The following is a 57,388-nucleotide window of genomic DNA, read 5'->3' as shown; positions in this document are numbered from 1 at the left end:
CCAGGGCCAGCAGCGTGGCCGGGTCCGCTGTCCGCAGGTCCAGGCCGCCGAGCCGGGCGCGCACCCCGTGGACGTTCTCGACGGCCTCGGCCGCGACCCCGCCGAGGAGCGCGCCGGGCGGGAGGAGACGCAGCAGGGCTCCGTCGTCACCCCCGGTGCCGTCCGGCGGGGCGACCGGGACCAGGGTGACCTGGCCGACCCAGCCGCGCGGGGTGGTCTTCGCCGCGGCCCGCCCGAGCGCCCGCCACACGTACGCCGCCCGCTTGCGCAGCCGTTTCCCGCCCCAGGACTCGCCCGCGGCCAGGCGTCCGTGGACGTCGTCGGCGGCGCCGGGCTCCGTGCCGTCCAGGAAGTCCCGCATGACCGGGGACGCGCGGACCAGGGACCAGCCCAGCGCATCGACGCGCTCGCGCTCGTCCGCCACCGCGTCCGTCAGCCGCCGCAGGACGGCGGGGACCGACGCGGCCTCCTCGCCCAGCCGTACGGCGTCCGCGACGAGGTCGCGGGCGGCGGGCAGCCGCCCGAGCAGTCCGCAGTCGGCCGGGCCCGGTGCGGCGCCGGAGTGCAGCCGGCGGCGCAGGGCCAGTACGGCGCGGCGGTCGGCGGGGGTGAGGTCGGGGTGCGGCACCACCGCGGTGCCCAACTGCTCGGCCAGCGCCCGGGATCGCCCGGCCCGCCGGTCGTCCTGCCGGGTGAGGTCGGCGAGGCGGGCGAACAGCTCCGGGTTGCCCGCCGCCGCCCACGCCTCCAGCGGGAGGCCGGCCACCCGGAGCAGCGCCGTGCCGGCCGGCCCGGGGGCCTCGCCCACGTCCACGTCCATGTCCACGTCCACGTCCACGTCAGAACCCCCCTTCGTCGGCGAGCGCGTGGGTCAGCAGGCTCTGCCGGGCCAGTGAGAGCCGCCCGCGGTTCCAGTGGAAGACGACGTAGTGGGCGGCGGCCCGGCGCGGGCCGATCACCGCCTCACCGGAGTCGAAGTAGCCGGTGCGCCAGGCCTCGGCGGCCCGGCGCACGGCGCTGCCGTCCGCCTCGACCGCCGCCCGCCGCAGCGGCGGGAGCGACGCGAGCAGGTCGGCGCGGCCGGTCCGCCAGACCGCGCGGATGCCCGCGGCGGCCCGCCGGGTGTCGTCGTCCGGCTCGGCGCCCAGCCGGCGCCCGATGTCGTCCCGCAGCACCTGCCAGACCCCGCGGTGCTCCCAGCCGACGATGCCGAGGCCGTCGAGGAGTTCACCGAGGAGGTACAGGGAGAACCGCCAGTCCGCGAGCGCCTCCGGCCGGCCCGGTGCGGCGGCGGCGTCGTGGTGGTCGAGCCAGGCCAGGGAATCCACCGTGAACAGGTCGTGGACGTACCGCATCGACCGCGGGCCGCCGAAGAGATAGGTCTCCGGCTCGTAATTCCCGCACCGCGGCGGAGCCGACCAGCCGTCCACCGCACGGAAGCGGCGGATGAGTTCCGCACGCAGTTCCGTCCGCAGTTCCTCGCCCCGGTCCCCGTGCAGTTCCCCGGTCGGGTCCCCGGAATCCGGGTGGCCCACCTCGAACCGGACCCGCAGTCCCGGTGGTTTGTGCATGAAGAAGAAGGAGCGGGCCGCGCCGGCGGCGATCAACTCGCGGGCCGTGTCCGCGACGGCGCGGTACGTCCGGTGCGGCGCGGTCGGGCCGGGAGCGAGGTTGAGCTGGACCCAGCCGTCCTCCGGCCGGTCGCCGCGCAGCGCGGCGAGTCCGGCGGCCAGGAAGGTGCGACGCGCGGCTTCGTACCCGGGGTCCGCGGAACCGACCGGTACTGTTTCCCGCGGAACGCCGCGAACGTCCTGGAGGCAGTCGGCCAGCAATCGTTCGACGTCCACCATCGCGCCCCACCTCCTCGTGATGTCTGCTGCTCCTCCTGGTTTTCCGCGATTCGGCCGGATCGAAAAATGGAAGACAAATACTCATATGATCAAAAAGATTGCGCCCCGTGCGCGCATGCGGGATCGTGCGCCGGAGAAACATCGAGGAGCGCATTCGAGGAGCGCCGGCCGTCCTCAGGAGGTCCGTTGAACATCCCCGGTCCCGAGCCCCGTCCGGACGGCGGGGTGGGCGCCATCGCGCGGGCGGGCGGACTGCACACCTACCAGCTGTGGCTGCACGCCGAGTACGGTCCGGTGGCGCGCTTCCAACTGCCCGGCGCCGACACCGCCGTGTCGATCGCCGACCCGGTGCTGCTGGAGGCCGCCGTCGGTCTCGACGAGCGGCCGGAGCGGCTGTTCTCCTTCCTGGACCCGCTGTTCGAGGCGGGCAACCTCCAGGTCCTCCCGGCCGACGAGCACGAGCCGTGGCGCCGGCTGCTGCTCGGCGTGCTGGCCGGACGGCCCGCGCACGAACGGCACTTCGCCCGCTTCACGGCCCTGGCGACCGAACTCGCCGACCGCTGGGCCGCGTTGCCCGCAGGGCGGCCGGTGGAACTCCAGCGGGAGCTCACCGCGCTCTCGCTGCGGATGATCTGCGCCTTCGCGCTGGGCGGCGAGGTCGAGGACCCGGACGGCGTGGTCGAGGCCTTCGAGACGGTGCTCGCCGAGCAGTTGGAGCGGCTGTACCGGCCGCCGGGTGCGGCGGCCCCGGCAGAGGACGGGGAACGGACCGGCCGGGCACTCGCCGTCCTGCGGCGGACCGTCGACCGGGCGGTCGCGGCCCACCGAGGGGGCGGTCCCGGCGGCGATCGCAGCGATCTGATCGGCGCCCTGGTCGAGGCCGGTGAGCACCCGGCGCGGATCCGGGACACCGTCCTCACCGTCCTGCTGGCCGCCCACCACACCACGGGCGTGGCCGTCTCCTGGACCCTGCACCTGCTCGCCGGGCACCCCGGCGCGGCCGGGCGGGTCACCGCCGAACTCGACCGCGTCCTCGGTGACCGCGCCGCGCCGGACCACGCCGACCTGCACCGGCTGCCGTACCTGGAGACGGTGCTCAAGGAGTCGCTGCGCCGTTGTCCGCCCGGCCCCTACGGTGCCCGGCGGACGGCTGAGCCGCTGACCGTCGGCCCGTACCGGCTGCCGGCCGGGGCGGTGGTCTTCCTCCCGATCTGGGCCGTCCACCTGAACCCCGCGTACTGGCCGGAGCCGGAGCGCTTCCGGCCCGAGCGGTTCGGCCCGGAGGAGTCGGCCGGGCGGCACCGGCTGGCCTGGATCCCCTTCGGGATGGGTCCGCGCGCCTGCGAGGGGGCCCGACTGGCCACCCTGGAGGCCCTGTTGCTGCTGGCGGTGCTGCTCAAGCGCCTCCGCTTCCGGCCCGTGCCGGGGCACCCGGTGGTGCCGGTCGAGCGGTTCGTCCTCTGGGCGGCCGAGGACATCCGGATGCTGGTGAGCCCACGGACGGAGCGCGGCCCGGACCGGAGCTGAACTGCACGGGAATCGCACGTGGTTGGGCGACCGGCGCGGGTACCGGCCCGCAGGAGTCGCGCCGGTTGCTGCTCGCCCGGGTGCCCGGGCCGCCGACCGGAGCCGTCACCCGCCCTGCCGCCGCCCTGCGCGCGGTGGCCCTCGCGGACGGCGGCGCCCCGGAGGCCGGACGGGGTGGCGGACCGACGCGGCGGTGGCCTCAGCCCTGGGTGGTCGATGCCCGGGGTCGAGCCCGGCTCCACCCTTCGCCAAGTTTTGGCAATGATTTCCATCTCCGCCTTGATCGCCCTGGTTGTGAAAATCGTTTCCACCTAGGGTGGGCGGTGTCCACCGACGCCGGACCCCGCCCGCAGGGCCGGGCCGGCAGGCCCGCGAGGAGTAGCCCGCCCATGCGCACCGCCCAGTCCCGCCGCACGCCCCGCAGGGTCGTCCTCGGCGTCGCCGCCGTCGCCACGCTCGCGACGGCCACCGCCTGCTCGACCTCCTCCCCGGCGAAGACCGCGGCCACCGGTTCGAGCGCCTCCGGCGGCAGCTCGAAGGTCATCCAGGTCACCGCCGCGGAGAACTTCTGGGGCTCGATAGCCGGCCAGCTCGGCGGCGACCACGTGAAGGTGACCAGCATCATCACCAACCCGGACACCGACCCGCACTCCTACGAGCCGACCGCCGCCGACGGCCGCACCGTCGCGGGCGCGGACTACGTGATCAGCAACGGGATCGGCTACGACGCCTGGACGGACAAGCTGCTCGCCGCCAACCCGGCCTCCGCCCGCACCGCGCTCAAGGTCGGCGACCTGCTGGGCAAGAAGGAGGGCGACAACCCGCACCAGTGGTACTCGGCGGAGAGCGTCGCCCGGGTGATCGACCGGATCACCGCCGACTACAAGAAGATCGACCCGGCCGACGCGGCCTACTTCGACACCCAGCAGAAGACCTTCACCACCCAGACCCTGGCCAAGTACCACCAGCTCGAGGCCGGCATCAAGGCCACGTACGCGGGCACCCCGATCGGCGCCTCGGAGTCGATCGTCACCCCGCTCGCGGAGAGCGTGGGCCTGAAGATGCTCACCCCCGAGACCTTCCTGGACGCGGAGAGCGAGGGCACCGACCCGACCGCCGCCGACAAGGCCGCCATCGACCAGCAGATCGCCGGCAAGCAGATCAAGATCTACGTCTACAACACCCAGAACTCCAACCCGGACGTGGTCGCCCAGGTCGACGCCGCCAAGGCGCAGGGCATCCCGGTCGCCCAGGTCACCGAGACCCTCGCCCCGGCGAACGCCACCTTCCAGGACTGGCAGACCCAGGAGCTCCAGGGCATCGCCGACGCGCTGAAGCAGGCGACGGGCAAGTGAGTATCCACCCGACCGAGAAGGTCCGTACGACAAGGGAGCGCACCGAGCCCGGCGCGGAGCCGGTGCTGTCGCTCCGCGGGGCGGCCGTGCGGGTGGGCGGGCGGACCCTCTGGTCGGGTGTCGATCTGACCGTGGGGGCCGGGGAGTTCACCGCCGTGCTCGGCCCCAACGGGGTGGGGAAGTCGACCCTGGTCAAGGTGGTGCTGGGACTGCTGCCGCCGGCCGCCGGCGAGGTCCGGGTGCTCGGCGCGGCCCCGGGCGAACGCAACGCCGCGGTGGGCTACCTCCCGCAGCGCCGCACCTTCGACCCGAGCGTCCGCGTCCGCGGGACGGACGTGGTGCGGCTGGGACTGGACGGGGATCTGTGGGGGATCCCCGTCCCGTTCCTGAACCGCGCGAAGCACCGGGCCGCGCGCCGGCGGGTCGAGGAGGTGGTCGAGCTGGTCGGCGCCACGGCCTACGCCGACCGGCCGATCGGCCAGTGCTCGGGCGGCGAGCAGCAGCGGCTGCTGATCGCCCAGGCGTTGATACGGCGCCCCCGGGTGCTGCTGCTGGACGAGCCGCTGGACAGCCTGGACCTGCCCAACCAGGCGGCGATCGCCGCCCTGTTGGGCCGGATCTGCCACCAGGAGGGGGTGTCCGTGGTGATGGTCGCGCACGACGTGAACCCGATCCTGCACCAGCTGGACCGGGTGGTGTACATCGCCGAGGGCGGCGCCCTCTCCGGCACCCCGGCCGAGGTGATCACCACCGGGACGCTGACCAGGCTCTACCGCACGCCGGTCGAGGTGCTGCGCACCAGCGACGGCCGGCTGGTCGTCGTCGGCCAGCCGGAGGCCCCGGCCGTGCACACCGACCGGCACGCCGACCACGCCCGTCGAAGCGGGAGCGGGACCGGGAACGGAGGCGGCCGTGCTGCTGGCGTCTGACGCGACCGCCCCGGTCCTCGGTTGGAACCTGGTCGCCGACTTCCGGGACATGTGGTCCTACGACTTCATGGTCAACGCCTTCCGGGCCGGCCTGGTGGTCGCCGTGGTCTGCGCCGTCGTCGGCTGGTTCATGGTGCTGCGCCGGCAGACCTTCGCCGGGCACACGCTGTCCGTGGCGGCCTTCCCCGGCGCCTCGCTGGCGGTGCTGGCCGGGTTCTCCACCACGCTGGGCTACTTCGGCTTCTGCGTCGCCGCCGCGCTGGCGATAGCGGCGCTGCGGCGCGGCGGCTCGGAGGAGTCCGCCGTCACCGGCACCGTGCAGGCCTTCGCGCTGGCCTGCGGCTACCTGTTCATCAGCCTGTACAAGGGCCTGCTGGAGGGGCCGACGGCGCTGCTGTTCGGCAGTTTCCTGGGCATCACCACCGGCCAGGTGGTGGTCCTCGCCGTGGTCGGCGCCCTGGTGCTGGCCGTGCTGGCGGTGATCGGACGGCCGCTGCTGTTCGCCTCGGTCGACCCGCAGGTGGCGGCCGGACGCGGCGTGCCGGTACGGCTGTTGGGCACGCTGTTCCTGGTGCTGCTCGGCGCCGCCACCGCCGAGGCGAGCCAGATCACCGGCACCCTGCTGGTCTTCGCCCTGATGGTGATCCCGGCCGCCACCGCCCAACAGCTCACCGCCAGGCCCGGGTTGAGCGTCGCGCTGGCCGTCCTGCTGGCCCTGGCGGCCTGCTGGGCGGGGCTGGTCGCCGCCTACTACCACCCGTACCCGCTGGGCTTCTTCGTGACCGGCTTCGCGTTCACCGGGTACCTGCTGGCGCACCTGGTGCGGTTCGCCCGGGAGGCCGTGGGCCGCCGGGCGCGGCCGGGCGCCCTGATCGGAGGCGCGGCATGAGCGCGGTCATCACCCAGCCGTTCTTCCAACACGCCCTGCTCGCCGGGACGTTCATCGCGCTGGCCTGCGGCCTGGTGGGGTACTTCCTGGTCCTGCGGGCGCAGATCTTCACCGGCGACGCGCTCAGCCACGTCGCGTTCACCGGCGCGATGGCCGCCCTGGCCGGGGGCTACGACCTGCGGCTCGGGCTGTTCGCCGGGACGATCGGGGTCGGCCTGCTGATCGGCGGGCTCGGCCGCCGGGGCCGGGCGGACGACGTGGTCATCGGCAGCGTGTTCGCCTGGATCCTCGGCCTGGGCGCCTTCTTCCTGACCGTCTACACCACCTCCCGCAGCGCCGCGCAGGGCGGCGCCGGGACGAGCGTGCTGTTCGGTTCGATCTTCGGGCTGCACGGCGGTCAGACCACCGTCGCCGTCGCCGTCGCGGGCGCGACCGGCATCGTCCTGCTGCTGATCGCCCGGCCGCTGCTGTTCGCCACCCTGGACGAGGCAGTGGCCGCCGCCCGCGGTGTGCCGGTGCGGCTGCTCGGCTTCGCCTTCCTCGCCCTGGTCGGCGCGACGGCCGGCGAGGCCACCCAGGCGGTCGGCTCGCTGCTGCTGCTCGGCCTGCTGGCCGCCCCGGCCGGTGCGGCGATCCGGCTCACCGACCGGCCGTACCGGGGGCTCGCACTGTCGGCCGGGCTCGCGGTCGCGGAGATGTGGGGCGGACTGCTGCTCAGCGCGGCCGCGCCGAAGCTGCCGCCGAGCTTCGCCATCATGGCGACCGCCGCTGCCGTCTACGCCGCCACCTTCCTGATCCGCCCGGCCCGCGCCGCCCGCCCGGTGCCGGCCTGAACCGGGGGTGGACCGTGACCGAAGCGCCCACCAGCGCGCTGACCGAGGCCTTCCGCCGCGCGTCCGAGCGCCGGCCGGCCCCGGGCCCGGGCGAGCGGCCCGGGAGCGCACCGAACGACGGACTCGGCCGGCTGACCCCGCAGCGCGCTCAGGTGCTCCGGGCCCTGGCGGCCTGCGAGGACTTCGTCAGCGCCCAGCTCCTGCACGCGGGCCTGCTCACCGCCGGCTCCCGGGTCGGCCTGAGCACCGTCTACCGCACGCTGACCGCGCTCGCCGCCGTCGGCCGGGCCGACGTGGTCCGCGACACCAACGGCGAGAAGCTGTTCCGGCACCGGCCGGGCGCCGACCACCGGCACTACCTGATCTGCCGCCGGTGCGGGCTCAGCCGACCGGTCGACGCCGCCCCGGTGGAGGCCTGGGCCGACCACGTCGCCGCGACCTCGGGCTTCGCGGACGTCCAGCACACCGTCGAGCTGGCGGGGATCTGCGCCGACTGCCGGACGCGCGACTGACCGCCGCCCGGGCCGACCGCGCGCCCCGGGACACCGCCGTCCGCAGGATCCGCAGATTCGCAGACCGATCGGGTACGGATTCCACACCTTGGCATGCTGGTTCACCGGCCGTCCGGCGGGCAGGCTCGTTCACGTAACCCCTGAGTCGCACGCTCATGAGGAGTCCCGTGATCGAGCACCACGTCCGTGTCCACCCCAGCGCCGACCGGCTGCCCCGCGAGGAGCAGCTCGCCTGGAAGCTCGCCGCCGTCGCCACCGCGACCGAGGAGCTCGACCCCGGGAGCGCGGCGATGGCCGTCAACCGGGTCATCGACAACGCCTCCGTCGCGGTCGCCTCGCTGCTGCGGCGCCCGGTCGCGGTCGCCCGGGCCCAGGCCACCGCCCACCGGGCCACCGCCCCCGGCGCGACCGTGTTCGGCACCGGGCACCGGGTCCCGCCCGAGTGGGCGGCCTGGGCCAACGGAACGGCCGTGCGCGAGCTGGACTTCCACGACACCTACCTGGCCGCCGACTACTCCCACCCCGGCGACAACATCCCGCCGCTGCTGGCCGTCGCCCAGCACACCGGCCGCACCGGCGCGGACCTGCTGCGCGGCATCGTCGCGGCGTACGAGGTGCACGTGGCGCTGGTGCGCGGCATCTGCCTGCACGCGCACCGGATCGACCACGTCGCCCACCTGAGCGCGGCCACCGCCTGCGGCATCGGCACCCTGCTGCGGCTGCCGACGGAGACCGTGTACCAGGCCGTTCAGCAGGCCGTGCACACCACGACCGCCACCCGGCAGTCCCGCAAGGGCGAGATCTCCAGCTGGAAGGCCTACGCGCCCGCCTTCGCCGGCAAGGCCGCCATCGAGGCGGTGGACCGGGCGATGCGCGGCGAGACCTCGCCGTCCCCGGTCTACGAGGGCGAGGACGGCTTCCTCGCCTGGATGCTGGACGGCCCGCAGTCCGACTACACCGTGCTGCTGCCCGGGGCCGACGAGCCGCGCCGGGCGATCCTGGACACCTACACCAAGGAGCACTCCGCCGAGTACCAGGCCCAGGCGATCATCGACCTGGCCCGGCGGCTGCGCGAGAAGACGGGCCCGCTGGAGCGGGTGCGCTCGGTGGTCCTGCACACCAGCCACCACACCCACAACGTCATCGGCTCCGGCGCGGGCGACCCGCAGAAGTTCGACCCGACGGCCAGCCGCGAGACCCTCGACCACTCGATCCCGTACATCCTCGCCGTCGCCCTGGAGGACGGCGTCTGGCACCACGAGCGCTCCTACGCCCCCGAGCGCGCCCGCCGCCCGGAGACCGTCGAACTCTGGCAGCGGATCAGCACGGTGGAGGACCCGGAGTGGACCCGCCGGTACCACGACCCGGACCCGGAGCGCCGGGCCTTCGGCGGCCGGGTGGTGATCACCCTGGACGACGGGTCGGTGATCGAGGACGAGCTGGCCGTCGCGGACGCCCACCCGGCCGGCGCCCGGCCCTTCGACCGGCCCGCCTACCAGCGCAAGTTCCGCACGCTCAGCGAGGGCATCGTGGCCCCCGCCCAGCAGGACCGCTTCCTGACCGCCGCTGCCGGCCTCGCCGAACTGCACGCGGCCGACCTCGACGAGCTGTTCCCGGCCGTCGACACCGAGGCCGTCCGCACGTACGACGCGACCCTCCCGAAGGGCCTGTTCTGATGCCCGACACCCCTGCGCCCGACACCCCCGCGACCGACAGCCCGGCGCCCACCCGCCTGCTGCAGACCCGCACCACCCCCGCCCAGCGCCGCCGCACCTTCCGCGAACAGCTCGCCTCCGGACGGCTGCTGCGCATCCCCGGCGCGATCAACCCGCTCTCCGCCCGCCTCGTCCAGGACACCGGCTTCGACGCGGTCTACCTCTCCGGCGCCGTCCTCGCCGCCGACCTCGGCCTGCCCGACATCGGCCTCACCACCGTCACCGAGATCGCCGCCCGGGCCCAGCAGACCACCCGGGTCACCGACCTGCCCGTCCTGATCGACGCCGACACCGGCTTCGGCGAGCCGATGAACGCGGCCCGCACCGTCCAGCTCCTGGAGGACGCCGGGCTGGCCGGCCTGCACCTGGAGGACCAGGTCAACCCCAAGCGCTGCGGCCACCTCGACGGCAAGACCATCACCTCCCGGGAGGAGATGGTCCGACGGATCAGGGCCGCCGTGGACGCCCGGCGCGACCCGGACTTCCTGCTGATGGCCCGCACCGACGCCCGCTCGGTCGAGGGACTCGACGCGGCGATCGACCGGGCCAGGGCCTACGTCGACGCCGGCGCCGACGCGATCTTCCCCGAGGCGCTCGCCGACCTCTCGGAGTACGAGGCCTTCCGCAAGGCGGTCGACGTGCCGCTGCTCGCCAACCTCACCGAGTTCGGCAAGACCCCGCTGCTGGACACCCGCACCCTGGAGGAGCTGGGCTACAACATCGCCCTCTACCCGGTCACCCTGCTGCGCCTGGCCATGGGCGCGGTCGAGGACGGGCTGCGCACCATCGCCGCCGAGGGCACCCAGGCCTCCCTGCTCCCGCGCATGCAGCCCCGCTCCCGGCTCTACGAACTCCTCGGCTACCAGGAGTACGCGGCCTTCGACTCGGCCGTCTTCGACTTCACCCTTCCGCCCGGCACCTGACGCACCGGAGGCACCAGCACCATGTCCGAGATCCATCGCGGCCTCGCCGGTGTCGTCGTCGACACCACCGAGATCTCCACCGTCATCCCGGAGACCAACTCCCTGACCTACCGCGGCTACCCGGTCCAGGACCTCGCCGCCCACCGCTCCTTCGAGGAGACCGCCTACCTGCTGTGGTACGGCGACCTGCCGGACGAGGCCCGGCTGCGCGAGTTCCGGGCCCGGGAGCGCGCCCTGCGGCCGCTCGACCGGACCACCGCCGAAGTCCTGGCCAAGCTGCCCGAGACCTGCCACCCGATGGACGTGCTGCGCACCGCCGTCAGCTTCTTCGGTGCCGAGGACCCGACCGAGGACGACGGCCGCCCGGCCCCCCACCTCGCCAAGTCCCTGACCCTGCTGGCGAAACTGCCCACCGTGGTGGCCGCCGACCAGCGCCGCCGCCGCGGCCTGGCCCCGATCGCGCCCGACCCGGAGCTCGGCTACGCCGAGAACTTCTTCCACATGTGCTTCGGCACCGTGCCCGCCCCCGAGGTGGTCCGCTGCTTCGAGATCTCCCTGGTGCTGTACGCCGAACACAGCTTCAACGCCTCGACGTTCACCGCCCGGGTGGTCACCTCCACCCTCTCCGACCTCTACAGCGCCGTCACCGCCGCGATCGGCGCGCTCAAGGGCCCGCTGCACGGCGGCGCCAACGAGGCCGTGATGCACATGCTGGACGAGATCGGCGATCCGGCCCGGGCCGCCGACTGGCTGGACGAGGCGCTGGCCGCCAAGCGCAAGATCATGGGGTTCGGCCACCGCGTCTACAAGCACGGGGACTCCCGGGTCCCGATCATGCAGGCCGCCCTGGACCGCCTGGTGGCGGGCTCGGCCGACCCCGAGGCCGCCCGGCTGGCCGCCCTGCACGCCGCCCTGCGCCGGGCGATGCTGGAGCGCAAGGGCATCCACCCCAACCTCGACTACCCGGCCGGGCTGGCCTACCACCTGATGGGCTTCGACACCCCGGTGTTCACCCCGATCTTCGTGATGAGCCGGATCACCGGGTGGACCGCCCACATCACCGAACAGCTCGCCCACAACGCCCTGATCCGCCCGCTGGCCCAGTACGACGGGCCGGGCCAGCGGCCGGTCCCGGCCAGCGTGTAGCGGGCCGGCACCGGGGTCGGGGTCGGGCTCAGGAGGGCACGGAACAGCCGGCGTCGGCGACCGGCGCGGGCTCGTCCTCCTGGCCGGGCCGCATCACCTGCACGTTCGCGAGCAGCGCCTCGACCACCTCGTCCAGGTCGAGGCGCTTCTCCACGGCCCGCAGCTGGCCCAGCCGCGCCCCGGTGCTCACCTGGGGCGGGGCGAGCAGGCTGCAGCAGTCCTCGTCCGGCAGGACGGATATCTCCGCCGTGCCGAGCGCCCGGGCCTGGTCGATGATCTCCTGCTTCTCCCAGCCGATCAGCGGGCGCAGCACCGGCAGCGTCGCGGCCTGGTCCACGGCGGCCAGGTTGGCGAGGGTCTGGCTGGCGACCTGGCCGAGGCTGTCGCCGGTGACCAGGGCCTGGGCCCCGGTGGCGCCGGCCAGGGCACAGGCGGTGCGCACCATCAGCCGGCGCTGGGCGACCACCTGGAGGCGCCCGGCGCCCGCGACGGCCAGCTGCTTCTGGGCCTTGCCGAGGGAGACGACGTGCAGCTCGCCCGGCGGCTGGTAGCGGTTGAGCTCGCGGGCCAGGGCGTACGCCTTGTACACCGAGGAGGGGTTGGTGTACGGCGCACCGCTGAAGTGCACGAAGTCGCAGGCCAGTCCGCGCCGCATGGCCCGGTGCGCGGCCACCGGGGAGTCGTAGCCGCCGGACAGCAGCACCAGCGCCCGCCCGCTGGACCCGACCGGCAGCCCGGTCAGCCCGGGGTGGCGCTCGGCCGACACGTAGGTCTCTCGGTGCTCGATCTCCACGGTCAGGGTGACGTCGGGCGCGGTGAGGTCGACCCGCAGGCCGTCGATCCGCGGCTGGAGGAACGCGCCGAGGTGCCGCTCCAGTTGGGTGGAGGTGAGGGCGAAGCCCTTGTCCCGGCGCCGGACCCGGACGGCGAAGCCGGTGCCGGTGCGCCCGGCGCAGGCCTCGCGCAGCACCGCCAGGGCGTTGGCCTCGACGGACTCCAGCGTGCTGGGCACCCGCAGCGCCGGCTCGACGGAGCTGAACCCGACCACCGTGCGGGCCCGGGCGACCAGGTCCGCGACGGGCACCTGCCCGCCGAGCACGGTGATGGTATGCGGGGTCCTGATCCAGGTCGAGCCGCCTATCCCGCGCAGCGCGACGCGCAGGTTGTCCTCCAGGCGCTGGACGAACCGCTGGCGGTTGCGGCCCTTGAGGACCACCTCGCCGTGTTTGAGCAGCACGCAGGGCCCGTAGGGCTCGGTGGCGCCGCGGGGCGAGGGCAGCCGTGCGCCGTCGGTCAGGTGGTCCATGCAGAAGTCCCAGTCGTCCCAGTGGTCCCGGTCGGGTGCCGAGCGGGGAGGACGGCGGCGCGCGCAGCGGTGTCCGGGGCGGCGTGCCGGCTGACGGTCACGCCGGACCGGGGTCCGTACGAGGGCCACGCGGCCCTCCCGCGGGGCCCCGGAGCGCGCACGCCGCCGTTCGGCGTGCGCACCGGTGGCAGGTCTTCGGACTCGCGGGCCCGTCCGGCCGCCGTCGACGTCGACGGGGCGGACACCTACTGGCCGTCGCTTCCCGGGCCCGTCTCCCGGGCCCAGTGCGGATGACGGCGGTCGTTCCCGCTCACCGCTGCGGGGCAGTCCCGGACTGGCCGTGTGAACGGCGTCACCGGGTTCCCTCTTGCCTCCCCGGGAGCGCGGGGCGCCCGGTGAACCACCAGCACGGCAACCCTACAGGCGGGCCCGGCCCCGGTCGGGCCGTGGTCAGGCCCCGGGCCCTTCGGCCAGCACGGGGTACGGCACCCGGCCGCGCCGGTCGGGGTCGACCAGCAGCCGCCCGCCCGCCGGCGGCCGGGCCCGCTGGGCGCAGTCGCGGCGTTCGCAGATCCGGCAGCCGAGGCCGATCGGGGTGGCCGCGCCGGGGGCGTTCGGGGCGATGCCCTCGGCGTAGACCAGGCGGTGGGCGTGGCGCAGTTCACAGCCGAGCGCGACGGCGAACTCGCTGCGCGGTGCGCGGTGTCCGTGGCCGCCGTGCGAGACGGTCCGGGCGATCCAGAAGTAGCGCTTGCCGTCGGGCATCTCGGCGACCTGGGTGAGGACCCGGCCGGGGGCGGAGAAGGCCTCGTAGACCGTCCACAGCGGGCAGGTGCCGCCCAGGCGGGAGAAGTGGAAGTCGGTGGCGGACTGGCGCTTGGAGATGTTCCCGGCCCGGTCGGCGCGCAGGAAGGAGAACGGCACCCCGCGCCGGCCGGGGCGTTGGAGGGTGCTCAGCCGGTGGCAGACCGTCTCGAAGCCGACGCCGAAGCGGGCCTGGAGCAGCTCGATGTCGTAGCGCAGGTCCTCGGCGGCGGCGTGGAAGGCGGTGTACGGCATCAGCAGGGCGCCGGCGAAGTAGTTGGCCAGGCCGATCCGGGCGAGGTCGACGGCCTGCGGCGAGGTGAGGTCGGGCTCGGCCGCCGCCAGCAGCGTGTCCAGCAGCGGGCGGTGTTCCAACAGGGCGAGCTGGGTGGCGAGTTGGAAGGCGCGTCGACCGTCGGTGAGCCAGGGGGAGAGGTGCAGGGCGCCGGTGGCCGGGTCGTAGCGGCGCAGGTCGGCGGCGCGCTGGTGGTCGGCCGGCTGCCGGTCCGCCTCGACCACCCGGACGCCGTGCCGCTCGGCGAGCCGGGCGGCCAGCGCGGCGGCGGTGCGGCCCGCGGTCGTGGTCGCCAGCTGCTCGGCGGTGCGCTCCGCCGCCTCGTCCAGGGCGGCTATGTGGTTGTGGTGGGCGTAGAAGAAGTCCCGGACCTCGTCGTGGGGTTCGGCCGGGCGGATGGCCCCGCCGACGGTCCCGCCGCCGGGTTCGCCCAGGTCGGCGACGCGGGCGAGGGCCGCGCGGTAGCTGCGGTGCAGGGCGACCAGCGCCCGGGCCAGCTCGGGGTGGTCCCGGCTGACTTCGGCGATCTCCTCCGCGGGGACCGCGCCGCCGCAGGCCTCGTCGGCGAGCGCGGTGCGCAGGTCGGTGCCGAGGCGCTCCTCCTCGGCCTCGGAGAAGAACTCCGGGTCGACCCCGAACACCTCGGAGATCCGCAGCAGCACGGCGGCGGTCAGCGGGCGCTGGCTGTGCTCGATCTGGTTGAGGTAGCTGGTCGAGATCCCGAGCTCGCGGGCCAGCTCGACCTGGTTCATGCCGTGCTCGCGGCGCAGCCGGCGGAGCTTGGCGTGGGCGTAGACCTTCCGCCCGGTGGGACGTGCCATGGCCGTACCGTTCCCTTCCTGCCCGTTCCTGCGAACGTACCACCGACCGCGGTTCGCAGTATTCGCAGGAACTGTCCCGCCCCTGTCGGGAATTCGCAGCCGGGACCGCTCGGGACCACCCGGTGGCGGACTCGGTCGACTCGGCCGGAACGCCGGACCGCCCGGCGGCGACTCGGCTGAGTCGGCCACCGGGCGGTCCGGGGGTGTCGGTGCGTGCGGTCAGGCGGTGACCTTCTCGCCCTGCTCCGCCGGGGCCTCGGCGGGCTGCCCGGCACCGGCCGGGACGTTCTCCCGCGGGGTGGGGAGCACGGCCATGATCGCGGCCGAGATCACGATGGTCGCCGCCCAGGCGAGCCCGTAGCGGCCGATCGGGGTGTCGGAGAGCGGGCCCGCGAACCAGTCGCACTTGGTGAAGGCGAGCCCGGCCAGCAGCGCGAGCACCCAGGCCACCATCGCCTGCCAGCAGAAACCGCCGGTGTACCAGTAGCGGCTGGTCCGGGTGGTGTCCATCAGCGCCTCGGCGTCGTAGCGCACGGCCCGCGTCCGGCGGCGGTACATGTCCACCGCGTAGACGCCGATCCAGGCCGAGAAGGAGACGGCGAGGAGGATCAGGAAGGTGATGAAGGAGCCCAGGAAGCTCTTCGCGACCAGCATCAGCAGCAGGCCGCCGACCAGCGAGATCACGGCGTTGATGCTGACGGCCATGGCGCGCGGCAGCTTCACGCCCATGGTCTGCGCGGTGAAGCCGGCCGAGTACATGGAGAGGCTGTTGATCAGCAGCATGCCGACGATCGCGGTCAGCAGGTAGGGCACGGCCAGCCAGGTCGGCAGGAGGTCGCCCAGGAAGGAGACCGGGTCCGCGGCGTCGGCCAGGCCGGGGGAGGCGACCGCCATGACGGCGCCCATCAGCACCATCGGCACCACGACCATGGCGGCGCCGGAGACGGTCACCCCGACGATCTTCTTGCCGGAGGCCCGGTGGGGCAGGTAGCGGGCGAAGTCCGGGCCGGTGGGGACCCAGCTGATGCCGCCGGCGGCGATGGTCCCGATGCCGGCGATCATCATCGCGGTGGTGCCGGCGGGCTTGGCGAAGACCTCGTTCCAGTGGATGGTCGCGACCAGGTAGCCCAGGACCAGCACGCTGAAGATGCCGAACAGGTAGGTCGACCAGGTGTTGCAGACGTTCAGCGCCTTCCGGCCCATCCCGGAGACCAGGAAGGTGCAGGCGACGAAGGCGAAGAGGGTGACCACGATCAGCGCGGTGTTGCTCTTGACGCCGAACAGCAGGTCGAGGACGGTCAGCACGGCGTAGGCGCCGGTGACCGCGTTGATCGTCTCCCAGCCGAACCGGGCGATCCAGAGGATCGCGCCCGGGAACAGGTTCCCGCGCACCCCGAAGGTGGCCCGGGAGAGGGTCGCGCCCGGCGCCCCGCCCCACTTCCCGGAGACTGACAGCACGCCGACCATCCCGAAGGAGACCAGGGCGGCGCACGCGGCGACGATCAGGACCTGCCAGAAGTTCAGCCGGTTGAACACGACCAGGGCCGCACCCATGGTGAGCAGCAGCACGCTGATGTTGGCCGCGACCCAGGTCGGGAAGAGCTCGCGGACTCTGCCCCGGCGCTCGTGCTCGGGGACGGGTTCAATACCGCGGGTCTCTATCGCGCCGTCGGCGTTGTCGGCGGTGGACAGATCGTCCATGAGGGTGGCTCCGTGCGTGTGAAGCGGGAGATGAATCGGACAAAGTAGAACAATTATGGAACTCTTCGCGCGTAGCGCGGGAGTTCAGCCATCCTACTTTGTCCGACTTGCGTTCAGGATCGGTCCGCCGCCGGGCGGCCGGTGGGATGCGGGGCGGTGACCCCCGGAGGCGCCCGACGGGCCCGGGGGCGGGCCGATCGGGCCAGGTCGGTGTGATTCCCGTCACCCCATCCTGCAATATGCTTATTAAATTACTTCTTTTGCGAAAAACTTTGCCCCGGCATTCCCCATCCGTCACTTCGTGCTCAATCATCACGCATTCCCGGGGAATTCTCGGGAAGTCTCGACAGTGTTCCCGTGGTATGGGATAGTCGCCTGGAATCGCCTGGTATTGAGGAGCGCAAGGTGCCCGTTTCCAGGAGTCTGGTCTCGCCCGAGGGGTGCAACTGGGAGGCCGGAGAAATCACGGCCCGGGTATTCGACACCGCCGAAATCCTCGCCCGCCGCGGCATCGGACCGGGCGCGCGCGTGATGATGAGCGGGGCGAATTCGCCGGAATGGGTCGTCGCGCTGCTCGCGCTCGTCCACCTCGACGCCTCGGTGGTGCTGGCCGACCACCGGGCCACCCCGGCGCAGCGGGCGCAGATCGCCGCCCGGGCCCGGGTGGTGCTGGACATCGGCCCCGGCACCGTGACCGGACCGGCCGCCGCCCCGGCGCCGCGCCCCGCCCCGCCCGCCGCGGCCGGGCCGGACCCGACCGCCTGGGCCCGGCGCCCGGACGCGGTGATCTCCTGGTCCTCGGGCACCACGGGCGCCCCCAAGGGCATCGTCCGCTCCGGCCGCTCCCTCCTGGACAACCTCGCCCTCAGCGCGGACCGCATGGGCTACCGGCCCGACGACGTCTTCCTGCCGGTCCTGCCGTACTCCCACCAGTACGGCCTGTCGCTGGTCCTCTGCTGGTGGCTGGGCGGCGGAACGCTCGTCGTCTACGGCCCGACCACGCGGCTGGACCACGCGCTCGCCGTCGGCGTCGACCACGGCCTCACCGTCGTCGACGGCGCCCCGTCGACCTACTACAGCCTGCTCAACCTGCTCGACCGCCGCCCCGCCCTCGTCCGGGCGCTGAAGCCGGTCCGGGCCTGGTGCGTGGGCGGCGCGCCGCTCGGCCGCGACCTGGCGGCCAGGTTCCACGCCCGGACGGGCCGGCACCTGCTGGACGGCTACGGGGCGACCGAGGTCGGGAACATCGCGCTGGCGCCCCCCGGCGACCCGGTCGGCTGCGGCACCCCGCTGCCCGGCGTGGTCGTCGAGGTCCACGACGACCACGGCAGGCCGCTGCCCGCCGGGCGGCTCGGTGAGCTGGTCGTCCGCAGCGACGGCCTGATGACCGGCCGGCTCGGCGAGGACGGCGGGATCGTCCCGGTCCCCGGCCCGGTGCACCGCACCGGCGACATCGGCCGCCTCGACGAGGCCGGCCGGGTGTTCCCGATCGGCCGCAAGCACGCCGTGCACCGCGACGGCCACACGCTCTACCCCGACCACCTCGCCGAACGCGCCGGGTCGGCCGGGGCCCGGGCCGAGGTCGTCGCCGTCCCCGACGCCCGGCTGGGCTGTCGGCTGGTGTTCGTGATCGCGGACCCGGACGGTCACGAACCCGCGCACTGGAAGCGGCTGCTGCGCCCCGTGCTGGCCCGCTACGAGCAGCCCGACCACCTCGTGGTGCTCCCCGCCCTGCCCCTCACCACCACGGGGAAGCCCGACCGGGCCGCCCTGGAGAAGATCGCCATGACCTCGCTCCCCGCCCCGCACCGGACGACCGTCGAGGTGCCCGCCCCCGGCGCGCCCGTCGACCCGACCGACTACCGCATCCCGTACGCCGACCGTGTCGACGCGCTGCGCGCGGTGCGCCGGTACGTGGCCGAGCACGAGGACGCGGTGCTGCGGATCCTCACCGAGACCTCGCCCCACCACACCGCCGCCGAGGAGATCCGCTCGTTCCTCGCCACCCTCGACGGCGCGGAGGAGGAGATCCGCCGGGTCCGGCCCGGCCCGGTGCCCCGGGCCGCGGTCTTCATGCCGTCGAACATCCCGCTGTACTCCTACGCGCTGTACATGCTCGTCGCCGCCCTCTACTGCGAGCGGATCACCTTCCGGCCGTCCTCCGAGACCAAGGGCCAACTGCGGAGCCTGCACGACCTCCTGGCGCCGGTGCACGGACTGCCGATCGAGCTCTCCGAGCTCAGCCAGCGCAAGTTCGTGACGGGACCGGTCCGCGAGGCGGACCTCGTGGTCTTCACCGGGAATTACGCGAATGCCGAAACCGTCCGCGAAGGGCTGGCGGAGGACCAGCTCTTCCTGTTCTTCGGCCACGGCATCAACCCGTTCGTGATCGCACCCGACGCCGATTTCACCCGCGCCGTGCGCGACCTCACCAGGATCCGGCTGCACAACTCCGGCCAGGACTGCTTCGGCCCCGACGTGGTGTTCACCCCGAAGGGCCGCACCGAGGAATTCGTCGACCTGCTGTCCGCCGGGCTGAGCGCGCTGCGGTTCGGCGGCAACGGGGACCCGGCGGCCGACTACGGGCCCATCTTCTACGACTCGGCGCTGGTGAACTGCGCGGACTACCTGGTGCGTCACGTGCGTCACATCCGGCACGGCGGGCGGATCGACCTGCCGGCCCGCCGGATCGAGCCGACCGTGCTGCTCTGGGGCTTCGACGACAAGATCCCGCTCGACGAGATGTTCGCCCCGGTGTTCAACGTCGTGGCCTACCCCACCGCGAAGCTGCTGCGCGAACGGCTCTCCAGCCCCTACTTCAACGAGCGCGCGCTGGGCGCGATGGTCTACGGGACCGACCCGGAGACGGTGGACGTGCTGGCCCGGCGCCACCGGACCTGCGTCAACCACACGCTGCTCGACGCCGAGGACGGCAACCGCCCCTTCGGCGGGTTCGGGCTGCGGGCGAACTACCGCTGCTACGGCGGCGAGCGGCACGCCGAGCCGCTGCTGGTCTCCCAGGCCGTGGCGCAGAGCCTGCCGACGGCCGGCCCCGTCACGGCCGGCGGGGAGTGAGCGGGATGGGCGCACGGTACACCGACGCGTGGTCCGCGGTCGTCGACCTGCTGGCGGCGCACGGGGTGGACACCTGCTTCGGACTGCCCGGCGACGACCTGGAACTGCTGCGCGCCCTCGACGCCGCCGGCCTGGACCACGTGCCCTGCCGCGACCAGCGCAACGCGATGTACATGGCGACCGGCTACGCGCTGCAGTCGGGCCGGCTCGCCGTCTGCGCCCTGGGCAAGGGCCCGGCCGTCACCCACGCGGCCACCGGCCTGCTGGAGGCGCGGGAGTCCGGGGCGCCCGTCCTGGTGCTCGCGGCCGGCGCGTCCGAACACCGCCGGGGCAGCGGCGGCTTCCAGGAACTCGACCAGGTCGCCGTGACGGCACCGCTGGTGCGGTGGGCGCACCGGGTCGGGCACCCGGCCCGGGTCGTCGCCGCGACGGTGACGGCGCTGACCCGGGCCGTCGGGCCGCCCGCCGGCCCGGTCTACCTGGAGATCCCCGACGACGTCCGCACGGCCGAGGTGCCGGTCACCGGACCGTGGCCGACGCCGCCCGAACCGCTGCTCCCCGAACCGCTGTTCCCCGGTGCCGTCCCGGTGACGCCGGGACCGGCGCTGGCGGCGCTGCGGGCCGCCCGGCGACCGGTGGTGCTGGTGGGCGGCGGCATGCGGCACCGCAACGCCGGGGGCGCGGTCGAGCGCTTCGCCGACCGCCTCGGCGCGGCGCTGTTCACCACCGCCTCCGGCCGCGGCGCCGTCGACGAGCACCACCCGCGGTTCTGCGGCCTGGCGGGGCTCTACGCGGCGGCCCCGGCCCGCGCGCTGTGGGCCTCCTGCGACCTGGTGGTCTCGCTCGCCGGGCGGCTGGAGGAGACCGTCACCGAGGGCGGCACCCCGTGGCCGTCCGTCCCGGTGGTACAGGTCAACCTCGACCCGGCCGGGCTGTCGGCCGAGTTCCCGGGCCCGCGGGTGCTCGGCGACGCCCGGCACGCCGCGCTCGGCTGGTCACGGGCGCTGGAGGAGGACGACGGCGACGGACCCGGCCGCGCGGCCGCCACCGGGCCGTGGGCGGACCGGATCGCCGCCGCCCGCACGGCGATGGCCGTCGAGGTGGCGGCCGAACTGGCCCGCGCCGCGGCGCTGCCGGGGATCCGCATCGCCGAACTGCTGGCCGCGCTCGACGCCACCGCGGGCCCGCGCCACGTCCTGGTCCAGGAGAACGGGCTGCAGGACATGTGGTCCTACGGCTTCCCGTACCACGTCGGCGGCGGCTCCGTGGTGCCGTCCGAACAGACCCCGCTCGGCTTCGGCGCGGCCGCGGCCATCGGCGTCAAACGGGCCGCCCCGGACCACGAGGTCACCGCCTTCATCGGGGACGGCGCCTTCCTCGCGGCCCGCGCGGACATCGCCGCCACCGCCCCGGCCCACGGCGGCGTGCTCTACGTGGTGCTGTGCAACGGCGGCTACGGCTGGCTGGACGCCCGCCGTGCCCGCCTCGGCCTGGACGGCCGGCGCCACCCCTTCGTCCGCCCGGGCGCGCCGCCGCCCGCGCTGGACGGACCGGACCTGCACGGCCGGGTGCTGCGCGACAAGTCCGCCCTGACCGAGGAGATCCGGGCCGCCCGGGCGGTCTGCGCCCGGGGCGGCACCGCCGTGCTCCTGGTGCCGGTCGCCCCCGACGACGTCCTTCCGGCCGTCCGCGACGCCGAGGTGGTCCCGCAATGACCGGCCGCACCGGACCGGGCGCCCCCGGGCCCGGCCGGCGCCGGGTGGTGGTCACCGGCTACGGCGCGGTGACGCCGCTGGGCCACAGCGTCGAGGAGACCTGGACGGCGCTGCTCGCCGGGCGCAGCGGCATCGCCCGGGTGGAGGCGATCGACGTGACCGGCCTGGGCGTGCGGATCGGCGGCCAGGTGCGCGGCTTCACCCCCGGCCGCTACATGCCGCCGGCGGTCAGCCGCCGCGCCGACCCGTACGCCCAGTACGCCCTGGCCGCCGCCCTGGAGGCCTGCGCGCAGGCCGGGCTCGTCGTCGACGAGCGGCTGGCGCCGCGGGTCGCCGTGGTCATCGGCAGCGGCTACGGCCCGGTCGGGTCGATCTACCGCGCCGCGAACCTGCTGCGCGACCGCGGCCCGCGGGCGATCAGCCCGTTCACCCAGGTCACCACGGCGATGGACAGCGCCGCCTGCGAGATCGCCATGCGGCTCGGCGCCCAGGGGCCCAGCCGGGCCCAGAGCACGGCCTGCGCCAGCGGCGCGGACGCGCTGGGCGCGGCGATGCGGATGATCGGCGCCGGTGAGGCCGACGTCGTCCTGGCCGGCGGCGCCGACGCCTGCGTGACGGCCGTCGACCTCGCGGGCAGCGGCAACGCCCGTGCGCTGTCCGCCCGCAACGACGACCCGACCGGGGCCTGCCGACCCTTCGACGCGCACCGCGACGGGTTCGTGATGAGCGAGGGCGCCGCCGTCCTGGTGCTGGAGGCTGCCGAGGCCGCCGAGCGCCGGGGGGCCACGGCACTGGCCGAACTCGCGGGCTACGGGGCGAGTTCCGACGCCCACCACTGGACCGCCCCGCACCCGGAGGGGCGGGGCGCCCGCCTCGCCGTGGAGGCGGCGCTGCGCGACGCCGGGATCACCGGCGCGGACGTGGACTACGTCAACGCGCACGGCACCGGAACCCTGCTGAACGACGCCACCGAGGCCGCCGTGCTGCGCCGGGTGCTGGGCGACCGGGCCACCCGGATCCCGGTCAGCTCCACCAAGTCGATGACCGGGCACATGATCGGTGCCGCCGGCGCGGTCGAACTCGTGGTGTCGATCCAGGCCCTGCGCACCGGGGACGTCCCGCCGACCCTCAACTGCGACCAGCCGATCGACCCCGACATCAACTTCGTGCCGCACCGGGCCCAGCACCACGCGGGGCTGCGGACCGCGCTCAGCAACTCCTTCGGGTTCGGCGGCCACAACGCCGCGCTCGTGGTCCGAGCGGTCTGAGGGCCCGGCCGTGCACCCCCGCCCGGAACCGCCCCGCCAGGAACCGCCCCGCCCGGAACCACTCCGCCAGGAACCGCCGTTGAGCCCCGCCACCACCACCCGCATCGGGCCGCTGACCTGGGTCCAGCAATGGCACTGGTACGAACGCACCGTCCCCCCGGCCCGCCGGGTGAACCCGACACCGCTCGCCGACCACTGCCACGTCCCGCCCCCGGCGACCGTCGCCGACGTCCACGCGGCCCTCGCCGCGCTCACCGCCCGGCACGAGGCGCTGCGCACCACCGTCGACCCGCTGCTGCCGGTCCAGCACGTCCACCGGCCGGACTGGGCCCCGCTGCCGGTCGACCTGCTCGACCTCCCCGTGGTCGACGCCGCCGCCCTGGAGGCCGCCACCGAGGAACTGGCCGCCCGCCCGATCGACCCCGAGCGGAACCCGCCCTGGTACGCCCGGGTGCTGCTGGAGGCAGGGAGGCCGCGCGCCGTCCTGCTGGCCGCCCACCACGTGCTGGTCGACGGCTGGGGGCTGGCCGTCCTGCTCGACCGGCTGCACGCCGAACTGCGCGGTGCGGCACGGGAGGAGGCGGTCGTGCACCCGCTCGACACGCTCGCCGCGCAGTCCCCGGACCGCGCCCGTGCCGCCGAGCGCGAGTGGCTGCGGCGGCTCGCGGGCAACCCGACGGGGGTGCTGGCGCCGTTCGGCGGGACCGCCGACGGCGCCGGGCGCCACCGGCTCCAGTACCGCTCGGCGCAGGCGTACCGGGACCTCGACCGGGTGGCGCGGCGTCACCGGGCCAGCCCGGAGACCGTCGTGCTCGCGGCGCTGGCCCACGAGGTCGCCGCCCGCACCGGCGAACTCCGCTTCCTGGCCTCGGTGGTGGTCTCCAACCGGGCCCGGGTCGCGCTGCGCGGCAGCATCGGCGTCCGGGCCCTGACCGTCCCGGTCCAGATCGACCTCCGCCCGGGCGCGGCGTTCGGCGAGGTGGTCGCCTCGGTCGCCGCGGCCTCCGCCGCCGCCTACCGGCACGGCCAGTGGCGGCCGGCCGAACTGGTCGCCGCCCAGGCGCGGTCCGACCGCCGGCGCGGCATCGTGACCGTGCCCACCATCGAGTACAACTGCTACTCCTGGCCGCGCGACTACCTCGTCCCCGGACACCTCACCGCGCCGGGCCCAGCCGCCGGCTGGATCCGCAGCGCGCCCGACGAGCCCTGCGACACGCTCTACGTCGACCTCGCCCTCGACGCCGGGATCCTCGCCCTCGACGTCACCGTCGGGGACCACCTGCTCGACGCCGGGCAGGCCGCGGCGCTGCCGCCGCGGCTGTGCGGCCTGCTGCGCGCCCTGGCCGGCGGCGCCGCCTGCCCCGTCCCGGACCGACCCCGTACACCGCCCGCCGCCGGCTGGTGGCGTTCCCCGCAGGGCTGGGTGCGCCCGGCCGCGGTCGAGGAGGTGCTGCGCGGCCACCCCGGGGTGCTGGACGTGACGGTGACGCCCGGTGCGGAGGGGGACGCCGGGGGCGCGGACCGGGAACCGCACCTGGTCGCCCGGGCCCGCACCGCCCGCGGGATCACCGCCGACGACCTGCACCGGCACGTCCTGGACCGGCTCGGGGACCTCCCCGGCGTCGCGGCCCCGGGCCGCTACCTGCTCATCCCGCACACCCCGCGCCGCCCGCCCGCCCTGCCCCGCCCGCAGCCCCTGCCCCGCCCGGCCGGACCGGGCACCGGCACCGGAACGCCATGGGCCCCGCCCCGCCCGCCCGCGACCGACGCCGAACGGGCGCTCGCCGCCGCCGTGGGCGCGGTCACCCCCGGCACCGTCGACCTGAACCGCTGCCTCGCCGACCACCGGGTCACCCTGGTCGCCGTCCCCCGGCTGCTCGCGCTGCTCGACCGGGCCGGCTTCACCGGGATCGGAGCGGACGAACTGACCGGAACCGCCTCGCTCGGCCGGCTCGCCGCGGCCCTGGAACCCTTGCCGTCCCGTGCCCCCCGTGGAGGAGAGACCCCGCCATGACCGCCTCCCGCAGCGCCGCGCCGTCGGTGGACCGACTGGCCCCGTGGGCCTTCGCCGCCTTCGTCGAGGCCAACACCCACGACACGGCGTACCGCCCGCCGGTGGTGGACGGCCCGGTCGGGCCGACCATCGTCCGCAACGGCCGTGAGCTGGTGAACTTCGCCAGCATCAGCTTCCTCGACCTGGAACGCCACCTCCCGGTCCGCCGCCACTTCGCCGAGGGCGCGCGCACCCACGGCCTGAGCACCAGCGGATCCCGGATGACCCAGGGCATCTGCCGCCCGCACCGGGTGCTGGAGGAGACCATCGCCCGCCACACCGGCAAGGAACGGGCCATCAGCTTCGCCACCGGCCTGCTGGCCAACATCGGCTTCGTGCACGCCATGAGCAGCTCCGCGCACTTCGACACCGGGATCGGGGTGCGCAACCACGACACCGTCTTCGTGGTCGACCGGGACGTCCACTGGAGCATCTGGAAGGGCCTCCAGGGGCTCCGCTACGGCCGCCACGTGCACGCCTTCCGGCACAACGACGTCGCCGACCTCGCCCGCGTCCTGGACCGGATCCGCGGCGCCGGCCGGGGCGGCAAGACCGTGGTGATCGCCGAGAGCATCTACTCGGCCGACGGCACCATGGGACCGATCGTGGAGATCCTCGACGCCTGCGACCGGTACGGCGCCGTCAGCATGATCGACGACGCCAACGGCTTCATGGTCTACGGCCCCGCGAACCGCCCCTACGCCCGGGAGGCGGCCGCGATCCGGGAACGGGCGGACTTCGTCATGGTGTCGCTGTCGAAGGCGATCGGCCTGGAGGGCGGCGCGCTCGCCGGGCCGGCCTCCGCCGTCGACGCCTTCGAACTGCTCTCCGGCACCTCGATGTTCACGGCCGCCATCCAACCGCCGACCGCCCACGCCGCCGACCGCACGATCGCGGCCCTCGCCGACGACCCCGGGATCGTCGACGGCTACCTGGCCCACGCCGCCCGGCTGCGCCGCCGGATGCACGAGGCGGGCACGCCGACGACGCCGACCGACTCGTACATGCTCTCGGTGCCGATCGGCAGCGACGCCGCCGCCCTGCAGATGCGGGAGTGGTTCGTCGGGGACGGCTACCTCGTGCCGGTCTTCTCCTACCCGGCCGTCCCGCGCAACCAGGCGCTGCTGCGGCTGTTCCCGCACGAGGGCCACACCGAGGAGCAGTTGGACGGCTTCCTGGACACGCTGCTCGGCTACCGCCGGCGCCTCGGGGTCTGAGGGCCCGTCCCGACCCCGCGCCCCAGGTCCCGACCCCGATCCCGCCCCCGCCCCCGTCCCGACCCCGACGACCGAAGGACACGCCCCGAGAGGGAGGTACCCGTGGTGAACAGCACCGACATCCTCAACGCCATCGCCGGGATCATCGAGGAGGTGATCGGCGTCGACGCCGCCGAGGTGGGCGCCGAGACCTCCTTCACCGAGGACCTCGACGTCGACTCGCTGGCCATGATGGAGATCGCGGTGGCGGTCGAGGACAGGTTCGAGGTGAAGATCCCCGACGACCGGGTCAGGGAACTGCGGACGGTCGGCGACGCGGTGGCCTTCGTCGTCGACCACCGCTGACCGGGGAGCGCCGATGGGCGTCCTGGACCGCTTCCGGCTGGACGGCCGGGTCGCGGTGGTGACCGGCGCCTCCTCCGGCCTGGGGGTCGCCTTCGCCACCGCGCTGGCCGAGGCCGGCGCCGACCTGGTGCTCGGGGCGCGGCGGGCCGAGCGGCTGGAGGCCGTGCGCGCGGCCGTCGAGGAGCGCGGCCGCCGGGCGGTCGCGGTGCGCACCGACGTGACCCGGCCGGAGGACTGCCGGGCCCTGGTCGACGCCGCCCTGCGCGCCTTCGGACGGCTGGACATCCTGGTCAACAACGCCGGGATCAGCGGCGAACGACCGGCCACCGAGGAGACGCCGGAGCAGTTCCGCGAGGTCGTCGACACCAACCTCCACGGCTCGTACTGGACGGCCCAGGCGGCCGCCGCGGTGATGCCGCCCGGCAGTGCCATCGTCAATGTGTCCAGCGTCCTGGCCCTGGTCACCGGCGGTCTGCCGCAGGCCGCCTACTCGGCGTCGAAGGCCGGGCTGCTCGGGCTCACCCGCGACCTGGCCCAGCAGTGGACGCCCGGCCGGGGCATCCGCGTCAACGCCCTCGCGCCGGGCCTGTTCAGCTCCCCGATGACCGACGGGTACGCCGAGGGCTACCTCGACGCGGTGCTGCCGCGGGTGCTCGTGGGCCGGATCGGCCGGCCCGAGGAACTCGCCGCGGCCCTGGTCTTCCTGGTCTCCGACGCGGCGTCCTACCTCACCGGCACCACCCTGACGGTCGACGGCGGCACCCACATCGCGTAGCACACCCAACGAGACGAGGAGGCGCGGGTGTTGAGAACTCAGTGGGGCGGCGCCGACCCGCCCGGGCCCGGCCCGCGATGACGACGGAGCCGAGCGCCCCCGCCCGCGCACCGCTCGGCGACCCGCAGCTGCGCCGGCTGATCGCCGGTCAGACGCTGGCCGCCGTGGTCGACGCGCTGTTCATCGTCTGGCTCACCCTCTTCGTCCTGAAGCTCTCGGACCCCGGGCTCGCCACCGGCCTCGTCCTGGTGGCCGTGGCGCTGCCGCGGGCGGTGCTGCTGCCGCCCGCGGGCGTCCTGGTCGACCGGCTCGGCCCGGCCCGGGTGGTGGCCGCCGCGGCCTGGCTCCGGGTCGCCGTGCTGCTCTCGCTCGGTCTGCTGGTCGCCCTCGCCACGCCGTCGCTGACCACGGTCGCGGTGCTCGGCGGGCTGCTCGGCGCCGCCGACGCGGCGTACTTCCCGGCCGCCCTGGCACTGCTGCCCGTCGTCGTGCCGACCGCGAAGCTCGCCCGGGTCAACGGACTGGTGCAGGGCGCCGAGTCGGTGGGCGACCTGGTCGGCCCGGCGGTGGCCGCCGGCTGCATCGCGGCGGCCGGCTTCACCGCGACGCTGGGCGGGATCACCGCGCTGGCCGCGCTGGCCGCCGGCGCCCTCGGCACGCTGGTCCGGGTGGTGCGGCGCGGCGGCGCTGCCGGGCCCGCCGGGGAGGCCGCCGGGCCGGACGGCGACGGCGGTGCGCGGCCCGGCAGCGGACGCGCCCTCGTCGTCGGGCTGGCCCACGCCTGGCGGGATCCGCCGGTGCGGGGGATGCTGGCCGCCATCGGTCTGATCAACATCGCGGTGGTGGGCCCGGTGCTGGTGGGCGGTGCGGTGCTGGCCGAGCAACGCCTCGGCGGCGCGGGCTCGTTGGGCGTGCTGCTGTCCGGGTTCGGGGCCGGCTCGCTGGCCGGCTCGTTGGTGGCCGGCTGGCGGCCGCCGGCCCGGCGCGGGTGGGCCCTGGTCGGCGGGGTGGCGGCGATCGGCGGGGGCATGGTCGGACTCGCCGCCGTCGGCGGGGTCGTCGCCGCGACGGCGGTCGTCTCGCTGATCGGTCTCGGCTCCGGGTTCCTCGGCGTGGTCGTCGTGGCCACGCTCCAGGAGCGGGTCCCCGCGCACCTGTTGGGCCGGGTGCTGAGCCTCCTCGTGCTGGCCACGGTGGCCTTCGACCCGTTCTCCTACGTGCTCGCCGGCGCCCTGCTGCCGGCCGGGACGACGACGCTGTTCCTGCTCTGCGGCGGCGCCGTCCTGGCGTGCGCGGGCCTGGTCGCCACCAGCCCGGCGATCCGCGCCCTGCGCTGACCGCACCGCGCACCGGCCCGCTCCCCCCGCCGCGATCGGGGGCGGGGGGAGCGGGCCGGCGGGGGCGCCGTCAGCCGGTGGGGGCGGCCCGCAGCGGGAAGTGACAGGCCGCCAGGTGGTCGTCGGGGCCGTAGGCGACGAGCGGCGGCTCGGCCTCCGCGCAGATCTCCTGCGCCGCCGCGCAGCGGGTGCGGAACCGGCAGCCGGACGGCGGGTCGATCGCCGACGGCAGCTCCCCGGCGACGCCCCGGCTGCTCTTGGCCCGTTCCACCACCGGGTCGGCCACCGGGACGGTGTCCAGCAGGCCGCGGGTGTAGTGGTGCACCGGGCGGGCGTACACCGACGGCGCGGGGCCGATCTCCACCAGCTTGCCCAGGTACATCACGCCGATCCGGTCGGACAGGTAGCGGACCACCGACAGGTCGTGCGAGATGAACAGGTACGACAGCCCGAGCTCGCCCTGGAGGTCGCGCATCAGGTTGAGCACCTGCGACTGGATCGACACGTCCAGCGCCGAGACGGGTTCGTCGGCCACGATCAGCCGCGGGCTGAGCGTCAACGCCCGTGCCAGTCCGATGCGTTGGCGCTGGCCGCCGGAGAACTCGTGCGGGTAGCGCTCCAGTGCGGTGAGCGGCAGGCCGACCAGGTCGAAGATCTCCCGGATCCGCCGGTCGCGCTCGTCCCGGCCGTCGACCCGGTGGATGTCCAGCGGCTCGCGCATGATCGACTGGACCGGCATCCGCGGGTTCATCGCCGCGTAGGAGTCCTGGAACATCAGCTGGACGTCGCGGCGCAGCCGGCGCCGCTCGGCCCGGGGCACCAGGGCGAGGTCCTGGCCGTCGAACACCAGGCTGCCGCTGGTGGGGCGTTCCAGGCCGACGATGAGCTTGCCGACGGTGGTCTTGCCGCAGCCGGACTCCCCGACCAGGCCGAGCGTCTCGCCCCGGCGGACGGTCAGCGAGAGGTCGGCCACGGCGCTGACCGCGCCCACCGTCCGGCGCAGGACCAGACCGCTGGTCACCGCGTACTGCTTGACCAGGTGGTCGATGCGCAGCAGCGGCTCGGCGGGTGCCCGGTCGGCCGCCGCCCGGTCCGCTCCGGCCGGTACCGCGTCCTTCACCAGGGCCACGGCGGTCGGCGGCGCGTCCGACCCGGCCCCGCCGACCGGGAAGTAGCACGCGTAGCGGTGGTCCGGGACGTCCCCGGACAACGGCGGCTCCTGCGCGTGGCACCGCTCGGTGGCGTACCGGCAGCGCGCGGCGAACCGGCAGCCGGGCGGGGGAGCGGTGAGGTCCGGCGGCAGCCCGGGAATCGAGTAGAGCCGGCCGCCGGAGTGGGCGAAACGCTCCGGGAGCGAGTCGAACAGCGCCTCGGTGTACGGGTGCCGGGGGTGGGCGTAGAGCGCCTCGGTGCCGGTGGTCTCGACCACCTTCCCGGCGTACATGACGGCGATCCGGTCGGCCCGCCCGGCGATCACGCCGAGGTCGTGGGTGACCAGGACGACGGCCATGCCGAGCTGTTCCTTGAGGTGGTCGATGAGTTCGAGGATCTGCTTCTGGACGGTGACGTCGAGGGCGGTGGTCGGTTCGTCGGCGATGAGCAGCTTGGGCTCGTTGGCCAGGGCCATCGCGATCATGGCCCGTTGGCGCATGCCGCCGGACAGTTCGTGCGGGTAGACCAGCGCCCGGCGGGCCGGGCTGGGCATCCCCACCAGGGAGAGCACCTCGACGGCGCGCTGGTGCGCCTCCTTCCGGGAGACCCTTCGGTGGATCCGGACCGACTCGGAGATCTGCCGGCCGATGGTCATCGTCGGGTTGAGCGAGGTGGTCGGGTCCTGGAAGATCATCCCGATGTCGTTGCCGCGCACCCGGTCCATCTCCTCGGGACCGAGCGCGAGCAGGTCGCGGCCGTCGAGCCGGACGCTGCCACCGACGACGCTGCCGCCGTTCGGCAGCAGTTGCATGATCGACATCGCGGTCATGGTCTTGCCGCAGCCCGACTCGCCGACGATGCCGAGGGTCTCGCCCGCGTCCACCGCGAGGTCGACGCCGTCCAGGGCGTGCACCACCGAGCGCTTCAGCCGGATCTCGGTGCGCAGGCCGGTCACTTCGAGCAGTGCCACTGCCGAACCTCCGTGGGGGTCACCGTTTCTGGAGCCGGGTCTCGAAGGCGTCGCGCAGGGCGTCGCCGATCACGTTGAAGCTCAGGATGATCAGGATGATCACGGCGGCGGGCGGATAGATCATCCACCAGCAGCCCTGGCCCGCGTAGTTGGTGCCCACGTCGAGCATCCCGCCCAGGTCGTTGTCGGGCGCCTGGAGGCCCAGCCCGATGTAGCTGAGCGTGGAGAGGGCGAAGACCGCGTCGGCGATCGAGAACGTGGTGTTGACGATCGTGGTCCCGATGGTGTTCGGCAGGATGTGCTTGAGCACGATCCGCCGGCCGCCCGCGCCCATCATCCGGGACGCGGCCACGTAGTCGCGGACCTTGATCGCCAGGGCCTCGCCGCGGACCAGCCGGGTGATCCCGAACCACGAGGTCAGGCCGACCTCCAGGATCAGCATGCCCTTGCTCTTGCCGTAGACGCTGCTGAGGTAGATCAGCAGGAAGATCAGCGGGAAGGACATGAAGGAGTCGATCACCCGCATCATCAACGCGTCGAGCCAGCCGCCCAGGTAGCCCGCGACCGCGCCGTACAGCGCGCCGATGACGGCGGCGATCAGCCCGGCGGCGAGGCCGATCTCCAGGCTGGTCTGCCCGCCGACCATCACCTTGCCGAGCTCGTCGATGCCGTCGTTGTCGGTGCCGAGCGGGTGCCCGGCGCCCGGCGGCAGGGTGACGGCGGAGAGGTCCACCACCGAGGTGTCGGCGTGGTAGAACAGCGGGCCGAGGAAGCAGAACGCGGTGATCGCGACCAGGACGCCGACGGCGACCAGGGCGAGCCGGTTCTCGGCGAAGACCTCCGCGCCGCGCCGGAGCATCGACCGGGGCCGCCCGGCCGGCTCCCCGCCGGGGGCGTCGGGGCGGCCGGGCGGCGAACCGGGGGGTGTGCCGGGCGCCGCACCGGAGGCGGGCGGCGGGCCGGAGGCCGGCGGCGGGCCGGGCGTGGTACCGGGTGCGGTGGCCATCAGGTGAACCTCACTCGTGGGTCCAGCACGGCGTACCCGAGGTCGGCCAGCAGCGAGCCGACCACGGTGGTCACCGCGGTGAGCAGGGTGGCGGCCAGCGTGATGCCGTAGTCGCTCTGGAGCGCGGCCCGGGTGGTCAGCAGGCCGATGCCCTGGATGTTGAAGACGTACTCGACGATCAGCGCACCGCCGACCAGCGCGGGCATCGAGAGGCCGACCAGGGTGACCATCGGGATCAGGGCGTTGCGCAGCACGTGGCCGTACAGCGTGCGGCGCCGGGAGGCGCCCTTGGCCTGGGCGGAGCGCACGTAGTCCTGGGTGATCTGGTCCAGCACCCCGGAACGCATGTAGCGGCTGTAGCCGGCCACGGTGGTGATGGTCAGGGTCAGCACCGGCAGGCAGACCGCCTGGGGATGGGTCAGTGCCTCCCCGAAGGTGGCCACCTGGTTCTGCACCGACACCCACCGCAGGTCGTCCTCGAACCACTGCTGGATCAGGAAGCCGAGGAAGAACGTCGGCACGCCGTACGCGACGAAGGAGAACACCGTGATGGCGTGGTCCAGCCCGCTGTTGCGGCGGGTGGCCTGGAACAGGCCGGCCGGCACCGCGAGCAGCATCGCCAGCAGCAGCGAGGCGCCGACGATGAAGGCGGAGGCGCCGAGAGCGTTGAACAGCAGGTCGGAGATCGGGCGCTGCTGGATGTAGTCGAACCCCAGGTCGCCGCGGAGCAGGCTGTCCAGCCAGGTCCAGTACTGCACGTAGACGGGGCGGTCCAGGCCCATCTGGTGGGTGAGGTGGGCGATGTTGGCCGGGGTGGCGTGGGAGCCGAGGATCGCTCGGACCGGGCCGCCCGGCATGAGCTGCATCAGGCCGAAGGAGATGACGGTGACCAGCAGCACGGTCACCAGGGCCTGGAACAGCCGACGGATCAGGTAGGCCGTCACCGCCGCCCCCCGAGGGGGGCCGCGGCGGGGCGCTCACGGGTGGGCGTCATTTGGTGTAGTACCAGTACTCCGGCTCGTAGCCCTGGAACGGGTCACCCGGGTCGACGTGCAGCTTCTTGGTGACCTCGCTGACCGTGAGCGTGTTGGGGGTGTAGATCACCGGCTGGTCGCCCGCGATGTAGTCCTCGTAGGCGTACATGTCGTTGATGTCGCTGCCGGTGGTGGTCTTGACGATCAGCTGGTCCAGCTTCGGGTCGGAGAAGGACCAGACGTTCGGCCCGGCGCCGGTGGCGAACAGCGCGTCGCCGGTCGGGTAGTAGTCGGGGGCGAAGACCCAGCCGCCGTAGAGCAGCGCCTGCCACTGGCAGCCGGCCGGCTGGGCGGGGGTGCAGGCCACGCCCTCGTTGCCGATGGTGTTCTGGGTCTGGCTGACCACGGTGATGCCGATGCCGGCCTTGGCCGCGTCCGAGCGCATGTCCGCCGCCATGGTGTCCAGCGCGGCCTGGCCCGAGGGGTAGTTCATCGTGAACGCGGCCTTGGCGCCCGCCGCGATGCCGGCCCCGCACTGGTTCGGGCCGCTGCCCGGGTCGGTGCAGGTCGCCGGGGAGCTGTCGGTGTTCCAACCGTGGCTGCTCAGCAGCTTCTTGGCGGCCGCCGTGTCGAAGGTCGCCCGCTCGGACTGGCTCTTGGGGGAGAGCGGGTTGCCGGCCGGCAGGCTGGGCACGGCGCCGCTGCTCGGGTAGCCCCAGCCCTTCCAGATGCCGTTGATGATGCCCTGCTGGTCCACGGTGTCCTGGACGGCCTTGGTGAAGTACTGCTGCTTGAACAGCGCGCCCACGTCCGGGTTGGCGAAGTTGATCTGGTAGTACGAGATCTCGTCCAGATAGGTCGCGGCCGGGATGTAGTAGCCCTCGTTGGTCAGCGGGTTGCCGACGTCCGGGTTCTTGGCGTTGAAGACCGGGGCGTCCTCGACGGGAAGGTAGCCGACGTCGATGGCGTTGGCGCCGCCGCTGCCGGCCTTCAGGTCCGCGTACTCGGTGGTGTCCGAGGTGTACGGGACGAAGTCGACCTCGTCGAGGTGGGGCTTCTGCGGCCCCGAGTAGGTCGCGTTCGGCACGATCGAGTACGCGCCGGAGGTGCCGTTGTAGGTCTTGAGCTTCCACGGGCCGTCGACCACCGCCCACAGGGCGCTGCCCGCGAAGTCCCCGCCCTTGGTCGACTGGGCGCTGAGGTAGGCGTAGTCGGCCGCGCAGTCGGTGTTGGCGGCGTCCGAGCCGAACGCGTCGCTCGCGCAACTGCCCTTCTGGTTCGCTCCGGTGACGTCCCAGGCGAGCGGCATCGGGGTGATCTGGCTGAGCTCGTCGTCGGTGAACCAGGTCTGGCTGACCGGAGTGTTGAGGGTCAGGGTCAGGGTCTGGCCCTCGGCGGTGGCCGAAGCCACGTTGTCCGGGAAGTACTTGGCGCCGATCGCCGGGTTCGGCGGCGTGTAGTAGCCGCTGTTGGACGTCTCGGCCTTGGCCATGTTGATCCAGAACAGCACGTCCTGGGCGGTGACCTGTTCGCCGTTGGACCACTTCCACGGCTTGACCTGGACGGTCACGGTCTTCCCGTCCGGGCTCCAGGTGGGCATCTCGCCGACGGAGACGTCCTGGTCCAGGGTGACCTTGTCGTTCAGGCCCCAGTAGTACAGGGGGCGGTAGAACAGGTCCTGGAACTGGCTGGTGTTCACCGTGGAGACCTGGGCCGCGGAGTCGAACGGCCAGATGGCGTCCGGGAAGGTGGAGGGCGACTCGGCGACCCGCACCACACCGCCCTGGACCGGGGCCCCGGTCGGGCCGGGACCGCTGCTGCTCCCCCCGCCCCCGCCGCCCCCGGAGCAGGCCGTGGCGGTCGCCACCAGCGTGACCAGCGCCACGGCCTGGGCGAGTCTGCGCGATCTTTCGGACTTCTTCATCCTGGACATGCCCCTCTCACCTCACGCGAGTACCAGTGAGTACGTTCCTTGCGCGATCTGACGGTTCACCGAAAGCGGGCACGGTGGTGCCGCGTTCGGGCTGTGGGCGGCTCTCCCGACGTGGGAAGGCACCGGCGTGTGCGGGCCTCGGCCGCGTGCTGCGCGCCGGGCCCCGTCGGGTGCTATTAGTTAGACCGATTTCTCGGACGGAGAGAAGAGTGCGGTCGCTCACGGTTCGTCAAGTTTTTTTCAAGGAACGGATCTTGAAGGACCGGTGTGCCCCTGACCTCGGGCGGGACGGAGGGGGCGCCCGAGGGCCCGGAGCAGCTGTGAGGAAACACCAACCCTGTTCTCAGCGGGTTCAAAGCGGCGGTCCCTAGCGTCTCGGAGCATGACGAAGCGAAGCGTCCTCCGGACGAGGCTGCTGGCACCCGTCGGCCTCCTCGCGGCCGCGGGCATCATCACCGGGGTGCTGTCGGGGCACTCCGGCGCCACCGGGGGCGGACACCCGCGGCTGTCGGACGTGGCCGCCGCGCTCCCGGCGCCCGCGGCCGCCGTCGCCTCCCCGGCCCCCTCCGCCGCCGCACCCACACCCACCGCGACAGCCACGCCCACGGCCGCCCCGACGGCGGCACCCACGCCCACGCCGACAGCCGCACCGAGCGCCACCCCGGCCCCCGCCCCCGTCGCCGACGCGGCGCTGCGCAGCGCCGTCGCCCAGGCGGGCGGAGCCCTCTCGGTCGCCGTCACCGACCTGACGACCGGGCAGTCGCTCGACTACGGTGCGCCGGGCCACGCCTTCGCCACCGCCAGCATCGTCAAGGTCGACATCCTGGCCACCCTGCTGCTCCGGTCCCAGGACAGCGGCACCGCGCTCACCTCCGACCAGCAGGACCTCGCCGCCGCGATGATCGAGAACAGCGACAACGACTCGGCGACCGCGCTGTGGAACGCGATCGGCCAGGACGCCGGCCTGAACGCCGCCAACCGGCGGTTCGGACTGACCGCCACCACGGGCGGCACGGACGGCTACTGGGGCCTCACCAGCACCACCGCGGCCGACCAGGCGCAGCTGCTGCGCCAGGTGTTCACCGGGGACTCGCTCCTCTCGGCGGCCTCGCGCGGCTACCTCCAGCAACTGCTGGACCAGGTCGAGAGCGATCAGCGCTGGGGCGTGAGCGCGGCCGCGACCGGTGGCACGCCCGCCGTGAAGGACGGCTGGCTGCCGCGCGACGCGGACGGCCTGTGGGTGATCAACAGCATCGGGACGGTCGAGCGCGGCGGGCACCGGCTGTTGATCGCGGTGGTGTCGGACGGCAACGCCGGCGAGTCCGACGGCATCTCCCTGGTCCAGTCGGTGGCCCAGGCGGCGGCAGCGGTGCTGGCCGGGGGCTGAGCCGGTGCCGACCCGGCCCAGCTGCGCCGCTGTCCAAGGAGATTGACGGACGATCAGGCCGTCGAAGCCGATCGGCCCCCCGGCCGGGCGGCCACCAGCAGGTCGACGAGGTACTCCTCCCGTACCACCCCGGTCGGGAAGGCCTCCCGTAGGCGCCCGTGCTCCTCCGCGAGGAAGTCCCGGTTCGCGGCCGGACCGAGCACCAGGAACGCCGACCGGCTGCCGATGTTGGCGAGGTGGGTGTCCAGGGGGACGTCGCGGTGCCAGCGGATCCCGCGGCGCACCACCCGCAGTCCGCTCAGCCCCGCGAGCCGGACGGCCTCCTCGTCGTCGGGGCGCACCGCCGAACGCGCGGGAATCCCGCAGTGCCGCGTGATGCGCTCCTGCTGGGCCCGGATCCACGGCACCTCGAAGGCGGTGGTGTTCCACCAGACGGCCAGGGCCCCGCCGGGGGCCAGGACGCGCAGTGCCTCGGGGAGCGAACGGGCGGTGTCGGTCCACTGCCACGACTGCGCGTAGGTGACCAGGTCGAGGGAGGCGTCGGCGAGCGGCAGGGCGTTGCCGTCCCCGCGGACGACCGGCACGTCCGGGAGCACTCGGCGGCACTCGGCGGCCATCGCCTCGCCCGGCTCGACGGCGATCACCCGGGCGCCGCGCTCCCGCAGCAGCCGGGTCGCGATCCCGGTGCCCGCCCCGACGTCCGCGACGCGGGCCCCCGGCAACGGGCGGTCCATGAACTCCTCGACGGCGTCGAGGACTTCCGACGGATAGGACGGGCGGCTCGCCTCGTACTGGACGGCGGCCGAGTCGAACGAACGGGCACGGGAGCTGGCGGTCATCCCCTCATCATGGCGCACCGGCCGGGGCCGGCCCGTACGACCCGGGTCGGCCCCGGCGGCTCTCAGCGGTCGTCGCCCACGGGGTGACGCCGGGCGCCCTCCGGCCCGACGCCCTTGTCCCCGGCCGGAGTTCCCTCCGGGGTGAAGGGCCGGTGGAGGCTGAAGGCGTGCGGTGCGGGACCGTGCGCGTGGAGGTGCTCCAACTTGGAGACGGCGTCCTGCCAGGTGGGTGTCACGCCGTCGGGGACCCACCAGCACGCGTGGTTGGCGTACCCGCTCCGCTCGAACCAGTCGTAGCGCCGGTTCAGCGCCGTACGGTGGATGCCGGTGTAGGCGGCGTCGAAGGCGTGGGGCACGCCGGTCCAGAGCGAGAGGGTCGCGGCCAGGGCGGTGGTCTGCGCCGTACGGCCCTTGCCGTACCAGGCCGGTACGGTGAACTCCCCCCAGGGGCCCCAGTCCGCGCCGAACAGCAGACCGCGCTCGTCGCCCGAGGGCGCGGCGTGGCCGAGGTACCCGGGGTGCTCGCTGAACGCCTGGTAGACGGTGTCACCGACCTCGTAGAACTCGGCGGTCAGCTCTCCGGGGTCGGAGAGGGGCGATTTCAGGACGGCGAAGGTGTACAGCGCGAGTCGGGGCATGCGTCTCTCCTCGGTCGGGGAGGGCTGAAGGTAGCCGCCTCGGCGGACCTTGTCGACGTTGCGTTTTCGCTGCTCATGTGGCTTCGTGACGGCCGTTCGGGGGGTGCGGGGCCGGGCCGGGCGACCGGGCGGGAACGGCCCGTCGGCGGATCTCCACGGTAGCCGACCGATCGACCCGTGGGGCGGTGCTGTGCACGTCGGGGGCGCTGGGACCTAGGTCCTATATATGGGCGGACCGGAAGCATGCGAGGCTGAGGGAACGCGATCAACACGTGGGAGAACCACCCGGGGATTCGCCAGGACCGATTTCCGTTCACTGGCCGACTGATTCTCGCGTAGCGCGGCCCGGGCTTCAGATTTCGAGCCGATCGAAAGGTGGGTCCTGGTCGTGAGCGGCCTGTCAAACCAATCGCAGTCAAACTCGAACGATCTGAGAGTGCACTGGAACTCGCCGGTGAGCGGGCAGCGCAAGGCGGCGGGAAAGTACACGGTGGGCGAGCTCGACTTCGACGAGATCGTGGATTTCGCGCAGGAGGCGGACAGCCTGGGCGTGGATTCGCTGCTCATGGGGATCGGTTTCCACCTGCCCGATCCGCTGCCGATGCTCGGCGCTCTGGTCCGGGAGACCCGACGCGTGAAGTTCCTCCTCGCCTACCGCCCCGGACTGCTGTCACCGACGCTCTTCGCCCAGGTGATCAACACGGTCTCGTGGATGTCGGACGGCCGGATATCCCTCAACCTGGTCGCCGGCACCTCTCCGGCCGAGCAGGGGTATTACGGGGACCACCTCGCCCACGACGAGCGCTACGCACGCTCCAACGAATTCCTGGAAATCCTGCACCGGCTCTGGCGCAAGGAGACCCCGGTGTCCTTCGAGGGCGAACACTACCGCCTCAAGGACGCGCAGATCGGCCTGGGGTACAAGGGCGGTGGGCGTCCCGAGATCTACATCAGCGGGGCCTCGGACGTGGCCCAGCAGACCGCGGTGGACCACGGTGACTGCTGGCTGCGGTACGGCGACACCCCCGAGGGAATGCGCGCGGCGGCGAAGAACGTGCTGGCGCAGGGCGGCCGGGTGGGGACCCGCATGCACGTGCTGGCGAGGGAGACCAGGGCGGAAGCGCTGGCGGATCTCGCCGCGATGATGGGCGAGCCCGACGAGGAGCACCGGAAGCGGATCGCGGACGCGGTGGCCGCCACCGACTCCGTGGCGGTGAAGACGACCTTCCAACTGGCCGAGACCGCCGAATCCGACTGGATCTCCCCGATGCTGTACTCCGGCGCCGTGGCGTACCGCGGTGGGCCCGCCCTCTGCGTGGTGGGCAGCTACCAGGAGGTCGCGGCCTACCTCCACGAGTACAAGGCGGCCGGGATCAGCGAGTTCATCTTCTCCGGCTGGCCGACGCGGGAGGAGATGCGGATCTTCTACACCCGGGTGCTGCCGCTGGTGCGCGAGCTCGAGCGCGCCGGACAGCCGGTGTGAGGGCCCGCCTCCCGCAGCAGCCGCCGCCGCCGAGTACCGCCGATTGACCCTTCCGCACGCGGTGGGGTCGATCGGGCGCGTTCCCGTGGGCGGGTTCGCTGCCCGTCGACGTGAGGCCGCGGTCACTCCCTCCGTCGGCCGCCGCCGGGTTCCCTCGGCGCACGATCGACGACGAACCGGATCAACGGGCCGACCCCGTGGGGGAGTCGGTCCGCCCGCGGGATTCCCCACGACGCGAGGCATTGACGACCCCGGCATCCCCGGCCATGGTGAAGCGGACCGGCGGAATCCGTCGTCCCGCCGGCCCCGGCCCCCCGGCAGGGGATGCCGGCGGTTTTCTGCGTCCATGGAGTCTTAACAAAAAGCACTGGCCGACCGGCTGTTCCGGTGGGTAGACTGAGCTGATTTTGATCATTTTCAATCCGTGCCGTGAGCGAGCTGCGAGGGATGCTCATGGCCGGTCGCAAACGTGCCGTCGGGTGATCACTTCGCCGATTCTTCACGGTGTTTCCATGATCGCCTGCGAACGTTGATGCGCTTGTGCGGGGGATTGCCGTGACGTCGTGCCTCTCTGTCCTTTTCGTGGACCCCCAGGGCTCCTGTCGTCACTGCCCCGGCCGCTGCCCCCTGTGACTGCTGCCCGTCGGGTGACCTGCCGGCGTTCGCCGCTCAGCGCCGCGTGGACGAAGCCCCTGGGCGAATTTCCCACGCTCTTTTGGAGAAGGAAAGAAGAGGCAACACGTGGAAGAGGCACCGGCTTCCAGACTCACCTGCCGCGAGTTGGACGTACTCCGTCTGCTGGCCCGCGGATTGAGCAACCGGCTCATCGCCCGAAGGCTCGACATCTCCGAGAAGACCGTCAAGAACCACCTCAGCAGCATCTATCCGAAGATCGGCGCCACCGACCGCACCCAGGCCGCGCTCTACGCCCAGCACGTCGGGCTGACCGACCCCGGCGGAGCGGCGCCGTCCGTTCCGGCGTCCGTGCCCGTCCCGGAGGAGGCCGAGCCGCCGACCGACCCCGCCCTCACCGCCCGTGAGTGGGGCGTACTGCGGCTGCTGGCACGGGGGTTGAGCAATCGGGTGATCGCCCGAAGACTCGAGATCTCCGAGAAGACCGTGAAGAACCACCTCAGCAGCATCTATCTGAAGATCGGCGCCGACCACCGCACCCAGGCCGCGCTCTACGCCCAGCACGTCGGCCTCACCTCCTGACGGTCGTCGACCCGGTACGCCCCCTCACGGTCGGCCCTCCTCGACGAGGAACTCCCGTACCAGCCCGCCCGCTTCGGCCCGGCACTCCTCGAAGTAGGCGTGCCGGGCGCCCGGGAAGAGGTGGGTCCGGGCGCCGGGGACGCGGGAGGCCAGCAGCCGGAGGTTGTCCGGCGGGGTGAGCCGGTCCTGGTCGCCGTGGAGGATCAGGGTGGGTGCCGTGATCCCCGGCAGTTCGTGCCACGCGTCGTGCCCGTTGCTGGCGAGCAGGTGGCCGCGCCGCGCGTGCGGGGGCATCAGCGGGTCGCCGAGGGTGCGGTAGGGGCCGGGGTGCGCGGCCCGCCAGGCGGGGGAGTACATCAGGTCGGTCAGCGCCCGGCGGACGGCCGCCGGGTCCGGCTGGGCGAGGGAGCGCCGTACCGCCGCGTCGCGCTCCACGGCGTGCGGACCGCCCGGCGAGGTGCACCCCAGGACCAGCCGGCGGACCCGCTCCGGGTGGCGGATCGCGAGCCACTGGGCGACCCGGCCGCCCATCGAGGTGCCGTACACGTCGGCGCGCGCGATGCCCAGCGCGTCCAGGACCGCGACCACGTCGTCCGCGAACTGCTGTACCGAGTAAGGGCCTTCGGGCTTGTCGCTGTCGCCCGTGCCGCGCGCGTCCAGGGTGAGGGTGGAGCGCACGGGGTGGAAGTCCGCGCGCACGCCGTCCCACCAGTGGTGGTCGTTCGCCTGCCCCGCGAGCAGCACCAGCGGCGGCCCCTCCCCGTGGTGCTGGTACGCCAGGGCGGTGCCGTCCTGGGCGCGGGCGAGGGCGAGGGCCGGGGCGGACCGGCCGGTTTCGGTCATCGACGTCCTTCGAAGGGGCGTGCCGGGCGCGTGGGCGGCACGCTGTGTTCGGTCCTCCTCACGGTAGCGTGTCGAGGCGTGCGGCAGGGGCGCTATCGGTGTTCCGGCGCGGTCGCTCGAGTGGGGCTCGACCGGTCGCCGGCGCCGGCCTCCGGCGGGGGCCTCAAGCCCGCCGGTCGCCCGCGGTCTTCAGCAGCCGGTCGTTCTGCTCGGGGGTGCCGATGGTGATCCGCACCCCCTCGTCGCCGAAGGGGCGCACCATCACCCCCGCCGTCGCGCAGGCCTCGGTGAACGCCGTTGTGCGTGAACCCAGGCGCAGCCAGACGAAGTTGGCCTGACTGTCGGGAACGCTCCAGCCGGCGGCCCGCAGGGTGCGGGTGACCCGGGCCCGTTCGGCCGTCAACGTCCGTACCCGGTCGAGCAGTTCGGATTCAGCTCGGAGCGAGGCGCGGGCGGCGGTCTGGGCGATTCCGCTGACGCCGAACGGCACGGAGCAGGCCCGCAGGGCGGCGGCGACCGGCGGATGCGCGACCGCGTAGCCGACGCGCAGCCGGGCCAGCCCGTACGCCTTGGAGAAGGTGCGCAGCACCGCGACGTTGGGACGGTCGCGGTGGAGTTCGATGCCGTCGGGGACGTCGGTGTCGTCGACGAACTCGCGGTACGCCTCGTCGAGCACCACCAGCACGTCGCCCGGCACCCGGTCGAGGAAGCGTTCGAGCTCGCGGCGGCGCACGGCCGTGCCGGTGGGGTTGTTCGGGTTGCAGACGATGACCATGCGGGTGCGGTCCGTCACCGCGGCGGCCATGGCCTCCAGATCGTGCCGCTCGTCGCGCAGCGGGATCCGGACCGGCGTCGCCCCGGCGGCCCAGACGAGCAGCGGATACGCCTCGAACGACCGCCAGGCGAACAGGACTTCGTCTCCCGGGCCGGCCGCGGCGCCCAGCAGGTCCCGGGTGACCCCGAGGGATCCGGTGCCGGGCACCAGGTGCTCCGGGGGGACCGCGAGGGCGGCGGCCAGGTCGGCGATGAGGTCGCCGTTGGTCGCGTCGGGATAGCGGTTGACGCGTTCCAGTTCCTCGCGCATCGCGGCGACGACCGACGGCAGCGGGGGGTAGGGGTTCTCGTTCGACGACAGCTTGTCCACCTGGTCGTCGGGCGCGGCCCGGCCGGGGACGTAGCGGGGCAGCCCGGAGACGTCGGCGCGCAGCCGGGGGGCAGGTGCAGGAGACATGGCGGGAACTTCCTGGACGGGGGAGGGCGGACGGCGGGCCAGGACGCCGGGAGCCGTCCGCCGGGACGCGGCGCGCGGGCACGGGGGCCGGCCCGCGCGCCGGGAGCCGTCAGCCGACGGCCCCGACGGGCGCGACCTCCTCCTCGACGGCCGTGGTCCGCACCCCCGCCTTGGCGAACTCCGCCATGAAGCTGGGGAAGGACAGCCGGACGTCCTCGAAGCCCGAGAACCGGTTGGCGGACTGCATCCGCAGGCCGGCCACGAACAGCGACATGAAGATCCGGTGGTCGCCCCAGCTGGACAGCGTCACCCCGCCGGGGTACGTCTCCGCGCCGCGGACCTCGAAGCCGTCGCAGATCCCGTCCTCGTACAGCACCTCGATGTCCACGCCCGCGCGGGTCAGCTCGGCGGCCATGGCCTCGATGCGCGACGCCTTGTGGAAGCGGGTGAGGCGGCCGCCGGTCACCCGCAGGCGGCCCCGGACGTACGCCCCGAGGGCGGCGAGCGTGGGCACGATGTTGGGGCAGTCCCGCACGTCCACCTCGAAGTCGCCGGTCAGGCTGCCGGGCGGGGTGTCGACGGTCAGCGACAGGGCGTCCCGGTCGAGGGTGACGCCCACCCCGAGCTGCTGCAGGATCGGGACGATCGCGAACTCGCCCTGCATGCTGTCGCCGTGCACGCCGGTCAGGACGGTCCGGCCCGGGAAGAGCGCGGCGGCGGCCAGCAGGTACGAGGCCGAGGTGTAGTCCTCGTGGGTGGTGACGTCGTGGGCCTGGTAGGCGGACGGCTCCACCTGGTAGTGGCGCATGTCCTCGGACGCGGACACCTTGATGCCGGCGTCCGTCAGGCTCGCCAGCGTCTGGCGGACGTACGACTGGGAGAAGACCTCGCCCGTCACCTCGATCTCCACCGGGCCGTCGGCCAGCGGCGCGGCGAACAGGACGGCGGTGATGAACTGCGAGCTGATGTCGCCCGGGAGCCGGCAGGTGCCGCCCTTCAGGCCGCCGCCCCAGTTGACGACCGGGGCCTTGCTCTCGTCGACGATGGACTCGAGGTCCGCGCCGAGTTCGCGCAGCGCCAGGAACAGCGGTTCCATCACGCGCTTGCGCAGGGTCGCGTCGGCCGCCACCACGACCGGTGTGGGCAGTGCGGAGGCCAGCGCCGTCATGACGCGGAACACCAGACCCGAGCCGTGCGACTGGATGACGCGCCGGACGCTCGGGAGCGTCCCGCCGATGCCCCGGATCTCCAGGAATCCGTCGTGCTCGGTGATCTCGGCGCCGAGCGCGCGGCAGGCGTTCTTCATCGTGTCCGTCTCGGCGCACCGGAGGTCGTTGTAGACGCGTGACGTGCCCTCGGCCAGCGTGCCGGTCAGAATGGCCCGCTGCGTCTCCGGTTTCGAGGAGGGTACGCAGAAGGTTCCGGAAAAGGAATCGATCGGATCGACTTTCAGCAGCATCCTGGTATCTCCCGTTTCCCATCGTTCGCCGTCTCGTGCCGTGCCGGAGATGTCGCTCCGGTGTCCGGGGCCGGCGATGGACTCCCCAGTGGTCCGAACCGGTCCGGCGGTGGCCCGGAAATCGCTCAGGCCAGGACCCGGAAGGACTTCTCGTAATAGATGACGGGGGCCACCGGGCCTTCCCCCAGGCGTGCGCCCGACACCCGGCCGACCAGGATCACGTGGTCCCCGGCCGGGTGCCGGGAGTACACCTCGCAGTCCAGCTCGACGAGCGCGCCCGCGACGGCGGGCAGCCCGCCGGGTGTGCGGGCGAGCCCGCCCGAGGCGAACTTGTCGGCGCCTTTGGTGGCGAACTTCTCGGCCAGCGGCTGGTGTTCGGGGCCCAGCACGCTCACCGCGAAGTGTCCGCACGCGTCGAAGGCCGCGAAGGAGTCGGCCGAGTTCGCCAGACAGACCAGGATCAGCGGCGGGTCCAGCGACACCGAGCAGAACGAACTCGCCGTGAAGCCGCGCGGCAGCCCGCCGTCGTCCAGGGTCGTCACCACCACGACCCCGGCCGCGAACCGCGCCATCGCCGCCCGGAATTCCCTGGAGCTCATCCGCGGTACGGTCTTCGTTCCCTCGGTCACGGCGGCATCACCACCTCTCCCGCGAAATGCGGTCCGAATGTGCACCCCGGCGGCGGAGCCGTTTCTCCCGCCGCGCGCGCCGTCGGCGATATCCGCGGAACGGGAACCCGGCCTCCGTCGGCGGTGGAGGGTGCGATGGAATCCTGTAGCCCGTCGGGTCCGGGCGGCAATAGGCCTATCTGCCCATGGCGTTTCCGGCGGGAGACGGTGCATTCTCTTCCCCACCGGTGCTCGGCGACGCCTTCCGGCGGTACGGGCCGGCGCGTTCCGGCGGCGAGTCCCTTCGGCCCGCGCGGCCGCGACGCCGGGGCGGGACCTACGTCCTATTCTGGCCGGGCCGGTCCCGTGCAAGGCTGTGGCGGCGCGATAAACGCGGTGCGGGCCGCTCCCGGGAATCGGGTTTCCGGTTCGGGTTCGGCTCCCAGGCCGGGTCCGGGCCCGGGTTCGTCCTTCGGATCCGAGAGGCCCGCCGTCCACCGGCCGCCGGCCGGGCGCATCCATGCTCCCTGTGAACCGTGAGGCGACATCCATGCCCAGCGCAATCCTGTACTTGAACCGCTGGCCCTTGTACGAGGACGAGCGGCGTTGGGAGAACCGCCTCGCCGCCGCCGCGCTGCTCTTCGACCCGGAGGTCGACCACGTCACGTACGTCTGTGACGAGGGCGGCCGCAGCGGAGTGCCCGCCGGCGCCGAACGGGTCCACGTCGTACCGGACTTCGACGACGTGGACGGCGTGCTGAAGCTGGTCGACGCGGTCGTCCGGGACGAGGGCCCGTTCGACCACGTCATCGGGCTGTCCGAATTCCTCCTGGACCTCGCGGCGACCATGCGCGAGCGCTACGGCATCCAGGGCTCCCGCCCCGAGGAGACCGCCCGGTTCCGCGACAAGACCGTCATGAAGGAGCTGCTGGCGGGGGCCGGCCTCCGGGTGCCGCGCTGGGCGTCCTGCCGCACCGAGGAGCAAGTCCTCGCGGCAGCCGAGGAGTTCGGCTACCCGGTGATCGTCAAGCCGAAGCGGGGCGCGGGCAGCCAGGGGGTCAGCCGGATCGGTTCGGCGGCGGAGCTGCGGGCCCTGTGCGCCGAACGGAGCCTGGCGGACCTGGAGATCGAGGAGTTCGTGCAGGGTGAGGTGCTGCACGTGGACGGCGTGCTGGACGCCGCGGGCCGGCCGCTGTTCCTGTCCACCTCGCGCTACGTCTCGAACTGTCTGGACTTCGAGCTCCGGGGCGAGCCCCTCGGCTCCGTCTTCCAGACCGACCCGGCGGTGCGCGCGCGGTGCGAGGACTTCGCCGTGCGCTGCCTCGCCGCGCTCGGCCTGCGGAGCTCCGCCTTCCATCTCGAACTCTTCGACACCGGCGAGGAGTTGGTGTTCCTGGAGGTCGGTGCCCGGGTGCCGGGTGCCGACGTGCCGTACGTCGTCCACGACGTCCACGGCGTGAACATGTTCCGGCTGTGGGTCGACGTGCTGCTCGGCCGCCCGGTGGAACTGCCCGCGCCCGTGCCGGAGCGCAGCGGCGGCTGGCTGATCGTCCCCGGCCCCCGGCCGCTGCCCCGGAAGGTCATCGCCTCCACTCCGCTGATCGGTGAAGTCCCCTATGTGTACCAGGAGTTGGTACCGAAGCCGGGCGAGGTCCTGATCTCCCGGCCCGGCTCGTACGCCATGATCCAGGGCGGCCGCTTCCTCTTCCGGGGCGGCACCCAGGAGCAGATCGAGGCGGCCGTGCGCCAGGCGCGGGCGCAGTACCGCCTGACCACCGAGCCCGCTCCGTAGCGCGCCCGCACCGTCCCGTGCCACCGGCCGTAGAACCGTCGAGTCCGTGGAGGAAGAGATGGCCCAGTTGAACCAGGCGGAGCTGATCGACAAGAAGTACGTGCTGTTCGCCGAGGGGTGCTTCGGGCTCTTCACGAGCAAAATCGGTGCCTCGGTGCTCCGCTACCGCGGGGACCGCTGCGTCGCCGTGGTCGACAGCGGCACGGCCGGCCGGACCGTTCAGGACGTCCTCGGCTACGGCGGTCCGATCCCGATCGTCAGCCGGGTCGAGGACGCCCTCCACCTGGGCCCCGAGGTCATGGTCGTCGGCAAGGGCCTGCACTCCGGCGACCTGCCCCCGGAGTGGAAGCCGCACTTCCTCGCGGCCGTCCGGAGCGGTCTCCACGTGATCAACTCGATCCACTTCCGCCTCGCGGACGACCCGGACATCGCCCGCGCCGTCCGGGAGAAGGGCGTCACCGTCTGGGAGACCAAGGACGCCCCGAAGGTGCCGCTCAACAAGGCCCGGGTCCTGGACCTGGACGCCTGGATCATCCACACCTGCGGCAGCGACTGCAACATCGGCAAGAAGACGGCCGGCCTGGAGATCTGGAACGAGGCCAACCGCCGCGGCATCCGCACCGGCTTCGCGGCCACCGGCCAGAGCGGGCTGCTGATCTCCGGCCACGGCGTGGCGGTCGACGGCGTGGCCGGCGACTTCATGGGCGGCGCCATCGAGAAGGTCGTCATGGATGCCGCCGCCGGCAACGAATGGGTGGTCGTCGAGGGCCAGGCCGCCCTCAACCACGTCCAGGGCAGCGGTGTCGCCCTCACCATCCTGCACAGCTCCATGCCGCACGTGATGGTCTTCTGCCACCGCCTCGGCGCCGAGCGCACCAAGGTCTGGGACACGCCCATCCCGCCCATCCCCGAGATCATCCGCATGAACGAGGAGCTCAGCGCCTTCAGCGGGCGGCCCGCCAAGGTCGCCGCGGTCAGCGTCAACAGCGTCGGCTTCTCGGAGGAGGACTACCGCCGCGAGGCCGAGAAGCTGGAGGCCGAGACCGGACTGCCCGTCGTCGACCCGCTCCGTGCGGGCGGCGCCGGCCGGCTGGTGGACCTCCTGCGCGCCCACCAGCGCGAGACCGAGGGCCGGTCGGCGGTCGGACGGCACTGAGGGCGGACCAGCAACCCGGAGGAGATGCACAGATGAAGAGAGCCGTCCTGCTCCTCATGCACCAGGGCAAGACCTACATCGAGGACATCGCCGCAGCCGTCGCCGGGGTCGGGCTGTCCCTGGTCGCGGTCAGCTCCCGGCCGAAGTCACCGGAGGTCCTGGAGGCGACCTGCCGCCACCTGGCGGACTGCGTGGTCACCGAGGAACCCGAACTGCGGTCCGGCGACGTCGAGAAGGCCGTCCGCGAACTCGCCGACCGGGGCTACGCCGTCGAGGCCGCCATCGTCAGCTTCGAGGCCTACCGGCTCCTGATGGCGGAGTTCAACGAGCGGCTCGGCGCCCGCGACTCCGCCGCGCCCGCGCTGCGGCTCTGCCTCGACAAGTACGAACTGCGCCGCCACCTCTTCGCGGAGGGGCTGAGCGAGGTCCGGGTCCACCACCTCGACTCCGGCGAGACCCCCGAACTCGACCCCTCCGCCCGGTGGTTCGTCAAACCGGTGCGCGGCGCCGCGTCCTTCGCCGCCTTCCTCCTGGAGGACGTCGACGACCTGGCCGACCTGCCCGCGATCCAGGAGCAGATGCGCGCGGACCGGGCCATGAAGGCCATCTTCATGGACCGCTACGACTTCCTCGTGGAGGAGTACGTCGAAGGGCCGGAGTTCAGCTTCGAGACCTTCATGCTCGACGGACGGGTGCACCACCTCTGCGTCCACGAGAAGGCCCGGGTGGAACGCCTGGAGCGGACCACCCTGGAAGGGATGTCGGTCAGCCCGCCGGTCAGCCTCGACCGTGAACTCCTCCTGGAGGGAGCCGAGTTCGTCACCAGCTGTCTCGCCTCGCTGGCGGGGCACGGGCTGACCACCGGCCCCTTCCACATCGAGGTCAAGTACTGGGAGGCGAAGCGGCGCTGGGAGATCATCGAGATCAACACCCGGATGGGCGGCAGCCTGATCGACCCCAGCGTCCGGAGCATCACCGGGCTCTCCTCCTTCGACCTGTGGGCCGAGGCCCTGCTGCTGCCCGACGGCGAACGGGACGCCTTCCACGAACGGCTCACCCGCGCCTCCCAGGTGGAGGCCCTGCGCACCGGCGCACCCACCCGGGCGACCGTGTTCCTCAGCAAGTACGGGGAGAAGGGGCGGACCGTCGACGAGATCCGCTTCGAACCGCCCAGCCGCCCGCCCCGGATCCTGCGCGTCCACGCGCAGGAGGGAACCGAACTCGAGGCCTCCGACCGGGCGATCTGCCTGATGGACGCCCTGTGGGACGTGGCGGCCGACGACCTCGACGCCGAGATCGCCTTCCTCGACCGACACGCGACCGAGCACTTCCATGTCCGCTACCGCTGACCCCCGCGCCGACGCCCCCGCCGCGAACCCCCTTGTGAAGGAGAACGCGATGAACCGAGTGCAGAACACCGGGATCACCTACCCCAAGCCGCTGTACAACGAGGAGCAGAGCCGGCTGAAGAAGGCCGAGCTCGACCGCTACATGGACAAGAAGATGGCCGAGTGGAAGGCCACCGTGCCGTTCGCGTCCCACATGTCCGAGCCCGAGCTGCACCAGGCGTACTACCGCCGCACCCTGATCGAGCACGTGTGGCGGATCCGGCTGTCCCGGGTGAGCCAGACCAAGGCCATCTACAAGATCGCCCAGGTCTCGCCCAGGGCCGCCCGCGACTACGCGCAGTACCAGGCCGACGAGATGCTCCACGACCGCCTCTACGTCGGCGACGCCGCGGCCGCCGGCATCACCGAGGAGGAGATCCTGGCGACCGAGCCCTACCTCTCCACCCGCCTGCTGGAGGGCTTCTTCTACTACGCCCTGGAGCACGAGGGGGTCCTGGCCCCGGTCGTCTCCAACTACCTGGTGGAGTACACCCAGATGAAGCTCCAGCCGGCCATCGTGGAGAACCTCACGGAGCGGCTCGGCAAGGAGAGCGTCAAGGGGCAGGCCGCCCACCTCCACGTGGACACCACCGAGGACCACTCCCAGGAGATGTGGGACATCCTCCACCAGCTGATCTTCAGCGAGGAGGACTTCCAGAAGGTCTTCAAGTACCTCGACGACGTCCAGGAGATCCTGGCGCTGTTCTTCCGGGAGATCTACGAGGACACCGTCTCCCGGCACCAGCAGACCGCCGCGTGACCCCGCCCGTCCCGGACCGGCGCGGGCCCGCGCCCGTCCCGGGACGGCGCCGACCGCGGAACCGGCGCGCGGGGGCCTCGGGCACCTGAGGGGTGAACCGGTCGAGAGGCCCGCGGGGGCGTGCCGCGCCCCCGCCCGGGCCCGCGGCCCCGCCCCACCGCGCCCCCGCCACCCAGCAGAGAGGAACCCCGCACATGTCCGCACCCGACACGGCCGCACTCGTCAAGGAGTACCGCGCGAACGGCTTCGCGGTCGTCGAGCGCCTCTTCGACCCGAGCGAGGTCGCCGAACTCAACTCCGCCATCACGGAGATCCTCGACGTCTCCGACATCAGCTCCGTCGCCGAGGTGGAGCCGGGCGACAACGGCATGGCCCGCCGGATCTGGTCGCCCACCAAGCAGCACGCCGCGTTCGAGCGGGCCGCCGCCCACCCCGTACTGCTCGACCACATCGAGGCGCTCATCGGCCCGGACATCCTGTTCCACTACAGCAAGCTCCACCTCAAGGCCCCGCAGGTGGGCAGCGTCGTGGAGTGGCACCAGGACTTCGCCTACTACCCCCACACCAACACCGACCTGGTGACGGCCCTCGTCTACCTCGACGACACCACCACCGAGAACTCCGCCCTCCAGGCGGTGCCCGGCTCGCACCTGCGCGGTCTCGCCGACCACTACGTCGACGGCTACTTCCGCGGCAAGGTCGTGGGCGCCGACGCCCCCGACCCGGCACTCGCCGTGCCGATCGAGGCGCCCGCGGGCAGCGTGGTCTTCATCCACCCCCTGCTCCTGCACTACTCCTCCCCGAACCGCTCCGACCGGTACCGCCGCGCCTTCCTCCCGGCGTACCGCGCGGCCGACGCCTTCCCGATCCACTTCGGCCCGCACGCCGGCCACAACGAGCCCGGCGTGAAACTGCTGCGCGGTCAGGTGTCCGACACGGCACGGGTGGAGGGCGGGACGTGGCGCCTCCCGTTCGCGGAGCGCCCCTTCGGCTCGCTCTTCCAACTCCAGGAGGGCGCCCACCAGGCCGCGACGGCGGCCACCACCGGGTACGCCACCCTGGAGGAGGCGAAGTGACCGCCCCATGAGCACGCCGAACGTGACGGTCGTCCGCGCCTGCCTCCGGGGCGGCGCGGGCGGCAGCCCCACGGCCGTCGTCCTGGAGGACGGCGCGCTGCCGGGGGACGAGGAGCGGCGCCGGATCGCGCTCGCCCAGGACACCTCGCACACCGTGTACGTCCGTCACGTCGGGGACGCGACCGAACTACGCTTCTTCACCGCGGAGGGGGAGTTGCCCGCCTGCGGGCACGGCACGATCGCCGCCCTCGCCCTCCTCGCGGCCCGGCACGGCGGCGGGCCCTACCGCGCCACCCTCCGGGCCGGGGGCCGCGAGTTCGCCGGCCGGGCCGAGCGCGTCGGCGGGCTGATCACCGCCGCCTTCGATCCCGGCCCGGTCGATCTGCGCGAACCCACCGCGCAGGAACGCGCGTCGGTCCTGCCGGCCCTCGGTCTGCCGCCGCACGAGGCCGGACCGGACGTCCGGATCGCCGGCGTGGGCCGGGAACGCGTGCTGGTGCCGGTCCGCACCCGGGCCGCGCTCGCCGCGCTGCGCCCGGACTTCGACCGCCTCCGGGCGGCCTGCGACCGGTTCGGCCTGCTCGGCGCGTACGTCCACTCGGAGCCCTCGCCCGAAGGTGCGCTCGCGGCCCGGATGTTCGCCCCGTCGATCGGTGTGCCGGAGGACCTCGCCAACGCCAACAGCACGGCCTGTCTCGCCGCCCACCTGGCCGGCCGGGGCACCCACCGGATCGCCGTCGACATGGGCGACGCCCTCGGCAGCCCGGCCACCGTCACCGCCGCGGCCGGGCCGGACCTGCGGGTCGAACTCGGCGGTACGGCCGCAGTCGTGACGGATCGTCAGTGAGCGGTTCAGAGCAGCGACCGGCGGGCCCGGGCCGCCTCGATGTCCGGGACGTGCTCCTCGGCCCAGCGCCGTACCGCACGGAGCGGGACGAGCAGGGAGCGGCCCAGCGGGGTGAGGGCGTACTCGACGCGGGGCGGGTTCTCGTCGTACTCGTGGCGGCTGACCAGACCGTCGGCCTCCAGGGAGCGCAGCGTCTCGGTCAGCGCCTTCGGGGTGATGTCCTGGATGTGCCCCTTCAGCTCGGTGAAGCGACGGGGCCCGCCCTCCAGGGCGTTGACCACGAACACCGTCCACCGGGCGCCGATCCGGTGCAGCACCGTCCGGCTCGGGCAGGTCGCTGCCATCACGTTGTACGCCTTGCCCATGGCCGTCCCCAGTTTCGTTGAAGATACCGGTATCAAATCCATACCCTTGCTGCCGATCCTAGGAGAGGGAGTGAGCTCGATGGAGCGGATCCTGGTCATCGGCGGCGCGCGGGCGCTCGGCGCGGCGGTCGCGCGGCGGGCGAGGAAGGACGGGTACGACGTCGTCGTCGGCGCCCGGGACCTCGCCGCGGCCGAGGCACTGGCGGGCGAGATCGGCGCCACGGCGGTGCGGGTCGACCTGCAGGACGAGTCGACGATCGCCGCCGCGGCGGAACGGCTGAAGGACGGGGTCGACCACATCGTGACGACCGGATCGGCGCCGCACGACGTCCGCGCGACCGAGCTGGACCGCGACAAGCTGCTGGCCGCCTTCACGGCGAAGGTGGTCGGCCCGCTGCTGGTCGCCAAGCACTTCGCACCGGTGCTCCGGCCGACCGGGTCGATGGTGCTGTTCTCCGGCGTCGTCGGCTGGCGCCCCGGCCCGGGATCCCTGGTCAAGGGGATCACCAACGGCGCGATCGAGTACGCCGCGCGCCACCTGGCGGCGGACCTGGCACCGGTCCGGGTCAACGCGGTCTCGCCCGGCGTCGTGGACTCGGGCGCCTGGGACCGCCTCGGTGAGAAGAAGGCGGCCTTGCTGAGCAAGAGCGCGGCCGGGACCCTGGTCGGACGGCACGGCGAGAGCGACGACGTCGTCGACCTGGTGATGTGGCTGCTCCGGGCGGGCTTCGTCTCCGGCGAGACGATCCACATCGAGGGCGGCGCCCGGCACAAGACCGCCTGACGGGCCCGCGCACCGCCACGAGGAGTCGGAGGAGAGCCAGTTGGACACCACCAGTCAGCGCCAGCCGGACGGACGGACCGAGCCGGCGGCCGGGAAGGACGCCGAGCGCGGGCTGTCGGCCCGGCTGGTGGCCCGTGGCCTCCTCCCCGAGACGAGCGCCAAACGCGCCTTCGCCGCCGCGACCTTCGTCAACCAGATCGGCAAGGGCCTCTTCATCGCCGGGGCGGCGCTGTTCTTCACCCGCTCGGTGGGGCTCCCGGTCGCCCAGGTCGGATTCGCCCTGGGCGCCGCCGCCCTGATCGGCCTCGCCGCCGGCGTCCCGGTGGGATACCTGGCCGACCGGTACGGCCCGCGCGAGGTCTTCCGGGTCACGCTCTTCGTGCAGGCCCTCGCGGTGGCGGGGCTCGTCTTCGTGCGGTCCTTCCCCAGCCTGATCGCCTGCCTGTGCGTGGCGGAGCTGGCCGTCTCGGCCGGCACCGCCGCCCGCGGCCCGCTGACCCGCGCCCTGGGCGCCCCGAACCCCACCCGCTACCGCTCCTACCTGCGGGCCCTCAACAACATCGCCGTCGGCGCGGGAGCTCTCGCGGCCGGCGTCGTCGTCCAACTGGACACCCGGACCGCGTACGTGTGCCTGATCCTCGGCACCGCCGCCGCGTTCCTGCTCTCCGCGGCCGCCTCCTCGCTCGTGCCGTCCGTGCCGCCGGTGGACGCCCCGGCGGGCGGCAGCCGCTGGCCGGCCCTGAAGGACAAGCCGTACGTGGCGCTCACCGTGCTGGACGGCATCATGTCCATCCAGAACCAGGTGCTGATCTTCGCCCTGCCGCTGTGGATCATCGGGCACACCGAGGCGCCGCGGTGGTTCGTCGGCGCGAGCGTGGCGGTCAACACCGCCATCGTGGTCTGCCTCCAGGTGCGGGTCAGCCGCGGCGTGCGCGACAACGCGTCGGCCGGCCGCACGGCGCGCCGCGCGGGCGCCGCGCTCCTGCTCGCCAGCGGCCTGATCGCGCTGGCGGGCGGCGCGCCCGGATGGGTCGCCCTGATCGTCGTCGTGCTCGGCGTGGTGGCCCTGACCGTGGGCGAACTCTGGTACACGGCGGCCTCGTTCGAGCTGTCCTTCGGCCTCGCCCCCGAGCACGCCCAGGGCCAGTACTCGGGTCTGTTCGCGATCGGCCAGGGGCTGTCCAACGCGATCGGCCCGCCGGTGCTCGGGCTGGTGTGCATCGGCTGGGGCGAGCCGGGCTGGTTCGCGATGGGCGCGGTCTTCCTGGTGGCCGGCCAGGCCGTACCGCTCGTGGTGAGGTGGTCCGACCGCACGCGCGCCCACGGCCCGGCCGTCTGACCGCGCGCCCACGGACCGGCCGTCCGACCACGCGCCCCCGGCTCGGCCGTCTGACCGTGCGCGTCCATGGTCCGGTCGTCCGAGCGGACCGTCACCCGCGACGACAACCGCAGGATGGCCACCGGTCGGTGGTTCGGCCGCTGTTCAGCGGCGCGTGGCCCGGCGGACGGTCTACGACCAGACCCGGTACGTACCGTCAGGGCCCACACCACCTCCGGGAGCGAACATGCACGACATCCACGAGTCCGGGCAGGCCTGCGACTGCCCGCGGACGGCCGACCTCGACGGTGACGGACCGGCCGCGGCCGGCCGGCGCCGGTTCCTGCGCGGCGCCGGTCTGCTGGGAGCCGGGGCCGGGACGGTGGGGCTGGGCCTGCTGGGCGCGGCGCCGGCCCGGGCGGCCTCGGGGAGTACCTCGGAGAAGCCGAAGCAGGCCAAGGGCCGGGGGCGGTGGCAGCCGGACCCGGACGCCCGGCGGTTCACCGTCGTCGTCATGCCGGACACCCAGTACCTGTTCGACCAGGACCGGATCCACCCGGCCCCGCTGGAGGCCTCGATCCGCTACGTGCTCGACGGCGGGGTCAACCGGGAGGACGGCACGGACGACAACATCGTCTTCCTGGCCCACCTCGGTGACGTCACCGAGAACGGACTGGCCGTCGAGTACGCCGCCGTCACCAAGGTGTTCGGCCTGCTGGACGACGCCGGCGCGGCCTACGGCGTGCTCGCCGGCAACCACGACGTCCGCTCCTCGACCGACGACCGGCGCGGCAGCACCCCGTACCTGCAGACCTTCGGCAAGGAGCGCGCCGCCCGCACCTCCGGCTACCACAGCTCCAGCCCGGACGGCTACAACACCTGCCACGTCTTCACCGCGGGCGGGCGGCCGTGGATGCTGCTCTCGCTGGACTGGCGGCTCTCGGACGCCGGTTTCGCCTGGGCCAACGCGGTGATCGCCGCCAACCCGAAGGTCCCGGTGATCCTGACCACCCACGAACTGGCGTACGCCGACGACGGCGGCCGGGCCGAGCTGTCCGACTACGGCAAGCAGCTCTGGGAGCGGCTGATCAACGGCAACGACCAGATCTTCCTGACCGTCAACGGGCACTACTGGCCGCCCGGGCGGACGGTCCTGCGGAACAAGGCGGGCCACGACGTCCACGTCCACATCACCAACTACCAGGACCGCTACTACGGCGGCGCCGCGATGATCCGGACGTACCGCTTCGACCTCGACCGGAACACGGTCGACGTGTCGACCTTCTCGCCGTGGATCCAGGAGATCGCGGCCGAGGAGCGCAACACCCTGGCCGCGCAGGAGGTCGAGCTGACCTCGGACGTGGACCGCTTCTCGCTCGCGATCGACTTCGACCGCCGCTTCGCCGGCTTCGCGCCCGTTCCGCAGCGGCCGGCCCGCCGGGCCGCCGACGTGCTGGTCCGGGACACCGTGGCGTACTGGCGCTTCGACGGCGGCGGTGGCGACGGCACGGCGGTCTCCCCGCAGCAGGTCGTCAAGGACCTGACGGGACAGGGCAACGACCTGCTCCCGCAGCGCGCCCCGGGCACCCCCGACGGCGCGCTCACCTGGTCCGCCGACCACCACCCGGACCAGCCGGGCCACGGCAGCCTGCTGTTCAAGGGCACCCGCCCGCCGGTCCACGGCGGCTACCTGCAGACCGCGCCCACCGCGCCGATCAACCGGGAGACCTTCGAGCGCGGGTTCACCGTCGAGGCCTTCTGCAAGCTGCCCGCCGACTGGGACTCGTCGCAGAGCCGCTGGTCCGCGCTGCTCAGCCGGTGGGGGACGGCGAGCGAGGCGGGCCGGAGCGGGCCGGGGACGGATGCGGACGAGCCCGTCCTCACGCTCAGCCTCAGCGAGGCGCCCGCCCTGCAGTGGTGCGTCTACCCGATCAACCAGACCGGATCGTCGACCTGTTGGGGCCACCAGCTGCCGCTGGACCGGTGGTGGCACGTGGCGGTGGTCAACGACGGGAAGCTCAGCCGGATGTACGTCGACGGCTGCGAGGTGGCCCGCAACCCGGCGACCCCGGCCGTCGGGCTGGCGACCCTGGGGCGGCCGTGGATGCTGGGCGGCTACTCCTACGCGGGCGTGCTGGACAAGGTGTTCCACGGGTACGTCGGCGACGTCCGGATCGTGAAGCGGGCCCTCCGGGTCGGCGAGTTCATGACCGCCTGAGCGCTGCACCGCCTGAGCGCTGCACCGCCTGACCGCTGCACCGTCTGACCGCTGCACCGTCCGCCCGCCCCCGTTCGCATCGGTCGCGCGGACACCGCCGGGTCCTCCTGGGGGAGAGGACCGGGCGGCCCGACCGGCGGCGATGCAGTTACGATCAACGTGTAATCACATCGCAGGTTTGGACGACATGACTGACCCTCAGCTGGCCGATCTCCTGGCCCATGTACGCGAGCACTCTCCCTTCTACCGCGACCTCTACGCCGGACTGCCCGACGACGTCGCCGACCTGTCAGCGCTGCCGCTGATCGACCACACCGCCTACTGGGGCGCCCACGGCATCGAGCAGAGCGAGCTGCTCACCGGCCCGCACCAGGACGGCATCGTCTTCAAGACCGGCGGCACCACCGGCGCACCGCGCGTCTCGGTCTACACCCGCGACGAGTGGAGTGCGATGGCCCGGCGGTTCGCCGACGGGCTGCCCGCCGCCGGGGTGCGCGCGGGCGACCGGGCGGCCAACCTGTTCTACGCCGGGGAGCTGTACTCCAGCTTCGTCTTCACCCTGAACGCCTTCCAGGAGGCGCCGGTCCCGCTGGTGCAGCTGCCGATCGGCGGTGCGGCGCCGCTGGACCTCACCATCGAGACCCTGCGCGACTTCCGCGCCACGGTGATCTCCGCGCCGCCGACCTCGCTGTGCCGGCTGGCCCGCCAGGTGGCCGACACCGTGGGGACGCTGCCGGAGGTCCGGCTGGCCCTGTTCGCCGGCGAGGCCTTCTACGGCGACCAGTTGGAGCTGATGGCCACCGCCTTCCCGAACGCGCGGGTCCGCTCGATCGGCTACGCCAGCGTGGACGCGGGCATCCTGGCCGGGCCGGTGGCGGACGAGCCGGACACCCGGGTGCACGAGGTGTTCGGCCCCGACAAGGTGATCGAGCTGCTCGACCCCGAGAGCGGCGAGCCGATCACCGAGGAGGGCCGTCCGGGCCGGGTCGTCGCCACCGACCTGGTGCGTCGCCTGATGCCGGTGATCCGCTACCCGGTCGGCGACATCGCCGAGTGGGTCGACTACCCGCGACGCCGCTTCCGGCTGCTCGGCCGTTCCGAGGAGGGCGCCCGGGTCGGCGTGGTCACCGTCTACCTGGAGGACCTGCGCGCCATGGCCGCCCGGGCCGACCGGGAGGGTGCGGTCGGCGACCTGCAGGTCGTGCTCCGGCACCGCGAGGCCAAGGACGAACTGCTCCTGCGGCTGGCTGGCTCCGCCCGGTCGGCCGACTTCGAGCGGTCGGCCGACTTCGAGCGGGAGTTGCTCGCGGTGCTGGACGAGGCCCGACCGATGTTCGGCGCGGAGGTGCGGAAGGGCAACATCCACCCGCTCGCCTTCGAGTGGGTCGGCCCGGACGGACTGGACGTCAACCCGCGCACGGGCAAGCTGATCCGTCTCGTCGACCGGCGCGCCCACTGACGTCAGGGCCTGCGGCGGACCGGCGGGAACGCGCGGAACCGCGCGAGCGGCCCCACGGCTCGGGGTGGGGGGGGGCGCGCGCGCGGGGGCGGGGCG

The 57,388-nt window shown here is 73.4% G+C and carries 46 protein-coding genes and 1 riboswitch (1 of these 47 cut by a window edge); of the genes, 30 read left to right on the top strand and 16 right to left on the bottom strand.

What is annotated here, in order from left to right; genetic code table 11:
• Together AB0O91_RS33305 and AB0O91_RS33300 are read right to left on the bottom strand one after the other, a co-directional pair.
• Positions 1–838: the start of a lantibiotic dehydratase gene (locus AB0O91_RS33305; RefSeq protein WP_363441260.1), read on the bottom strand. 1,850 nt of this gene lie to the left of the window's left edge; the window shows 838 of its 2,688 coding nt (coding positions 1–838); its start codon is at positions 836–838; its stop codon lies off the left edge, out of view.
• Position 839: 1 nt separating this feature from the next.
• Positions 840–1,850: a thiopeptide-type bacteriocin biosynthesis protein gene (locus AB0O91_RS33300; RefSeq protein WP_363441258.1), complete on the bottom strand. Its 1,011-nt coding sequence runs from the start codon at positions 1,848–1,850 to the stop codon at positions 840–842.
• A gap of 186 nt (positions 1,851–2,036) precedes the next feature.
• On the opposite strand from AB0O91_RS33300, the gene AB0O91_RS33295 reads away from it, so the two are divergent.
• From AB0O91_RS33295 to AB0O91_RS33255, 9 genes are all read left to right on the top strand, one after another.
• Positions 2,037–3,377, top strand: coding sequence for a cytochrome P450 (locus tag AB0O91_RS33295; protein ID WP_363441256.1), 1,341 nt, complete (start codon positions 2,037–2,039; stop codon positions 3,375–3,377).
• Positions 3,378–3,766: 389 nt separating this feature from the next.
• The gene (locus AB0O91_RS33290; protein WP_363441254.1) at positions 3,767–4,732 is read left to right on the top strand and encodes a zinc ABC transporter substrate-binding protein; all 966 of its coding nucleotides are present in this window, start codon (positions 3,767–3,769) and stop codon (positions 4,730–4,732) included.
• Positions 4,729–5,661, top strand: coding sequence for an ATP-binding cassette domain-containing protein (locus AB0O91_RS33285; protein WP_363441252.1), 933 nt, complete (start codon positions 4,729–4,731; stop codon positions 5,659–5,661). Before AB0O91_RS33290 ends, AB0O91_RS33285 begins: the two co-directional genes overlap by 4 nt.
• Positions 5,645–6,550 carry a metal ABC transporter permease gene (locus AB0O91_RS33280; protein WP_363441250.1) on the top strand — a complete coding sequence of 302 codons (906 nt, stop codon included), beginning with the start codon at positions 5,645–5,647 and terminating at the stop codon, positions 6,548–6,550. The genes AB0O91_RS33285 and AB0O91_RS33280 overlap by 17 nt, the downstream gene beginning before the upstream one ends.
• Complete coding sequence (locus tag AB0O91_RS33275; RefSeq protein WP_363441248.1) at positions 6,547–7,383, top strand: metal ABC transporter permease; 837 nt, start codon at positions 6,547–6,549, stop codon at positions 7,381–7,383. Before AB0O91_RS33280 ends, AB0O91_RS33275 begins: the two co-directional genes overlap by 4 nt.
• 14 nt (positions 7,384–7,397) lie before the next feature.
• Positions 7,398–7,895, top strand: coding sequence for a Fur family transcriptional regulator (locus tag AB0O91_RS33270; RefSeq protein WP_363441246.1), 498 nt, complete (start codon positions 7,398–7,400; stop codon positions 7,893–7,895).
• A gap of 167 nt (positions 7,896–8,062) precedes the next feature.
• Positions 8,063–9,571, top strand: coding sequence for an MmgE/PrpD family protein (locus AB0O91_RS33265; protein WP_363441244.1), 1,509 nt, complete (start codon positions 8,063–8,065; stop codon positions 9,569–9,571).
• Between the two features lie 56 nt (positions 9,572–9,627).
• The gene (gene prpB / locus AB0O91_RS33260) at positions 9,628–10,533 is read left to right on the top strand and encodes a methylisocitrate lyase (protein ID WP_363441282.1); all 906 of its coding nucleotides are present in this window, start codon (positions 9,628–9,630) and stop codon (positions 10,531–10,533) included.
• Positions 10,534–10,554: 21 nt separating this feature from the next.
• The gene (locus tag AB0O91_RS33255) at positions 10,555–11,679 is read left to right on the top strand and encodes a bifunctional 2-methylcitrate synthase/citrate synthase (protein WP_363441242.1); all 1,125 of its coding nucleotides are present in this window, start codon (positions 10,555–10,557) and stop codon (positions 11,677–11,679) included.
• 28 nt (positions 11,680–11,707) lie between these two features.
• Here AB0O91_RS33255 and thiI read toward each other — a convergent pair whose 3' ends face one another.
• From thiI to AB0O91_RS33240, 3 genes are all read right to left on the bottom strand, one after another.
• The gene (thiI, locus tag AB0O91_RS33250) at positions 11,708–12,985 is read right to left on the bottom strand and encodes a tRNA uracil 4-sulfurtransferase ThiI (RefSeq protein ID WP_363441240.1); all 1,278 of its coding nucleotides are present in this window, start codon (positions 12,983–12,985) and stop codon (positions 11,708–11,710) included.
• Between the two features lie 168 nt (positions 12,986–13,153).
• A riboswitch (cobalamin riboswitch) is annotated at positions 13,154–13,405 on the bottom strand.
• Positions 13,406–13,435: 30 nt separating this feature from the next.
• A complete protein-coding gene (locus AB0O91_RS33245) occupies positions 13,436–14,905 on the bottom strand; it encodes a short-chain fatty acyl-CoA regulator family protein (RefSeq protein WP_363441239.1) in 1,470 nt (489 codons plus the stop codon).
• A 219-nt stretch (positions 14,906–15,124) separates the two neighbouring features.
• Positions 15,125–16,606 carry a cytosine permease gene (locus tag AB0O91_RS33240; protein ID WP_363441236.1) on the bottom strand — a complete coding sequence of 494 codons (1,482 nt, stop codon included), beginning with the start codon at positions 16,604–16,606 and terminating at the stop codon, positions 15,125–15,127.
• Positions 16,607–17,011: 405 nt separating this feature from the next.
• Between AB0O91_RS33240 and AB0O91_RS33235 the strand changes: the two genes are divergently transcribed.
• The 8 genes from AB0O91_RS33235 (at position 17,012) to AB0O91_RS33200 (ending at position 28,391) form a co-directional block, all read left to right on the top strand.
• On the top strand, positions 17,012–19,681 hold the full coding sequence (locus AB0O91_RS33235; protein ID WP_363441234.1) for an aldehyde dehydrogenase family protein: 2,670 nt from the start codon (positions 17,012–17,014) through the stop codon (positions 19,679–19,681).
• Between the two features lie 5 nt (positions 19,682–19,686).
• Positions 19,687–21,396: a thiamine pyrophosphate-binding protein gene (locus tag AB0O91_RS33230; protein WP_363441232.1), complete on the top strand. Its 1,710-nt coding sequence runs from the start codon at positions 19,687–19,689 to the stop codon at positions 21,394–21,396.
• Positions 21,393–22,664, top strand: a complete 1,272-nt coding sequence (gene fabF / locus AB0O91_RS33225) for a beta-ketoacyl-ACP synthase II (RefSeq protein WP_363441230.1) — start codon at positions 21,393–21,395, stop codon at positions 22,662–22,664. Before AB0O91_RS33230 ends, fabF begins: the two co-directional genes overlap by 4 nt.
• Before the next feature lie 79 nt (positions 22,665–22,743).
• On the top strand, positions 22,744–24,678 hold the full coding sequence (locus AB0O91_RS33220) for a condensation domain-containing protein (RefSeq protein ID WP_363441228.1): 1,935 nt from the start codon (positions 22,744–22,746) through the stop codon (positions 24,676–24,678).
• Positions 24,675–25,934 carry a pyridoxal phosphate-dependent aminotransferase family protein gene (locus AB0O91_RS33215; RefSeq protein ID WP_363441226.1) on the top strand — a complete coding sequence of 420 codons (1,260 nt, stop codon included), beginning with the start codon at positions 24,675–24,677 and terminating at the stop codon, positions 25,932–25,934. The genes AB0O91_RS33220 and AB0O91_RS33215 overlap by 4 nt, the downstream gene beginning before the upstream one ends.
• Positions 25,935–26,036: 102 nt before the next feature.
• On the top strand, positions 26,037–26,279 hold the full coding sequence (locus AB0O91_RS33210) for an acyl carrier protein (protein WP_363441224.1): 243 nt from the start codon (positions 26,037–26,039) through the stop codon (positions 26,277–26,279).
• A gap of 13 nt (positions 26,280–26,292) precedes the next feature.
• A complete protein-coding gene (locus AB0O91_RS33205) occupies positions 26,293–27,054 on the top strand; it encodes an SDR family NAD(P)-dependent oxidoreductase (RefSeq protein ID WP_363441222.1) in 762 nt (253 codons plus the stop codon).
• A 77-nt stretch (positions 27,055–27,131) separates the two neighbouring features.
• The gene (locus AB0O91_RS33200) at positions 27,132–28,391 is read left to right on the top strand and encodes an MFS transporter (protein ID WP_363441220.1); all 1,260 of its coding nucleotides are present in this window, start codon (positions 27,132–27,134) and stop codon (positions 28,389–28,391) included.
• A 70-nt stretch (positions 28,392–28,461) separates the two neighbouring features.
• Here AB0O91_RS33200 and AB0O91_RS33195 read toward each other — a convergent pair whose 3' ends face one another.
• The 4 genes from AB0O91_RS33195 to AB0O91_RS33180 are packed head-to-tail and all read right to left on the bottom strand — an operon-like array spanning position 28,462 to position 34,426.
• Positions 28,462–30,513 (bottom strand): ABC transporter ATP-binding protein, encoded by a 2,052-nt coding sequence (locus AB0O91_RS33195; RefSeq protein WP_363441218.1) that lies wholly within the window; start codon positions 30,511–30,513, stop codon positions 28,462–28,464.
• Between the two features lie 19 nt (positions 30,514–30,532).
• Positions 30,533–31,519: an ABC transporter permease gene (locus AB0O91_RS33190; RefSeq protein WP_363441215.1), complete on the bottom strand. Its 987-nt coding sequence runs from the start codon at positions 31,517–31,519 to the stop codon at positions 30,533–30,535.
• The gene (locus tag AB0O91_RS33185) at positions 31,519–32,463 is read right to left on the bottom strand and encodes an ABC transporter permease (protein WP_363441213.1); all 945 of its coding nucleotides are present in this window, start codon (positions 32,461–32,463) and stop codon (positions 31,519–31,521) included. Before AB0O91_RS33185 ends, AB0O91_RS33190 begins: the two co-directional genes overlap by 1 nt.
• 46 nt (positions 32,464–32,509) lie before the next feature.
• A complete protein-coding gene (locus AB0O91_RS33180; RefSeq protein ID WP_363441211.1) occupies positions 32,510–34,426 on the bottom strand; it encodes an ABC transporter substrate-binding protein in 1,917 nt (638 codons plus the stop codon).
• Positions 34,427–34,808: 382 nt separating this feature from the next.
• Between AB0O91_RS33180 and AB0O91_RS33175 the strand changes: the two genes are divergently transcribed.
• Positions 34,809–35,813 (top strand): serine hydrolase, encoded by a 1,005-nt coding sequence (locus tag AB0O91_RS33175; RefSeq protein WP_363441209.1) that lies wholly within the window; start codon positions 34,809–34,811, stop codon positions 35,811–35,813.
• A 53-nt stretch (positions 35,814–35,866) separates the two neighbouring features.
• Here the strand turns inward: AB0O91_RS33175 and AB0O91_RS33170 are convergent, their stop codons facing one another.
• Both AB0O91_RS33170 and AB0O91_RS33165 read right to left on the bottom strand, forming a co-directional pair.
• Positions 35,867–36,652: a methyltransferase domain-containing protein gene (locus tag AB0O91_RS33170; RefSeq protein ID WP_363441207.1), complete on the bottom strand. Its 786-nt coding sequence runs from the start codon at positions 36,650–36,652 to the stop codon at positions 35,867–35,869.
• Positions 36,653–36,714: 62 nt separating this feature from the next.
• On the bottom strand, positions 36,715–37,290 hold the full coding sequence (locus tag AB0O91_RS33165; RefSeq protein WP_363441205.1) for a DUF3291 domain-containing protein: 576 nt from the start codon (positions 37,288–37,290) through the stop codon (positions 36,715–36,717).
• A 436-nt stretch (positions 37,291–37,726) separates the two neighbouring features.
• Between AB0O91_RS33165 and AB0O91_RS33160 the strand changes: the two genes are divergently transcribed.
• Positions 37,727–38,773 carry an LLM class flavin-dependent oxidoreductase gene (locus tag AB0O91_RS33160; protein WP_363441203.1) on the top strand — a complete coding sequence of 349 codons (1,047 nt, stop codon included), beginning with the start codon at positions 37,727–37,729 and terminating at the stop codon, positions 38,771–38,773.
• A gap of 741 nt (positions 38,774–39,514) precedes the next feature.
• Complete coding sequence (locus AB0O91_RS33155) at positions 39,515–39,988, top strand: response regulator transcription factor (protein WP_363441201.1); 474 nt, start codon at positions 39,515–39,517, stop codon at positions 39,986–39,988.
• Positions 39,989–40,012: 24 nt separating this feature from the next.
• Here the strand turns inward: AB0O91_RS33155 and AB0O91_RS33150 are convergent, their stop codons facing one another.
• The 4 genes from AB0O91_RS33150 to AB0O91_RS33135 all read right to left on the bottom strand — a co-directional run bounded on the left by AB0O91_RS33150 (position 40,013) and on the right by AB0O91_RS33135 (position 44,120).
• Positions 40,013–40,831: an alpha/beta fold hydrolase gene (locus AB0O91_RS33150; protein WP_363441199.1), complete on the bottom strand. Its 819-nt coding sequence runs from the start codon at positions 40,829–40,831 to the stop codon at positions 40,013–40,015.
• A 163-nt stretch (positions 40,832–40,994) separates the two neighbouring features.
• The gene (hisC, locus tag AB0O91_RS33145) at positions 40,995–42,062 is read right to left on the bottom strand and encodes a histidinol-phosphate transaminase (protein WP_363441197.1); all 1,068 of its coding nucleotides are present in this window, start codon (positions 42,060–42,062) and stop codon (positions 40,995–40,997) included.
• Between the two features lie 109 nt (positions 42,063–42,171).
• A complete protein-coding gene (gene aroA / locus AB0O91_RS33140) occupies positions 42,172–43,521 on the bottom strand; it encodes a 3-phosphoshikimate 1-carboxyvinyltransferase (RefSeq protein WP_363441195.1) in 1,350 nt (449 codons plus the stop codon).
• Between the two features lie 125 nt (positions 43,522–43,646).
• Entirely contained in the window at positions 43,647–44,120 is a 474-nt protein-coding gene (locus AB0O91_RS33135) for a flavin reductase family protein (RefSeq protein WP_363441193.1), read from the bottom strand.
• Between the two features lie 559 nt (positions 44,121–44,679).
• On the opposite strand from AB0O91_RS33135, the gene AB0O91_RS33130 reads away from it, so the two are divergent.
• From AB0O91_RS33130 to AB0O91_RS33105, 6 genes are all read left to right on the top strand, one after another.
• Complete coding sequence (locus tag AB0O91_RS33130) at positions 44,680–45,921, top strand: ATP-grasp domain-containing protein (RefSeq protein ID WP_363441191.1); 1,242 nt, start codon at positions 44,680–44,682, stop codon at positions 45,919–45,921.
• 58 nt (positions 45,922–45,979) lie between these two features.
• The gene (locus AB0O91_RS33125; protein ID WP_363441189.1) at positions 45,980–47,077 is read left to right on the top strand and encodes a DUF1611 domain-containing protein; all 1,098 of its coding nucleotides are present in this window, start codon (positions 45,980–45,982) and stop codon (positions 47,075–47,077) included.
• Positions 47,078–47,109: 32 nt separating this feature from the next.
• Entirely contained in the window at positions 47,110–48,426 is a 1,317-nt protein-coding gene (locus tag AB0O91_RS33120; protein WP_363441187.1) for an ATP-grasp domain-containing protein, read from the top strand.
• Between the two features lie 49 nt (positions 48,427–48,475).
• Positions 48,476–49,225 carry an iron-containing redox enzyme family protein gene (locus AB0O91_RS33115; protein WP_363441185.1) on the top strand — a complete coding sequence of 250 codons (750 nt, stop codon included), beginning with the start codon at positions 48,476–48,478 and terminating at the stop codon, positions 49,223–49,225.
• A gap of 194 nt (positions 49,226–49,419) precedes the next feature.
• Positions 49,420–50,301, top strand: a complete 882-nt coding sequence (locus AB0O91_RS33110; RefSeq protein ID WP_363441183.1) for a phytanoyl-CoA dioxygenase family protein — start codon at positions 49,420–49,422, stop codon at positions 50,299–50,301.
• Positions 50,302–50,308: 7 nt separating this feature from the next.
• Positions 50,309–51,148, top strand: coding sequence for a PhzF family phenazine biosynthesis isomerase (locus tag AB0O91_RS33105; RefSeq protein WP_363441181.1), 840 nt, complete (start codon positions 50,309–50,311; stop codon positions 51,146–51,148).
• Positions 51,149–51,153: 5 nt separating this feature from the next.
• On the opposite strand, the gene AB0O91_RS33100 is transcribed toward AB0O91_RS33105, so the two are convergent.
• Positions 51,154–51,513 (bottom strand): helix-turn-helix domain-containing protein, encoded by a 360-nt coding sequence (locus tag AB0O91_RS33100; RefSeq protein ID WP_363441179.1) that lies wholly within the window; start codon positions 51,511–51,513, stop codon positions 51,154–51,156.
• A 79-nt stretch (positions 51,514–51,592) separates the two neighbouring features.
• Here AB0O91_RS33100 and AB0O91_RS33095 point away from each other — a divergent pair, with 79 nt between their 5' ends.
• The 4 genes from AB0O91_RS33095 (at position 51,593) to AB0O91_RS33080 (ending at position 57,292) form a co-directional block, all read left to right on the top strand.
• On the top strand, positions 51,593–52,297 hold the full coding sequence (locus AB0O91_RS33095) for an SDR family oxidoreductase (RefSeq protein WP_363441280.1): 705 nt from the start codon (positions 51,593–51,595) through the stop codon (positions 52,295–52,297).
• Positions 52,298–52,337: 40 nt separating this feature from the next.
• Positions 52,338–53,636 (top strand): MFS transporter, encoded by a 1,299-nt coding sequence (locus AB0O91_RS33090; RefSeq protein WP_363441177.1) that lies wholly within the window; start codon positions 52,338–52,340, stop codon positions 53,634–53,636.
• A 226-nt stretch (positions 53,637–53,862) separates the two neighbouring features.
• Positions 53,863–55,833, top strand: a complete 1,971-nt coding sequence (locus AB0O91_RS33085; protein ID WP_363441175.1) for a LamG-like jellyroll fold domain-containing protein — start codon at positions 53,863–53,865, stop codon at positions 55,831–55,833.
• Between the two features lie 187 nt (positions 55,834–56,020).
• Positions 56,021–57,292 carry a phenylacetate--CoA ligase family protein gene (locus tag AB0O91_RS33080; RefSeq protein ID WP_363441173.1) on the top strand — a complete coding sequence of 424 codons (1,272 nt, stop codon included), beginning with the start codon at positions 56,021–56,023 and terminating at the stop codon, positions 57,290–57,292.
• Positions 57,293–57,388: the final 96 nt, after the last annotated feature.

Origin of the sequence: Kitasatospora sp. NPDC089797 (genome assembly GCF_040684795.1) — a bacterium.
Classification (GTDB): Bacteria; Actinomycetota; Actinomycetes; order Streptomycetales; family Streptomycetaceae; genus Kitasatospora.
Note: the sequence above shows the minus strand (reverse complement) of the source record. Positions and strands in the feature narration are given on the sequence as shown.

Excerpts from the sequence above, each read along its gene's own strand:
- AB0O91_RS33300 (WP_363441258.1), bottom strand. The coding sequence starts at position 1,850 with ATGGTGGACGTCGAACGATTGCTGGCCGACTGCCTCCAGGACGTTCGC.
- AB0O91_RS33290 (WP_363441254.1), top strand. The coding sequence starts at position 3,767 with ATGCGCACCGCCCAGTCCCGCCGCACGCCCCGCAGGGTCGTCCTCGGC.
- AB0O91_RS33275 (WP_363441248.1), top strand. The coding sequence starts at position 6,547 with ATGAGCGCGGTCATCACCCAGCCGTTCTTCCAACACGCCCTGCTCGCC.
- AB0O91_RS33255 (WP_363441242.1), top strand. The coding sequence starts at position 10,555 with ATGTCCGAGATCCATCGCGGCCTCGCCGGTGTCGTCGTCGACACCACC.
- thiI (WP_363441240.1), bottom strand. The coding sequence starts at position 12,985 with ATGGACCACCTGACCGACGGCGCACGGCTGCCCTCGCCCCGCGGCGCC.
- AB0O91_RS33245 (WP_363441239.1), bottom strand. The coding sequence starts at position 14,905 with ATGGCACGTCCCACCGGGCGGAAGGTCTACGCCCACGCCAAGCTCCGC.
- AB0O91_RS33240 (WP_363441236.1), bottom strand. The coding sequence starts at position 16,606 with ATGGACGATCTGTCCACCGCCGACAACGCCGACGGCGCGATAGAGACC.
- AB0O91_RS33230 (WP_363441232.1), top strand. The coding sequence starts at position 19,687 with ATGGGCGCACGGTACACCGACGCGTGGTCCGCGGTCGTCGACCTGCTG.
- fabF (WP_363441230.1), top strand. The coding sequence starts at position 21,393 with ATGACCGGCCGCACCGGACCGGGCGCCCCCGGGCCCGGCCGGCGCCGG.
- AB0O91_RS33215 (WP_363441226.1), top strand. The coding sequence starts at position 24,675 with ATGACCGCCTCCCGCAGCGCCGCGCCGTCGGTGGACCGACTGGCCCCG.
- AB0O91_RS33205 (WP_363441222.1), top strand. The coding sequence starts at position 26,293 with ATGGGCGTCCTGGACCGCTTCCGGCTGGACGGCCGGGTCGCGGTGGTG.
- AB0O91_RS33200 (WP_363441220.1), top strand. The coding sequence starts at position 27,132 with ATGACGACGGAGCCGAGCGCCCCCGCCCGCGCACCGCTCGGCGACCCG.
- AB0O91_RS33190 (WP_363441215.1), bottom strand. The coding sequence starts at position 31,519 with ATGGCCACCGCACCCGGTACCACGCCCGGCCCGCCGCCGGCCTCCGGC.
- AB0O91_RS33180 (WP_363441211.1), bottom strand. The coding sequence starts at position 34,426 with ATGTCCAGGATGAAGAAGTCCGAAAGATCGCGCAGACTCGCCCAGGCC.
- AB0O91_RS33175 (WP_363441209.1), top strand. The coding sequence starts at position 34,809 with ATGACGAAGCGAAGCGTCCTCCGGACGAGGCTGCTGGCACCCGTCGGC.
- AB0O91_RS33170 (WP_363441207.1), bottom strand. The coding sequence starts at position 36,652 with ATGACCGCCAGCTCCCGTGCCCGTTCGTTCGACTCGGCCGCCGTCCAG.
- AB0O91_RS33165 (WP_363441205.1), bottom strand. The coding sequence starts at position 37,290 with ATGCCCCGACTCGCGCTGTACACCTTCGCCGTCCTGAAATCGCCCCTC.
- AB0O91_RS33150 (WP_363441199.1), bottom strand. The coding sequence starts at position 40,831 with ATGACCGAAACCGGCCGGTCCGCCCCGGCCCTCGCCCTCGCCCGCGCC.
- hisC (WP_363441197.1), bottom strand. The coding sequence starts at position 42,062 with ATGTCTCCTGCACCTGCCCCCCGGCTGCGCGCCGACGTCTCCGGGCTG.
- aroA (WP_363441195.1), bottom strand. The coding sequence starts at position 43,521 with ATGCTGCTGAAAGTCGATCCGATCGATTCCTTTTCCGGAACCTTCTGC.
- AB0O91_RS33135 (WP_363441193.1), bottom strand. The coding sequence starts at position 44,120 with ATGAGCTCCAGGGAATTCCGGGCGGCGATGGCGCGGTTCGCGGCCGGG.
- AB0O91_RS33130 (WP_363441191.1), top strand. The coding sequence starts at position 44,680 with ATGCCCAGCGCAATCCTGTACTTGAACCGCTGGCCCTTGTACGAGGAC.
- AB0O91_RS33125 (WP_363441189.1), top strand. The coding sequence starts at position 45,980 with ATGGCCCAGTTGAACCAGGCGGAGCTGATCGACAAGAAGTACGTGCTG.
- AB0O91_RS33120 (WP_363441187.1), top strand. The coding sequence starts at position 47,110 with ATGAAGAGAGCCGTCCTGCTCCTCATGCACCAGGGCAAGACCTACATC.
- AB0O91_RS33115 (WP_363441185.1), top strand. The coding sequence starts at position 48,476 with ATGAACCGAGTGCAGAACACCGGGATCACCTACCCCAAGCCGCTGTAC.
- AB0O91_RS33110 (WP_363441183.1), top strand. The coding sequence starts at position 49,420 with ATGTCCGCACCCGACACGGCCGCACTCGTCAAGGAGTACCGCGCGAAC.
- AB0O91_RS33105 (WP_363441181.1), top strand. The coding sequence starts at position 50,309 with ATGAGCACGCCGAACGTGACGGTCGTCCGCGCCTGCCTCCGGGGCGGC.
- AB0O91_RS33100 (WP_363441179.1), bottom strand. The coding sequence starts at position 51,513 with ATGGGCAAGGCGTACAACGTGATGGCAGCGACCTGCCCGAGCCGGACG.
- AB0O91_RS33095 (WP_363441280.1), top strand. The coding sequence starts at position 51,593 with ATGGAGCGGATCCTGGTCATCGGCGGCGCGCGGGCGCTCGGCGCGGCG.
- AB0O91_RS33085 (WP_363441175.1), top strand. The coding sequence starts at position 53,863 with ATGCACGACATCCACGAGTCCGGGCAGGCCTGCGACTGCCCGCGGACG.
- AB0O91_RS33080 (WP_363441173.1), top strand. The coding sequence starts at position 56,021 with ATGACTGACCCTCAGCTGGCCGATCTCCTGGCCCATGTACGCGAGCAC.